This window comes from Kribbella sp. NPDC043289 (assembly GCF_056436705.1).
The window spans coordinates 1-57,671 of sequence record NZ_JBWKCB010000002.1 but is presented as its reverse complement, the minus strand read 5'-3'; the positions used below and the strand labels follow the sequence as shown (position 1 = coordinate 57,671).

Here is a 57,671-nt window from a genome sequence, read left to right as displayed (position 1 = left end):
GGGTGACCGATGGCTTCCAAGCGGGATCAGCTGCAGTCGCACCAGTTCGTCCAGCAGCGGATGACCCATGCGCTGCTGCTGCGCGAGACCGATCCCGAGCACCCGCCGTTCCGCCGCGGGATCGTCGCGATGCTGGTCGGTATCGGGCTCGCCGTCCTGGTGCTGGCCGGTGCCGGCGTGTACGGGCAGCTGTCGCCAGGCGGTAAGACCTCGTGGAAGTCCGGCGACCGGGTGATCGTCGAGAAGGAGACCGGAACGCGGTACGTGTATCGCGACGGAGTCCTCTATCCCGCGGCGAACTACGTGTCGGCGTTGCTGCTCGCGAACAAGTACAGCGCGCCGCTGATGGTGTCGGCCAGGTCGTTGCTCGGCGTACCGCGTGGTCAACGGGTGGGGATCCCGGACGCACCGGACTCCTTGCCCGACAAGCGGCGGCTGCTCGGCAGCGGGTGGTCGATGTGCGCGCAGCCGACTGTCGATTCGTCGGGCAGTCCGGTGGTGCGGTCGGTTCTGCTCGTGGGAACAGAGCAGTCCGGTGCGCAGGCAGACTCCTTGCTCGTTGTCGGGCCCGATGGCCGGCGCTACCTGATCTGGCGTGGCTACCGGCACCTGATCCAGCAGCAGGCCACGGTCGCCGCAGCACTCGCTCTGAACAACGAGGCGTGGCTGCAGGTGCCGTCTGTCTGGCTGGACCTCGTACCGTCCGGACCACCGCTCGGTCCGATCTCCGTGCCGGGTGCTGGAACGCCGTCCGGTCTGCTCAAACCAGGACGGGTCGGGACGCTGTACGTCGTACAGACGTCGACCGGGCAGGGACAGTACTACCTGTTGCAGCGGGACCGTCTGGTGGCGATCAGCTCACTCCAGTACGACGTCCAGCGCACGGCGCCCGCCACTCGGCAGGCGTACCCGGGCGCGGTCCCACAGGCGGTGCCGTTGGATCCGGCGGTCGTGGCGCAGGTGTCCGGTGGTGTGGGCACCTCGACCACGGACTCGGCGTTGCCGACCACCCGGCCGACGTTCGCGCGGCCGGAGTCGTCAGTGGACTCGGTGTGCGCGGTGTTCTCTGGCGGCGACTTCCAGCCGCGGTTCACCTTGGCCGGGTCGCTGCCGACGAGCGGGGACTCCGGTGCGACGACGGGTCGTGGAACTGGCGGACTGCCGCTGGCCGACGAGGTCGTCGTACCACCGGGTCATGGCGCCGTTGTGGAGTCGATGGCATCGCCGGGTCAGCCGGCCGGGTCCGGGGCGTTGTCGTTCGTGAGCGATCTCGGCCGGCGGTACCAACTGGCGAATCACGACGTACTCGGCGTTCTCGGCTATGACCAACCGCCTGTGGTCCGGCTGCCGGCCGGACTGATCAGCCGGCTGCCTGCCGGGCACGCGCTCGACCCGTCCACCGCGACCTACCCGATCGGCCCGTAGCTGACGTTCGGTGGCCTGATGCGGTCCGCCCGCCGGTCCCGTACCGGATCCCTGATGTGGTGCAGAAGACGAACCCGAGGAGGAAGTATGGACATCGGCACGCTGACAGTGGTGCCCGACGAACTACGTCAGTTCGCGGTACTGGCACCACTGGCGACCGTCACCCCGGTCTCCGGCACCGTGCAGTCGACACCGCCGCTGGCCGGCGCGATGCCGGAGAGCGCGACCGTCGAGGCGCACGTCCGGTTCTGCGTCGAGCACACCGGCACCGTCACGCTGCAGGCCACCAACGGCATCGCGTCGCTGATCGACGCCGCGCTCTCGGTCGCAAGCCGCTTCGAGTCCGCCGACCAGGCGAGCGCGGTCGCGCACCGCGGCCTGGACGACGAACTGCCGACGACGGCAACGGACTGACGGGGGCCGCGACCATGGGTGCGTACTTCGGGATGGAACTGAACGCGATGGCGACGATGCTCTACGGGCAGCGCGCCGAGCCGTGGCACGCGGGCGCCGATCTGTGGGGTTCGGCCTGTCAGCAACTGCTCGCCACCCACGGCGACCTCGGCGCCGCGAACGCGGCCGTCACCACCTGGCCGATGAGCGTCGGCTCGGCGTCGCAGATGGCGTTCAGCGGTCAGGTGATCGGCAGTCTCGCATCGCTCGGCGAGTGGTCGGCGTACACCGGCGCGATGTCCGCGGCGCTGCGGCTCGGCGGTACGGCGCTGAACGCGGCGCAGGCGGTGATGCCGGCGCTGCAGAGCGGGTACGACACCGCGGTCGCGCTGAGTGGGGTGCCGATCATCGGGCCGTTCGCGGCGCAGGTCGCGGTCGGTCTGCAGCAGGTGGGTGCCGGGATGATGGAGGCCGTCGGGGTGGTCATGCAGGCGCCGACCGCCGTACCGCCGCCGACTCAGGGGTGGCAGGGGCCGGGTGGTGGCGCGCCGCCGCCGGCGTCTCCCGTGCCCGCCGTACCGGTGACCGATGTGCTGGACGCGACCGACAAGTTGTTCAGCGCGATGGAGAAGGGCGCCAGCCTGGTGCAGACCGTCACCGGGCTCGCGCAGTCGGGCAGCCTCGGCGACGCACAGGACGCACTGACCAAGCTGCCGAAGTTCAAGGACCTGCCCGGCACGGTGATTCACCCTGACCTGCCGACACTGGCCGGCGGGGTCAGCGGGAGTACTGCGGTGCCGACCATCCCCTCTGTTGGTACTCCGTCGGTGCCGGGCGGATCGCCAGGTGGGATCCCGGCTGCGGTGCTCGCCGGGACGCTCGGGGCAGTGACGAACTCGTTGCGCGGTACTCCGGCTGTCGCGGGGGTGCCCGGCGGTACCGGAGCCGCGGGTGCCCGCATCGCGGCGCGGAGCGAGCCGGCGCTGGCCGGTGGCACCGCGCGAGCCGCGGCGGCGGCCGGCAAGTCGATGCCGACCATCGCACCACCGATGTCCGGTGCATCCGGTGGCGGCGGGTCGAACGAGTCGCGGTCCGGGGCACGCAAGCGGTCGGCCAGCGACTCCGAAGACGTGCTCCGCCGCACCGGCGTTCAGTCCGAGCTCCAGGGCCGCGCGGCCCACGAGTCGACCAGCCAGTTCACGTTGCCGACCACACGCCGCCGTACCCCCGGTCCGGTCCTCGACGACGAAGTCTTCGACCACCGCTCATGACGACGACACCGGCTACCCCGGCCTTCGCTCAGCGGACCGCGCCGCAGACCGCCATCGCGCCAGTGACCACTACGGTCGCTCCGCCGCGACAGCAGGCGGCCGTCGCCGCGCCTACACCTCCCGCTGCTCACGCCCCCGCGCCCGCAGTCGCGGCGGCGACCAGCGTCCGGCCGGCCGTCGCTGCGCCGGCGGCAGCGTCCGTTCCGACCCCTCCGTCGGCGGGTGTCGGACGCGCAAGGCCGAGGGTGGTGACTGGGCAGGTGGTCTGTTGGCAGGTCGCGGTTGGCCTGATGGCGGGACTGGTCGGCCGGGGATGGGCGGCCGCGCTGATAGCCGGCGTGGTCGGACTCGGAGTGCTGGGAGCGACCGGCTGCTGGTGGCGGGGGCTGTGGTGTTTCCAGTGGCTCCGGCTGGCCGGTGGGTACGTCGTGCGCGGGCCGCGGTTCGTGGCGGTCCAGGGACATCGCGGATGGCTCGAGGTGGGTGACGTGGACGCCGGGACGATCGTCCGGGCGGATGGCGTGACGGTGCTGCTCGAGACCGACGTACCGCCGGATGTCGCGGCCGGCGAGCTGATCGAGGACCTCGCCGGGCTGCGGATCAAACTGCTGCGGCGGCCGGGGCTGGCGTGGATCGCGGTCACCGCGCTCCGGTCGCCCGAGCGGCACCAGGACACCGAGCTCGAGTTGCTGCTCGCCAACACCGTGCGCCGGCTGACCAAGCGCCTCCGCCGCCGCGGTCTCCGCGCCGAACCGGTCGCCCCGGACGAGCTGACCCACCTCCTCGGCACCCTCACCCCGAAGCACGTCACCGAGGACTGGGACGCCCTCCGCCTCGGCACCGGCCGCTACCGGATGTACGCCGTACCCGTGTCGCTCGCGCTGCAACAGGCCGGCGCCATCGCCGTCACCACCGCCAGCGATCTGGACCACGCGCTTGTTCTGGCTCACGCCGACGCCCCGCAGGCCCCGGTCGCCGTCTCACGCACCGGTCGCCAGAGCGCCGCGTTCGTCGCCGCTCTGCCCTGATCCAGCCGCGCTCGAGCCGTGTTCCAGCAGCTTTCCAGGCGGGGATCAGGCGTGGATCAGGCGTGGATCAGGCGTGGATCAGGCCCGCTGGACAGCCGCTGTATCGGCTGTATCAGGCGTGGACAGGCGCAAGATTCCCGCTGGACGGCGGCCCGCGATGGTTCTGGTGTTGACCCCGAGTCGCACCGACTCATCGAATCGAGCGAGGTGTCCCGTGTACCACTCCGAGCCCACCGAAGGCGCTTCGTACCCCCGTGCGGTCCGCTACCCGCGTGCCGTGAAGTCCACCCCGCAGGTCCGCACCACCGGACTGCGGCTGGCTCATCTGGGGGTCGACCCGACCGCCGAGCGCACCTACCTGGTCGTGCTCGAGCGGCCCTCCTGGACCCCGGCCGAGCTCGGCGAGCGACTCGGTCTGGACGTCGCCGCCACCCAGGACGTGATCCAGCACCTGACCAGCCTCGGCCTGTTGGCCCGCAACGGGTCCGGCGAGGTCGTCCGCCCGCTCAACCCGCGGCTGAGCCTGACCGCCCTGCTCGCCGAACGCGAGGCCGACCTGGCCCGCGTCACCCGCGACCTGGAACGCAGCCGGGTCGCTGCGGCCGAGATTGCCGGCGAGTTCGCCCGCCGGCACCCGGCGCCGCTCGGTGACAGCAGCGGCGCGCTGGACTGGGCAGCCAGCCCAGCGGCCGCGCAGCGCACCCTCGAAGGTCTGCTGAAGTCAGCGTCCGGTGAGGTGCTGGTGAGTACGCCGGCGACGGCCGCACTCGCCGACCCGATCGCCGGCCTCCGTGAGCTGGGCACTGGAGTCCTGGCACCGGTCCGCTACCGCATCCTGGTCCCCGACGCTGCTCGCACCGACCCGATGCTGGCTCGCCGCTTGCAGCAACTGACCCGCAACGGCGCACAGGTCCGTACGGCGACCAGCGTCCCGCTCTGCGCGATGATCGTCGACACAGCGACGGTCGCCCTGCCCGCTGACCGGACCGGTCGCGGCGCGGTCAGCATCCTCCGGTTGGCCGCTGCAGTCGGCGCGGTGACCGAGCTGTTCGAACGCGTCTGGCACGCTGCGACACCACTCCGCCAGCCGACCGGTCTGGGTGACGCCTCCGGACTGACGGTCCGCGAACGCGAAGTACTCTCGCTGCTCAGTGACGGCGGCACGGACGCGTCGGCGGCCGCACAGCTCGGGGTATCCGTCCGAACCGTACGGCGGATGGTGTCCGAGATGATGGCGCGCCTCGGGGCGCAGAGCAGATTCCAGGCCGGGCTCAAGGCGGCCGAGCGTGGCTGGGTGGGGACGCGATGAGCCGCACCCTCCTGGTGGCACCGGATCGTCCGGGTGCTTACCCGAGCATCGGCGCCGCCGTTCTCGACGCACCGGACGGCGCTGTTGTCTCCATCGCACCCGGTGTGTACCGGGAGACCATCGACCTGGCGGACCGGTCCGTCACCCTGACCGCCGACGCAGGTGACGTGGTCATCGACGCCACGTCGGCACAGACCCCGGTACTCCGGGCATCGGGCGGGCACCTCGAACTCCGCGAGCTAACCATCCGCGCCGGCGACGCTCCGGCCGTCGAGCTCACCGGCGGCACCCTGCGCGCCGAACGCTGCACAGTGTCGGCCGGTTTCGGTCCCGGACTACTCGTCACCGGTCCGGCCGAGGTGTCGCTGTCGCATTGCCGGCTCGACGGCGGCGAGCACGGTCTGGTGCTGGAGGACTGCACCGCCACGATCGAGCACACCAAGATCAGCGGTGTGTCCGCGGACGGCGTCATCGTCCGCCTGGGCGCGACCGTCGTACTGCGGGACTGCCAGATCACCGACTGCGGACGTCGAGGTGTCTACGCGTACCAGTACGGCCGGTCGACCATCGAGAGCTGCGAGGTGACCGGTACGGCGGAGGCGGGCATCCTCGTCGCCTACGACTCCACCGCGGTACTGCGTCACTCGTTCGTCCGCGACGCCGGCGGACCGGCCGTCGTGTTCGGGCGCCGGTGCCAGGGCGAGGTGGTGTCGTGCCGGTGGGAGAACACCGCCGAGCCGGCACTGGAGATTGCTGATCCGGACCAGGTGTCCGTGACCGCCGCCGTTCAAGCGGAGTCACGGACGGTCGCCCGCGAGCCGGCCGCTGCGGACGTGGAGTCCCTGCTGGCGGAGCTGGACGCCATGGTCGGCCTGCCGGGGGTGAAGGACGAGGTGCACAGCCTGATCGACGAGCTCCAGGTGAACGAGTGGCGGCGCAAGGCCGGGCTGCCGACCGGCAGCCTGAGCCACCACCTGGTGTTCGCCGGCGCGCCCGGCACCGGAAAGACCACAGTGGCTCGCATCTACGGGAAGCTGCTCGCGGCACTCGGCGTACTACCGAAGAACCAGTTCAGAGAGGTCGGACGGCGGGATCTGGTCGGCCAGTACGTCGGTCACACCGCGGAGAAGACCACGGTGCTGTTCGAGGCGGCGATCGGCGGCGTGCTGTTCATCGACGAGGCGTACACGCTGTCCCGGGCCGGGGCGGAGAACGACAGCTTCGGCCAGGAGGCGATCGACACCCTGGTGAAGCTGATGGAGGACAACCGCGACGACGTGGCGGTGATCGTGGCCGGGTACGACAACGAGATGCTGCGGCTGATGGACGCCAACCCGGGCCTGGCCTCCCGGTTCACGAAGACCATCGACTTCGAGAACTACGCTCCTGATGAGCTGACCCTGATCGTGCAGCGGATGGTCGCCGCCAACCAGTACGACCTGGACGCGGCAGCGGAACCCGTGCTGGAACGACACTTCGCGATCGCCTCTCAGGTCACCAACTTCGGCAACGCCCGTGACGCCCGGCGTCTGTTCGACCGGGTCAAGACGGCGCAGTCACAACGGTTGCGCCGGCGGGGCGGCATGCCCGACGTCAACGACCTGCGCACCCTGCTGATCGACGACGTGACCGCCGCTGTTTCATAGGGCCGTGGTCAATAGCGCTGTGTCGTTAGCGCCATGTCATGAGACCGGGTCGAGCGCGACGACGAGTCCGGCCAGCAGCTCGGACACCCCGTCGAGCACGAGGCCGAGCTGGGCACCTGGAGTGCCCGGCTCGCCCTCGGTCTGCTCGGCAATCGTCGCCAGCACTTCGCAGTGCGCCCACAGCGACGGTGCGACCCAGCCCCACTGCCAGAGCTCGTACGTCGTCGCACCGACGATCGCCAATGGTTCGAGCCCTGGAACGCCGATGGCGAAGAGGTCCGGTACGTCGGGGCGGTTGCCGAGTCCGAGAAACAGCGGCAACAACCGGTGCTGCTTCGCAAAGCCGGCGGGATCATCTGCCGTGACCAACACGCCACGGCTCAGCAACACGTCCACATGGCGCTCGGCGTCGTCGATCTCAGCATCGAGGCATTGGTCCAGGAGATCGGGCAGGCCCATCGCGCGGTGCGCGAGTGTCCACACACCGAATTCGGACTCGCTCAGCTGCTCCGTCGTACGGCCAACACGGATCACGTGGTGCGTCGAGTCCGCGGACACGAGCGGACCGGCGCCGTGGCCGACGGGAAAGATCGCAGTACTCATGGCCGGTACTCCGGTGCGGCGAGATCGATACACGTGGCGCTGGGGGCGAGCAGCGCGTGCAGAGTGCTCAACACAGCGGTGAGGTCGATCTCGTGCTCCTTGCAGGCGGCCAGGAGGTTGGGAGACAGATGAGCCCACAGCCAGAGGTCGTAGAGGGTGCGGGTCATACCGGCGAGTGCGATCTCGGTGGTGCCCGACCTGAACATCGCATCATCCGGCGACGCGTTCCCCAGCCCGAGGTGCAGTGGCAGCAGTCGATGACCTGCCGCGAAGTCGACCGGACTGGCCGTGCTGTCTGTGCTGTCTGTGTCGACCTCGGCCAGCAGCTGCCTGGTCAACAGACGATCGACCACCGCGTCGGCGTCCGCGAGCCCGCTGCCGGTGGCGAAGGCGACGACAGCGGCGCGGCTCCAGGATGTGTGCGGCGCGGCGGTCAGACCGTGGGCGAGCGTCCAGACCGCGAAGTCCTCGTCGGTCAGCTCGACGATCTCCCCGCCGAGCCGGACCTGCTGGACGTGATCGTCCGCGGAGCCCGAGTAGTACGGCCCGACGCAGTGGCCGATCGGGAACATCAGTGTGGTCATGGTCTTCACGGTGGCAGCCGCCGCTCGCGCTCGGACGACCCTTGCAGCATGTGGCCAGTGTGTGGCAACAGGAGCCGGTGTCGCGGCGGACGACCTGTTCACACGGGAAGATGGACATGTGACAGACAAGGCAGGTCCTGACTCCGTCCCGGCGCTCCCGGGCTGTACGGACCTCGTCCTGATCCGGTCCGGCATCCCGCGGGTGTACAGGTGCCTGCGGCAAGGGACTGCGGTCAGCGCGCTGGTGTACCCGGTGCGCGTCGACGCAGGTACGGCGACGGCGTTCCACAAGCAGGTGAAAGCGCTGCAGGGCGTCAACCACCCGCATGTCGCGCCGGTCCTCGAGTCTGGTCTTGCGGACGGCTATCCGTACCTGATCAGCACTGCGGACAACGGGACGCTCACCGAGCAGATGCGCGACCATCTGCGCTCACCTGCTGATCTCGCAGTACTCGGTCGGCAGTTGGCGGAAGGGCTGGGTGCGCTGCACTCGGTCGGCTTGATTCACGGCGGTCTGACACCAGGGGCAGTTGTGCTGCTGCCGGACGGGCGTCCGCAGGTGTCTGCGCTCACGCTCGGGCTCGGACAACACACCGGGCACGCCGCACTGAACTCGCCTAGCCAGCTGTACGTCGCACCGGAAACACTGCGGGACGGGACGCTGACGGCCGCATCGGATCTCTATGCGCTGGGCGCTGTGCTGCATGCTGCCGTCAGCGGAAAGCCCCCGTTGGCGGCGCGGATGGGCGAGACCGCCGGCGAACACATCCTTCGCGTGCTGAACGAGCCGCCCGCGCGTCTCGACGTACTGCCGGACTCGTTCGCGGCGTTGATCGCCCGACTGCTCGAGAAGGACCCCGGGCAGCGTCCGCCGTCCGCCGAAGGTGTCGCCACGTCGCTCGCCGCGCTGACCATCCCGCCGATCCCGGCAGTCCGTCCGGTTGCCGCACCCGCGTCCACGTCGGCGAAGAAGACCGCGCCCGCAGCGGGCCGCGGGGCGACGCCCCAGCTGCCCCGACCGGCTCGGCTGTCCCGCAAACACCTCCAGTCGTGGCCCCCGGCAACACCGCCTGCCACACCTCCTACAGCACCGCCTACCGCACCGCCTAGCGCGCCTCCTGCCGCACCGCCGGTGCACCCCGCGGCGGCGCAGCCCGCGGCGGCTCAGCCCGCGCCGGCTCAGCCCGCTGCAGCGCAACCTCCGGTGGGTCAGCCTGCGCTGGGTCAGCCCGCACCGGGCGCAGCGGCCGCAGCGCATGCGGGTCCTGGCACACAGACCCAACCCGCCGTCACACCGGCGCCTTCCACCGCGACACCACCTGCGCCGGCCCAGCCGCAGGCTCCGGCAGCAGCTGAGCCCGCACACTCGGGGGGCAAACGCCGCAACTGGTTGCTCGCTGCAGGAGGTGTCGTAGTCGCCGCCGTAGTCATCACCGCGCTTGCACTGGTCAACCACAAGGGCCAGGCCGACCAGCCGCCCATCGCCGGGCAGACTCCGACTCAGGCGTCTACTCCTGCGTTGGTTGTCAGGTTGGATCCGCCGGCTGATCACAGTACGTATGTCGTGCTGACGTGGAGCGGGCCTTCGGACGTGGACTATGCGGTCGTGGTGGCGCAGGCGGGGCAGCCGGCGGATACCAGGCTGGTCTTCAAGCAGACCAAGTACCGCGTCGCGGTGGTCCCGGGGATTCAGTACTGCTTCGCCATCCAGGCCACCGACGGTGTCAACAGGATGGAGACCCCGGCCCGCCCGATCCGCGACGCCCAGTGCCAGCGCCGCTGAGTTAGCCGATCAGGCTGCGGGCGCTGAACGTTGTCCGGATGCGCTGTGACAACCCGCCCTCGGCCAACCCGCGCCGGGCCTTCCGTACGGCGGACCACGCGAACTCACGGTCCGGATCGGAGTCCTGCCCCGACCACAACGCCCGGTCCAGACACCCGGCCAGCAACGTCATCGCCTGCGACACCGGCCCGTCCGACTCTCGTGCCAGGTCCCGCGCGGTAGCGGCCGGCGTCACGCGCATCCCGTGGTCCCGTAGCAGGTCACGGGCCTCGGCCCAGGCGCCCACCGTCCCGTGCCGCCTGCGCCGCCGACGGCGTACCGCTTTGGCCAGGGGTACGCCGACGACCCACAACAGCAGCAGTACGACGATCACGCCGGCGACTGCGACGAGTGCGGCCCAGCCCGGCCAGTGATGCGTCGTCTTCGGATCCGCCGCGGGCAGCGTCGGTTCGGACTGGTGCTCGCGCTCGATCTCCTTCGTCGAGGGCAACTGCTTCCGCACAGCCTCCGCAGCGCCGGCCAGACCGCCGCCGCCGGCCTTGGACGTGGCCGTCCCGGTCGGGTCGAGCGGGACCCACCCGACGCCGCGGACGGCGACCTCGGGCCAGGCGAGGACGTCGCGGTTGCGGATCACGTACGTGCCGTCCGGGCTCGGTTCGTCGGGCTGCTTGAACCCGACCACGAGTCGCGCCGGTAGTCCGAGCAGCCGGGCCATCACGACGTACGAGGCCGCGAACTGTTCCGACGTACCGCGCTTGCTCTTCAGGAGGAAGTGGTTGAGCTGCGCGTAGCCGTGGCCGGTCGGGAGGTTCTCGCCGGTCGCGAGCTTGTAGTTGGTGCGCAGGTATTTCTCGAGCACCAGCGCCAGCTGGAACGACGGACGGACGTCACCGGCGATCTGACGCGCCAGGTCATCGATCCCGACCGGTACCTCTCCGAGATCGGCGCCGCTGCTCAGATCCGAGTCGACACCCGCAGAGGCCAGTTCGTCGGTGTCCACCGCCGGCTCGGCCCAATTGACGCGGTACTGCGATGGTCGCTGCTGCTCGGACAGCAATGCACCAGACGTCGGATCGACCAGCAGCGGTACGTCGTCCACGACGGACAGCGTCCTGGTCTGACTGGGCAACCACGGCAGTGACCAGTCCGCCAGCGCGACGTCCGCCGCCTGGCGCCGTACTGGCACCGTCACGTGTGAATCGAGGGGCAGCTCCCGACCGAGACGCTGGAACTTCGGTGTGGCCGTCCAGGTCACTCCGTCGAAGTTGTCCAAGGCAATCACCGGCCAGCGGTCCACTGGACCATCAGCGCGTGCAGTGAACACCACAGTGTCCGGTGAGCGCAGCCGCTCGGCGATCTCGGTCAGTGGATTGCTCAGCACTGTGGGCGAATCAGGTGGACTCGGCTTCGCCAGGTGGACCGCTCCGGGCGTCGGCAACGCCAGTCCGAGAGTGGACGCGCCAACAGCCATCGCTGCGAGTGCGGCAACCAGACGAGCCCACGCCGCCCGGTCCCCAGGCCACTGCAGCAGTACAAGAGCAAAGCAACCAGCAAGAGCCAGTCCGACCAGTACTGCGTCTACTCCGGTGACTGTGACGTAGGCCTGAGACAGTCCGGCCACTACGACCGCGGGTAGCACCGCCAGCAGGCGAGAACGCTGCAGCACCCGCACACCGACCAAACAGGCCAGCAGCACCAGCAAGGGCACGAACGCCACCAGGTCCGCCGACGGACTGGCCGGCCACGTCGACTCGAGCGCACGACGCCAACCGGAGGTCACTGCGTCCCACAAGGACACCGGACGCCGTGCCGCACCGGGAATCACCGCGAGCAGTGCGGCGACTCCACCAACCAGCGTCAACGGCACCCGCCACCGAGCCAGCTGTGGTCGGCGCAGAATCGCTTCTTCCACCAGATACACGACAACGGCAACAGCCAGCATCGGCAGCAGTACAGCCGACGTACCGAAGAGCGGTGCGAAGAGAAGGCCCGCTACCACTGCGGCAGCGAGCACTCCGAGGATCGGCAGCCGTCGGCTCATGCGGGTACGGCGTTCCAGGCGTCGACCGCACTCTGTGCGCTGTCAGCGTGGACAACGTGCACTCCAGCCGCGGTGTGCAGCGAAGGCTCGTCATGCGTCAGGTCGACGCACACCACCGGCCGATAGCTCGACCTGAGATTCGGTACCTCGGCCAAACCGGCAGTGTCGCCCGTCAGCACGACCAGCGCTCCACCGTCACGTCCCATCGGCAGAGACTCCAGCAGACTGGTCGATTCGGTCGACTGCTCCACTCTGGCGAGCTCGTCGAGCAGATCGCTGACGGACTGTACGTCGTGATCCGTACCGCAGGGCGTGGTGAGTCGAAGACGCTGACCGGACTGCGCGGCGACCACCAGGATCGACGCCGCCACCGAAACGGCCGTGTCGAACTGGTCCGGTGTCAGAGCCGTCGTCCGCGTGTCCAGAAGCACCTGCAGGCGCGGCTGGTCCGGATCGACGTACTCACGCACCATCAGTCGGCCTGCTCGCGCTGACGCCTTCCAGTGCACGTGGCGGACCTCGTCACCAGGTACGTACTCCCGCAGTCGGCGCAGGTCGATCGAGCCGCGCAACGGACCGGCGGACACCGGCCCCTCGAAGTGGTGCCGTTGCCGGATGCCGGTCGCTGTCCGGGCGGCGTACCGCTTCGGGTGGACCAGGAGTGTCGCTGCCTCCCCAATCGATACCTGGCACGACACCAGCCCGAACGGATCGGATCGGCGCAACAGCAACGGCCCGACGGCCAGCGGTCCACGCCGCGCCGTCGGCAGCTCATAGTGGTACGTCGCGACTCCGCTGGGCGCGAGTGCGGTCACGGACACCTCGGACTGATGCGGTCCAGCGGTGTCAACGGCAACGAACGCGGGCTGCCGTCGGGTGGACTCGTTCCGCACCATGAGCCGCGCCAGAGCGGGCTGACCGCACTCGACGCGGTCCGGGTACAACACGCGCTCAACCGTCACCTTCGGACGCCGTACGACGGTCAGCACGCTGATCAGCACCGCAGCGAGACCAGCTCCGGCCAGCACCCGCAGCATCGGGTAACCGAGCAGCTGACCCGCGACCAATAGCGCGACCGAGCCGACCAGCAGTCCCCAGGCTCGCAGCGTGAGCCTGGTCCTCATGACACGACGCCAAGAGCCCGCTTGAGATCGCGCCGCACCGGATTGCCCGGCGCCGGAGTGTCTTCGAGTACGTCGTCCACCACGCTCTCCGCCGTACGCCGGGCCAGCGTCGCGTCCGCGGTCATCACCAGGCGATGCGCGAGCACCGGACGGGCGATGCTCTTCACGTCGTCCGGCGTCACGAACGAACGCCCGTCGGTCGCGGCGATCGCGCGCGCCGCACGCACCAGCGCGATGCTGCCGCGCGGGCTCGCACCGTACCGGACCGCGCTGTGCAGCCGGGTCGCGGCGGCCAGCCGGACCGCGTACGCCATCACCGCTTCGTCGACGTACACCGATCGGACCGCGGCGACGACACCGCTCAGCGTCTCCGGGTCGATCACCGGCTCGAGATCGTCCGGTGTCGGACCGGCGCCGTCCAGCGCGACCACCTCGACCTCGGCGTCATGGTCCGGGTAGCCGATCTCGATCCGGAGCAGGAAGCGGTCCAGCTGCGCCTCGGGCAGCCGGTAGGTGCCTTCCATCTCGATCGGGTTCTGCGTGGCGAGAACCATGAACGGGTCCGGCACGCGCCGGGTCTCCGCGTCCACAGTGACCTGCCGCTCGGCCATCACCTCGAGCAGCGCGGACTGCGTCTTCGGCGTCCCGCGGTTGACCTCGTCGGCGAGCACGATGTTCGCGAACACGCCACCGGGGTGGAACACGAAGCGGCCCTTGCTCTGGTCGTACACGACGACACCGGTGATGTCGCCGGGCAGCAGGTCGGGGGTGAACTGGATGCGGCTCCACCGGCCGCCGATGCTGCGCGCCAGGCTCCGAGCCAGGCTGGTCTTGCCCAGCCCGGGCAGGTCCTCGATCAGCAGGTGCCCGCCGGCGAACAGGGTCGCGATCGCCAGCCGGACGACCTGCGGCTTCCCGCGGATCACCCGCTGGACGTTCGCGGCGATCAGCTCGTACGCCTGCTGCGGTTCCATCCCGCGCCCCGAGTCCCGCATCACCACTCCACACCCTTCCGTGCACTCTTACGTCGCCGAGCGGTACGTCGTACCGCTCCGGCCGGCGCACTGGCCGGAGGGAGCGCCGGAGCGCCCGCGGCCGGCGTGGCCGTCGTACTCCCGGCTGTGCCGGTGGCGGTCGTACTACTCGCGTTGTTGCGCTCGCGGGTGATCGCCTTGACCGTGAATGTCAACTGGAGCGAAGACAGACCGGTGTAGCGAGTGCTGGTGGTTGTGACGGTTCGGTCCTGCTGGCCGGTCGCTGAGACCACGTAGTGCACCAGCTGGCCTCCACCGAGGTTCGGTGCGGTCCAGCTCAGCGACACGGAGCCCTTGCCCGGAGTGGCGGTCACCTTCGGCGCTGCGGCTGGTCCGTACGGGTAGACGGTCCGTGTGGCGGCAGAGCGCGGTGAAGTGCCCGCATTGTTCTTCGCTGTGACCCGATAGCTGACAGCCTTGCCCAGCGTCGGCTTCACGGTCGCCGAGGTCACGTACGCCTGCGCTGCGGTCGACGAACCGTCCGAGCCGACCACTGTGTAGCCGGTCAGCGTGTAGTCCGTCGCAGCCGACGACGCCCAGGACACCGTGACGGATCCGTCGGGCTTGGTCGCGGCGCTGACCTTCGTCGGTGCACTCGGCGGCCCGGCCTGCCCGTTGATCGTGGTGGCCTTCGTGTCCACGGCCGGCCCGGTCCCGACCCGGTTCGTCGCGGACACGGTGAAGATGTAGCCGCCACCGTTCAGCAGCTGGCCGAAGCTGTGGCTGCGGGAACTGCCGGAGACAGTGGCCGTGCCGGACTCCGGCAGACCGACGACGAAGGTGCCGGGCGCGATCCGGAAGCTCACCTTGTAGCCGGTGATCGCAGCGCCGTTGGCTCGGGCCGCATTCCAGGTCACCGTCGCCTTGCCGTTGCCGGGCTTGGCGGTCACCGCACCTGGCGCACCCGGCGCCGCGGCCGGCGGGGTGGTCGGTTTGGTCGTCGTCGGCTTGCTCGGCTTGGTGGTCGTCGGCTTGCTCGGCGGCGGGGTCGGCTTGGTGGTCTCGGTCCGCTTCGGCTTGCGCTCCGGCGGCACCGTCTCGGTGCTCTGCGGCTTCTCCGGACCCACCGTCACGTGGATCGGCGGCAGGATCGGCCGGTGCGGCGGTGGCGTCGACGCCGGAGTGGACGGCGGCGTAGAGGTCGGCGTACTGCTCGGCGTCGGCTGGGTCGGCGTGCTGCTCGGCGTCGGCTTCTCCTTGGCGGTCGGCGACACCGGCTTGTTGCCGCCGTCGGTGTCCACCTCGCTGACCGTTCCGTCACCGTCGACGACCGTCACGACCTCACCGGTCTCGTCGTCGATGTAGATCCGGCCGTCCTGACCGGCCGTCACCCGCGGGCCACCCTTGAGGTTCCCGGCCTTCTTCTTGCCGAGCTCGTGGGTGTGCAGCGGCTTGCCATCGGGAGCGAACGTCCGGACGACCCGCTTGCCCGCGTCCAGTACGGCGACTGCGGCCCCGGTCGCGGCGACGGAGTCGTAGTGCCCCGGCGGCAGCGTCACACTCTCCGCGGCCTTCGCTCCGGCAGCGTCCACGAGCAGCAGTCGCTGACCGGCCAGAATCGGGATGCGGCCGCCGACGTCGGCCTGTGCGACCACCGAGTCGGTCGGCAGCGTGCCGCCCACGGACATCGGCACAGCGCGGCCAGCCGCGTCACCGGTCAGTGGCGTCAAGGTGCGCTTGGACAGGTTGGCGAAGGCAGGCTTGCCACCCACGCTGAGCAGCGAACCAGTGTCACCGGCCTGCGCCGGCAGCGTGCAAGCCAGCTCGGTCGACGCAGGCGCCAGCTTGCAGAAGTGGTCGGCGTCCCGCAGCCACAGCGCACCGTCGGCAGTGGCGATCGCACTGGACACCACACTGCCTACAGTGACGGTCTGCTGCTGGTCACCAAGCCGGACGATCTGACCGTGCTTCCGGTACACCAGGTAGGGCCCGGACTGTGCCTCGATGCCGATCGGCTCCTCCGGGATCCCGATCCGCATGGTGCTCTTCACGGTCAGGTCGGACTTGCCGAACACGATCACGCCGTCCGAGTTCACGACGTACCCGTTGGTGGTGCCCTGGACGACCTGGCTGCCGGCCTCGGTCTGGACGCCGCGGACCTCGGCGTTGACGTTCTTGCCGCCGCCGTCGACCCGGAAGACCGCGCCGAGGGTCGCGTTGTAGACCCAGTGGCCCGCCTGCTGGAACGCCACCGCGGGCGCGCCGCGGCCGAGCGCGGAGTACCCGACGAAGGTCCCGAGGATGAGCGCCGCGACCGTCCACCACGCGACGGGGCGGCGGATCGCGCGGGCAATGCGAGTCATGCGGCTAACCGTGCCTTTCGACTGTCCAGCTGCGGTACAGCGGCGATACATCCGGCCACGAGTCGTCCGGAAGCGGTCGTTGCCGGGCCGTCACGAGGCGACCGAGGCGCTCGCCGGGTCCTCCGGTTCGCCGAGCTCGGCGAGCGTCTGGCGGGCCTCCTGGGCGGTCGCCGTCCCGGGCAGCAGCCGGAGCGCGCGCCGCAGGTACTCCGCGGCCTGCTGGCGGGCACCGCCGCTCGCCTCGGCCAGCGCGAGGTTGACCAGCACCGTGCCCTCGGCGTCCCGGTCGTTGTGCACCGAAGCGATGCTCAGGGCCGCGGTGAACGCCGAACGCGCTTCGTGGATTCGGCCCGAGCGGGTCTGCGCGATCCCGAGGATGTTGCGCGTGATGAGCTCGCCGTACCAGTCCTTGTCGGCACGGGTCGCGGCCGCGACCTCAGCGACCAGCGGATCCCAGCCCGGGATGTCGCCACCGGTCTCGAGGTACTGGTGAACCGCACTGGTCAGCAGCCACGCATTGGACACGTCGTCGGCCGCCAGCAGGTGCGTGATCGCAGTGGTGAACTCAGCGTGCCGACCGGCGAACCAGTCGCGCGCTTCGGCCGCATGCGGGCCGGCCAGCGCGGCAGAGGCCTCCAGCACCATCTGCACGTACGCATCAGGCCCACTGGGCTCCGGCTGGGCGGGCACCGGTTGCGCAGGCTCCTCCGGTGGGTCGGTCAGCAGCTCCTGCTGCAACGCGCGGAGCTCCGGCCCCGGCTCGGTCCCCAACTCGTCCACGAGAGCAGTCCGGGCCTTCTGGTACGCCGCCAGCGCGTCGGCGCGACGTCCCGCGTCCCGGTACGCCATCACGAGCCGCGCCCAGTTCTTCTCGCGCAGCGGGTCCTCGGTGGTGAGGCTCTTGGACAGGGCGATCGCGTCGGCGAATCTCGCCGTACCGAGCAGTGCGTCCGCCAGTCGCTCGCGCACCGACCAGTGCAGCTCCGCCAGCCGCGCCACCTCGGGCTGATGCCCATCAGTGACCAGCCCCTCGTACGGCGTACCTCGCCAGAGCGACTGCGCCGACTCCAGGTACGTCAGCGCCGTACCCGAGTCACCTGCGGCCAGTGCGTCGTCGCCGGCAGCCAGCAGCGCCTGCATCCGGTCGGAGTCGAGCTCACCGCGCTCCACCCGGATCCGGTAGGCCTTGGAGCGGCTCTCGATCCGCTGCCCCTGCTCACCGAGCGGTGGGAGCGTTTTGCGGAGCTGCCAGATGTACGTGCCGATGTTGCGCTCGGCCGACACCGGAGGTGTCTGCCCGGCCCAGACCGCGTCGATCATCTCGCCGACGGCCACCCAGGTGTTCGCCTTGACCAACAGGAGCGCGAGCAACGCCCGGGGCTTGTCGGCTCGGATATAGCTCACCGCATCGGTGCCATCGATCTCCACCGGCCCCAGCACCCGGAACAACACCGCCGCACCACCTCCACACGCGCTCACTGCCCAGCAGGGCCGTTTCACCGAATCACTCCGACGCAACGACCCGCAAGCCGGTTCCGACACCCGCTGCCTATGTTCCGCTACTGAAGGTAATTACCCAACACCAAGTGTCGCCACCCATCAAACCGAGCCGGAGGGTCAGCCATGGACACCCGCGGGCGGCTGTGAAAGCTCTTTGAAAGAGCTGCGCGGCACGCTGGGACAACGGAAGGGAGCCGGGCGATGAAGCTGACGACGATTACGCAGGTCTCGGTCGACGGGGTGATGCAGGGCAACGGGCCGTCGCAGGCGGACCGCGACGCCGGGTTCGAGCGGGACGGGTGGGCGCTGCCGCCGTTCGACGACGAGGCCACGGCGTGGGTCAACGACCTCTGCCTGCGCGCCGACGGGTTCCTGTTCGGGCGCCGGACGTACGAGATGTTCGCGCAGTTCTGGGGCGTGATGGAGCCGGGCAGCGGCCCGATCGCCGACTCCTTCAACACCAAACCGAAGTACGTCGCATCCACCACACTCACCGCGGGCAGCTGGCCAAAGACAACGGTCCTGTCCGGCGACGTCGCCGGAGAACTCCGCGACCTCAAGAGCAGCTCGGACGGCGAACTGCAGGTGCACGGAAGCGGCGCTCTCGTCCGCTGGCTCCTCGCAAACGACCTCGTCGACGAGCTGACCCTGCTCGTGATGCCGGTCGTCGTCGGTCAGGGCACCCACCTGTTCCCGGCCGACGGCCCGGACCTCGCGCTCGACCTGATCGAGTCGCGTGCCTTCCCCAAGGGCATCACCCTGCAGACCTACCGCCCCGCCGGCCGGCCGCAGTACGTCTCGGCCGGATGACGATGTCAAAAGCTGCAATTTGTTGGACCAGCCGTCAGATCATTCCGGTATAGTGCGCAAACCAGCGCGCAGGAAATCTGCTGAACGGTGCTCAGATCGGGGGGTCTGAGAACGCGTCCCTGCCCTCCGGACATGACGCAGTCCAGAGATGACTCAGCCCTGCCCACGTTCGGGAAAGGGCTGAGCAGCCTTGTGAGTCCGTGGGGGGACAAACACGTGGATCGGAACACAGACGGCCTGCCGCAACGGCTCGACGCGCCCGTGCGGCTGCTCGTCGGACCCGCCAACTTCGCGGGTCAGGGAACCCGTTGGGCCCGCGCGCTGGAGAAGCGGGTGCCGACGACGAAGGCGACCGCGTTCGCGTTCTTCAGAGGAGTCCTCGACTACCCGGTCGATTACGGCGTACCGGCGCGCACGTACCGCCGGAACGCCCGGTGGCGGCTGAACTTCTACAACCAAGTCGTGAGCAACTACACGCACGTGCTGCTCGAGGCGGCTCGACCGATCTTCGGACCGCTGCACGGACCGGACGGGTCGTACGAGATCCCGCACCTGCTCACCAAGGGCTTGCAGGTCGGACTCATTGCCCACGGCTCCGATGTCCGCATCCCCAGCCGGCATGCCGAAACCGAGCCCTGGTCACCGTTCCCCGACCTCGACGACGAGACCGTCGAACTGCTCGAGCGCAATTCCACCCGCGCGGTCGAAGGTCGTGATGATGGCCGGCAACGACATCGTCAGCGACGCGCGGGTACTGAAGTACGCGCAGACGGTGGCGAACTGGGATCTCGACGTCACGTGCATCGGCATCCCCGGACGCAGGCTCAGGGGCGTCCGGCAGTTCGGCAAGGTGCAGGTGTTGTGTCCGATGATCCCGTCGCGGGTGCTGCTGACCGGGTGGCGCAAGCGGTGGGCGAACGTCAAGGTGAACCTCAATCCGTGGTTCCGGACCGAGAGCGAGTACATGCTCGCGTACGGGCGTTGGCAGTACGCGAGCCGCGAACTCCGCGGGGATCGCGGCCGCGACCGGCGCGACCGCGAACGCACCGGCAGCGCGCCCGGGCGCCCTGTTCTCGAGACACTGCGGCGATCCGTCTTCGGCCGGCTGGAACGAGCCGCGCGTTGGCGTTCGCTCCGGCTGCACCGCGCCGTACTGCAGGCCCGCATGTACTTCGCTCGGCGGGCCGAGCGGGCCGTCGACCTCAACGACCTCGGCATCGGCAAGCGGCGCCAGCGCTTGCTCGCCCTCTACCGCTACCTGCCGTCCGGCCGCTGGCGGCGGGTGATGCCGGAGCTGGTCGACCAGGAGCTGACGCTGGGCCCGTTTGCTCGACCGGCTCTTGATCGAGGTCATCCACGTGCATGACGTGTTCATGCTCGGCATCGCGGCGCGCGCGGCGCACCGGGCGGCGCTGGACGGGCGCACCATCAAGATCATCTACGACGCGCACGAGTACATCCCCGGCGTACCAGTGGTAGCCCCGCGCCGAGTCGCGGCGTACACCGATCTCGAGCGCGAGTTCATTCGCGACGCCGATCGCGTCATCACGGTGTCCGAACCGCTGGCGCACTGGCTGCAGCGCGACCACAAGCTGACCAAGCTGCCCGACGTCGTACTCAACGCACCGGTCGAGCCGCCGGCGGACGCCGACGTCAAGACGCTCCGCGAACAACTGCAGCTCACCGAGGACGTCCCGCTCCTGGTGTACGGCGGCGGTGTCAACCGCGCCCGCGGCGTCGGGACGGTCGTTGAGGCGCTGCCGCACCTTCCCGAGGTCCACCTCGCGATCGTCGCACGCGCCAACTCCGTCACCGCCGAGTTGCAGGCTCGCGCCGCCGAGCTGGGCGTCAGCGATCGCGTGCACCTGGCGCCGTTCGTCGCCGCCGAGGTCGTACCGCTGTGCCTGCGGTCGGCGAGCATCGGTCTCAGTCCGCTGTTGCACGCGCCCAACCACGACATCGCGGTGACGAACAAGTTCTGCGAGTACATCGCCGCGGGCCTGCCCATCATCACCAGCGACACCCCGGCGCAGGCCGACCTCGTGACCGAGCTCGATCTCGGCGCGGTCTACACCGCCGGTGATGTCGAGTCCTTCGTCCAGGCGGTGTTGACGGTCCTCGCCGACCGCGACCGCATCGCCAAGCGCATCGCCGACGACCCCGATCTGCTGCACCGTTTCTCCTGGTCGGCCCAGGCCGAAGTGATCCGGTCGGTGTACGCCGACGTACTCGGTCAACTGCCCGACGCCGCCTGGACCCCGAACGCGACCATCGTCCACAAGCTCCTCCCCGGCCCGCCGGAGCTGCCGGAGACCAAGTGGCGCGCGTTCAGGGAGCGGACGCGGATGTAGTTGCCTGGGGCCCGTTCACGCCCGCATTCACGCGCGCATGAGGAGCAAGACCTCCGACGGCAGGCTGGGGTCGTCGAGGCGGGCGTCGAGGCAGGTAAGGCTGCTGTGCAGTCCGCGAAGGCTTTGGGCGATCGCGACGTCGGTGAATCGGTCCGCGACACAGGCGGCCGCGAGCAGACCGAGCCGGATCGCCGGGAGGCTGCTGTACGGCGCGCCGGGATGCTGGACCGTCGCGGCGATCATCGACGCGGACACGACCGCGATCCGCCGGGCCAGGATCCGCCAGCACTGCTCGTCGCGGCCCGAGTCGGCTCCCGCGAACGTCGACCCGCTGCTCCAGGTTGCATTGAGCAACAACGGCTGGAGCCGGCGCAGGACAGCTTCGACCTCGTCGGGAATGGCCGGTGTCATCTCGCTCGACGCCGAGAGCAGGTCGACAAGGAACCGCTCGAACTGCAGCCACCCCTGCCCGTGGCGGTATTTCGTCTTGTGCGGTTCCCAGAGCGACAGCAGCACGCTGAGCGCCACGACCGCGAGCTCGAACTGATCGCGATGAATGCGTGGTGGGGCCCATTGCAACACGGTTCGCCCCGCCGGCGCGGTGGTGGGCAACGTCGCCGGGTCCTGTAGTTCCTGGACAAGCATGGCGACGTCGTCGGACATCAACGAGTGCGTCAGGACGATGTCGAGTGCCTGACTGATCGCTTCGTCGACGGCTCGCCCGCGACGGAGGGTACGCCGGAACTCGCGGACCAGCACGGGCGGGACAGGGAAATCCGTGACCGCCGCTAGACCGCCGGCCAGATCCCTGAGGCGCTCGAGCCGCCGGTGCAGGTCGCGATCCTGCGACAGATCTCCGCCACGACTGCGCGCAAGCGCCCGATCAATGTGGATCGCGTCCTTGACGAGAGCCGGCGTCATGCTGTGGTTCAGCAGGTCGAGCCGATCGAGGGTCGCCTTGAAGTCGTGGGTCCGGGCCCGCTCCAGATCCCGCTCGACAGCAAGGCTGAGGACGTAAGGCAGCGCACCGACGACGGAACGCAGATCGTGCCGGATGGTCTCCGCGAGCAGGTCGGCGCTCGCGACGTACGGATGCGAGACCCCTGGTGGCACGAACAGCCGTGGCCCGGCGTACCGCTGCCAGGTGCGGACCGCGGGCAGCGGATCGGCTCCCGCCGGCGTGACCGCGAGCGGGTCCTCGGCGTACCACACCGTCCGGCGGGTCAGGTCGACGATGACGCCGGTGATCTGATCGGCGAGCTCGCGGCGTACCGGCAGCCGGTAGGCGGTGCCGTCGTCGAACAGGCCGTTGACCCACGTGACGACTTTCTCGACCTCAGCGGCCGAGACCCCGACCGCCTCCGCGTTGTCGTCCTTCGCAGGCTTGCGAACCAAACTGCCCGGGTCGCCCGACAGGTCGAGGTACAGGCGATACAGCGACTGCGGGAAAGGCTGCGCGCACGCCACGGAGCCATTGCTGAGGGTCACTGTGTTGCGAAGGCTTCGCGACGCGCGAACCGCGGCCATCAGCCGGCGATGCGCGTCGCGTGCCACGGTGTCGGATGTCGGCGGATCCGAATCCAGCAGCGCATCCAGGCGTTCGACGAGGTCCACGTCGACCTCGCGGGCTTCGTCGGCACAGTCGAAGCCCAGCGCCAGGGCGCCGACCGTGCCTGACTTCAGGCACGCCTCGACAACGGGCGACGCGTCCGCGTTCGCCGCCCACAGCAGGATCGTCTCGCGCCACCACGCGATGTCCACCATCGTCGCCAGGGCGTTCGCCTCGGGATGATCATGGATCTCCGCGGCCGCGAGGTACTCCTGCAAGGTCTGGTGCGCGAACGCGTACATCCCGACCTCGCGTTCGACGAACAGACCACTCGTGGTGAGCTCGTCAAGGAACACCTCGGCCGTGGCAGCCCGCGGGATCCTCGCCAGCGTCGGCCCGACGATGTCACTCGCGGACTCCCGCGTCACGTCGCGGACCTCGCGGGTCATCATTGCCAGCGCCAACTTGCGCACCACCTTGGCCCGCTGTTCGGCCTTCAGTCGTGATCCCGCGGACAGGTTCTTCGCCTCCTGCCGCCGGTGCAGCAGCAGATCGCACATCTCGCCGTACAACGCCGACCGGCTGCCAGGCAGCGCGCCGCGGTACTTGTGGACGTTGGCGATCATCGTCAGCAGCATCGGGTTGGCCGCCAGGTCGTACAGCGCCGGCTGCAGACGCATACGACGGAGCAGGTCGGCGGCATGATCCTTCGCGATCGCACGGGTCCGCTCGCCGGTCTCGCCGGTACTGCGGCACTCGATGGCGTAGTACCAGCCGTGCACGAACTTGAAGATCTGGTCGCTGGTGAACCGCCGCACCTGCAGTACGTCGGCGCCGCGGACCGGATTCGAGTGATAGCCATGCGGCCGCGACGTCAGGATGAAATGGTTGGCCGGATAGCGCGCGACCTGGTCCTGCACCCAGGTGGACGTCAACTGGCGCTGCTCCTCGACCGCGAGCTCGTCCAAACCGTCCAGCATGACGACACAGCGGCCTTTCGTCAGGCCGCGCTCGAACCAGTCCGCCGTGACCGTACCTTTCAGCCAGGTAACGCTCGCGATCAGTTCGGGAATCGACACCCCGGGATCGCGGATGATCTCCTGGACGTGGTCGCGCAGGTAGAGGATCACCGGCAGCCCGCGTTTGTGCCGGCGCCGCTCTCCCAGTGTGATCGCGGTCCGGCGCAAGAGCGTCGTCTTACCCGAACCGGGGCCACCGATCACCGCGAAGACCCTCGGCTCGCGGCTGTCCAGGAACGAGTCCAGCGACCGGCGTTCACCGGCCGGAATCTCGGCTCCGACGAACGGCGTGTGCGTCGTCGTCTGCAACGGTGACGGCGCGAGGCTGACGTCGACATACACATGCCGGAGCTGGAGGGAGAACTCTCCCTGGGTGGCCATGCCGAGCAATTCGACATCACGCACGCTGGCGAGCAACTGGCTCAGATAGCGCGCGCGGTAGCTCTTCAGGAACGCACTCACCCTCCGGTCGACGGCCGCGGCGGTCCGGGGAATCCACAAATCCCCGACCTCACGGCTGACCCGGAACACGAACCGTACGACCGCGACCAGGAACCAATAGCCCATCAGAACGACGACGCTGACCACCGGATTCTGCTGGACCTTGGACCACAACCAGCCGCTGACAGCCACCGGCGGCCCGAAAGCGATCAGGATCGGAACGACCCTCGCCACGATCCCGCCGTCCCCGAAGTCCCCTGGCCGGTCGGCATTGTTCACCATTCGGCGCCCCCAAAACAGCTCCACCCCTGCAATTGCAGACGGTACTGCATAAAACCGCTTAAGTGACACCTTTTGTCCGCAAAATAATTTCTCCACCATTAGTGCACGCCGGAGACTCGAAATCATCAGAACGCAGTACATCCCAGTTTTTGCTGGTTTCGAGGAGCGCCTGATTGCCTTCCACAAGCACCGACGAATGACCTTCTTCAGGGAATTCAACCGAGGTTTATGTTGCCTCGGGCAACGTGGTCCGGCCTTGCAGTACGGGCGCGGTACGGGCAGCGTCGTGTCAGGGCCGGCGGATAACGTCACCACGCGTTCAGCGGCTCGATGACATCTTTCTGGAGGATCAGTGAAGACGCGCGTTTTCGCCACCGTGGCAGGGATTTCCGCACTGTTCGGCGGATTGCTGGCGGCAGCTCCGGCGCACGCCAACGGCAGCTACACCGGCCGCGCCTACGTGGCCGGCGCCGGCATTATGTACGACGACTGGCGCGACGAGGGCGTGGTGAGTGTCGCCGTCCACCGGTCGTCGAACGCCACTTGCCTGTGGCAAGCGATCCTCTGGACCAACGGCTATCTGCCGAAGAGCCAGATCGACGGCATCTTCGGCGACCGGACCGCAGCCGCCACCCGAGCATTCCAGCGCGATAACGGCCTCTCTCCCGACGGCTCCGCGGGCCGCAAGAGCTGGGCAGCCGCCGGCGGCGTCTCCCACACCGTCGACACCGCCGGCTGGTCCAACGGCATCTACTCCGGCACCAAGCACGCCATCAAGGTCCGCCGCAGCACCGCCGGCAACTACCAGTTCAGCTTCGGCACCGGCTGGAAATCGGCGTCCTACAACACCCGCACCTGCCGCTGACCCCATGATGGCGAGTTCGACCTACGAAGACACCGAAGGTCACTCCAGAAGTCCGAAGTGTCGTAGCGTGCGTTCGGCTACTTGCTGCGGGTCGAGCGTGCTGGTGTCGATGACCAGTTCGTCCAGGTCCGCGGCCTGCAGGCGGGCGGCTATCTCATCGCAGCGCTCCAGATGCCAATCCAACGCTGACTTCTGACTGGCGCCGTACCTGCCCCGCAGTCGTCGCCTGACGACGTCGGGCTGCGCGGTCAGCCGAACCATCCGAACCTGGCTCTCGACCGCGGCCGCATACCGATCTCGATCAGCAGCCGTGCTGATCACCCCGGACATCACCAGCTGCCGCGGTCCCACCGAGCGGTAGCACTTCCAAACCGCGGCAATGTTCCGAGCCTCGACAAGAGCATTGTCCTGCTCAGCCGGCGGCCACGACCGATGGAACCAGTCAACATCCATCAGACTGAACGGCCTCTCCGCCGCCAGTAAGTCCCCCACATGCTCGAGCGTGGACGACTTCCCAACCCCATACCCGCCGTTGAGAAAAATCGCGTATCCGGACTGCGGCACAGTTCGGTTACCGCCGCGTCGAGACCTGGTCGTCGGCGCCGGAGCCCCAGACGCCGAGTGCTCGGTTGGCTTCGTCGTGGGCGTCGACGATGAGCCGGCGGGACGTTGTCTCCAGCTCGGGTGCGCCGGTCATGATGTCCTGCACGAGTTGCCGATGGAGTTCGAGACCTCGGCGCATCGCCTCGACGACCGGGAACACGAGTGTCTCCCGGGTGCGGACCGCGGTGGCGATCACGCTGCTGAGGCATTCGAACATCTTGCTACCCGACAGGTCGAGCAGCGCGACGTGGAAGTTGACGTCGGCGGAGACGAAGGTGTGCAGGTCGCGCTGGTCCAGGGCGGCGTACATGGTGTCGATCGCGCGGGTCAGTTGGGCCAGATCCGCGGGTTTCGACCGCAGTGCGGCCATCCGCGCCGCGACCGGCTCGACCGCGAGCCGGACGGAGTACAGCTCGTCGACCTGCTCGGTACGCCGGTCGCTCTCGAGGCGCCAGGTGATGATCTGCGGGTCGAGATAGTTCCAGGTCCGCGGGTCGGACACCCGGGTGCCGACCTTCGGCCTGGCGATCAGCAGTCCCTTGCCTTGCAGAGCGCGGAATGCCTCGCGGATCACCGGCCGGGACACCCCGAACTCCTCCGCCAGCCGCTCCGGCGGCACGGACTCGCCCTCCTGGTAGCGGCCCGTCACGATGGCGCGCCCGACCTCCTCAACCACCCGATCGTGATGTCGACCTGGGTGCGCCACATCTCGTCCGCGCATCGGCAACTCCCAGAAGTAGGTCCAATAGTCAGACTAGACCTTATCCCACCACGGGGCCGACTCGCCCGATACCTGCGTTTCGAGCCGTTGACAGCTGCGCGTTCACTCAGTTTAATCTGCTTATTCGATCGTGAGGCGAGTCACAGGGGAGTCAGCATGCAGGTCGTGGTGGTCGATCCGATGCAGGTCCGGCTCGCCGGACAGCTGGCGGCCGAGATCGGCCCGGGGGCGGTTCTCAAGTGCGCCCGCAGCGGTGACGACTGGCACGGCTGGCTCGGTCAGGCCGACGTGTTCGTCGGGTCGAAGCTTCCTGCCGCGCTGGCCGAGCAGGCGCCTGCACTTCGTCTGGTCCAGGTCGCAGGTGCCGGGTACGAAGGCATCGCTCTGGACAGCCTCGGCCCAGGTGTTGTCGTCGCGAACACGTTCCACCACGGCCGGGCGATCGCGGAGTACTGCGTAATGGCAATGCTCGCGTTGTGGCGGCGATTGCTCGTCGAGGATCGCGCTCTGCGCACCGGCCACTGGCTGTCGGTCTTCAACGACGCCTCCGCGCCGGTGCACCAAACTCTCGCCGGAAAGACCATCGGCCTGATCGGGTACGGCGAGATCGGGAGCCACGTCGCCCAGCTGTCCAAGGCGTTGGGCATGCGGGTTCTCGCGACTCGGCGCCGTCCGACGGCAGGTGCCACCTCGGTGGACTGGCTGGGCGGGCCGCACGACATCGGCGACTTGCTGAGCGAGAGCGACGTGGTCGTCGTCACCGTGCCGTTGTCGAGCGAGACCACGAATCTTCTCGACGCATCCTTGCTCGGTCGCATGAAGCGGTCCGCGTTCCTGATCAACGTCGCCCGCGGGCCGATCGTGGACGAGGCCGCGCTCTACCAAGCACTCGCCGACGGACGGATCGCCGGGGCTGCCCTCGATGTGTGGTGGCAGTACCCCACCGCCGGCGCGGAAGCCCAGCCGTCCCGGTTTCCGTTCGGCGACCTGCCGAATGTCGTGATGACCCCGCATACCTCCGGTGTCACCACTGATGTGTTCCAGCGCCGGATGCTCGATGTCGGGGCGAACATCCGCGCGCTCCGCGACGGCGATCCCCTGCGCAACGTCGTCTTCCGCAGCCCACTCGAGACCCAAGCTCCAGTTACCCGTACCACAGGAGGAATCCGATGACCCGAAGGCCAACCCGCGTCGCGGCGTGCGCGATCGCGGTAGCCCTGACCGCATCGGTCGTCGCGGCCTGCTCATCGCAAACCGCGTCCAGCACCGACAGCGTCACCACGATCAAGGTCATGGGCATCCCCCCGACGACCAAGGCCGAGGCCCGCAAGACCTACCTCGATCAGATCGCGGCGTTCGAGAAGGAGAACCCGTCGATCAAGATCGAGACCACCGACGCCGCCTTCGACGCCACGTCGTACGTGACCCAGATCGCCGGTGGCACCGCGCCGACGATGCTGCTCGTCCCGCTGACCGAGCCGGCCGGTCTGATCGCCCGGCGTCAGGTCTCGGATCTCACCGACGCGGCCAAGGACCTGCCCAAGTACTCCGAGTTCGACCCCAGGATCCTGCAGAACGTCAAGGACTCCGGTGGCAAGCTGTTCGGGATCCCGACCAGTCAGTACGCCCTCGGACTCGCCTACAACCGGACCCTCTTCGCGAAGGCCGGCCTGGATCCCGACAAGCCCCCGACCACCTGGGCCGAGCTGCGCGCCGACGCGAAGCAGATCACCGAGCGGACCGGCGTCGTCGGATTCGCCGAGATGACCGTGAAGAACAACGGCGGCTGGCATCTCACGGCCGCGACGTACTCACGCGGCGGCGCGATGGAGACCGACCAGGGCGGGAAGTTCGCCGCCACCGTCGACAACCCGCAGGCGCAGGCGCAGCTCGGTCTGCTGAAGCAGATGCGCTGGCAGGACAAGTCGATGGGCAACAACCAGTTGCTCGGGTACGACGACGTCAACAGCGGGTTCGCCGCGGGGAAGTTCGCGATGATTGTCGCGGATCCGGGCTATTACGCGAGCTACATCAACCAGTACAAGGGCGACCCGAAGGCGTTCGGCGCCGCGGCGTACCCGCAGGACGGCGGTAACGCCACGCTGGTCGGTGGCCAGGTCGTGATGGCCAACCCGCGCGCGACCGCCGCTCAGAAGGCCGCGATCATGAAGTGGACCGACTTCTACTACCTGCGCCCGCAGTACGACGCCGACGCGGCCGTGGCCCGGGCAAAGTCGAACAAGGCCTCCGGCATCCCCGTCGGAGTACCGACCGTTGCCTTGTTCAACGCCTCGGTCCAGCAGCAGATCTCGACAGCGATCAAGCCCTACGTCACCGTGGATGCGAAGAACTTCCGGCCGTTCGTGACCGGGACCGCCGCCCTCAGCTACAAGCCGGAGCCACCGGTCGCGGCCCAGCTCCTGTACGCCGCCCTCGACACCGCCGTCCAGGCCGTCCTCACCCGGCAGGACGCCGACCCCGCGGCCGTGCTCGGTAAGGCGCAGAAGGACTCGCAGGCCATCGTCGAACAAGGGCAGCGATGACGCTGACCACGCTGCAAGGTTCGGCGCCCGAGACCGCGGACCCGCGGTCCTCGGGCGGCCGGCCTCGCCCAGCCAAGCGGCGCGCGAACCGGTTCGGCTGGTGGGGCCTGGTGTTCCTCCTGCCGGCGCTGCTCTCCTTCGGCTACTTCTCCTGGTGGCCGATCCTCCGGGGCCTCGCGCTCAGCTTCCAGCAGACGAACCTGGTGGACCCCGCGGCCTGGGTCGGGCTGGAGAACTTCCGGCACGTCCTCGACGATCCACTGCTGGCGACAGCGGTCGTGAACACGATCAAGTTCGGCGTACTCGCGGTCGCGATCGGCTTCCCGCTCCCGGTCGTCCTGGCGCTGGCGATGTCCGAGCTGCGCCGGCTCGGTGGCCTGTTCCGGGTGCTGGTCTATCTGCCCGTCGTCATCCCGCCGGTCGTGTCGGTGCTGCTGTGGAAGTTTTTCTACGACCCGGACCACGGTCTGTTCAACGCCGCCCTCGGCGTCATCGGCATCGGTCCGCTGCCCTGGTTGCAGACCAGCGGCGGGGCCCTGCCGAGCCTGGTCCTGCTGATCGTGTGGGAGTCCGCCGGCGGAACCGTGCTGTTGTACCTCGCCGCGCTCTCGTCGGTTCCGACCGAGCTCTACGAGGCCGCCGAGGTCGACGGCGCATCGATCCGCCGCCGCGTCTGGCACGTCACGCTTCCCCAACTACGCGGACTCATGCTCGTTCTGCTGTTGCTGCAGATCATCGGCACCCTGCAGATCTTCACCGAGCCGTTCGTGATGACCGACGGCGGGCCGGAGAACTCCACCGTCACCGTCCTCTACCTCATCTACCGCAACGCGTTCGTCAGCGGGGACTTCGGTTCGGCAGCCGCCCTGAGTGTTCTCCTGGCGTTGGTTCTGGCTGTGCTGTCCGCGGTCTACCTGCGGCTGACTAGGCGATGGAGCAAGACATGACGACGATCCCCCGCGGGCTCATCTCGCCCGCCGACCGCTCCGATCCCGTGACCCGCTGGTCGATCCGGCTCACCCAGCTCGCCCTCATGCTGTGCGTCGCCGCGGCCGGGCTCGTACCGATCTGGTGGTTGTTCAAAGGCGCTGTGTCCGACACCCAGGACCTGATCGGGCACCCGATGAAGGCCTGGCCGGCCGCGTTCAGGTGGAGCAACCTGTCACACGCCTGGAACGAGCTGGAAGTCGGTCACTACCTCCTCAACTCGGTCGTGTACGCCGCCGGCTCCTGCGCGACGCAGGTCTTCGTCGCGACCACCGCGGGCTTCGCGCTCTCGGTTCTCCGGCCGAGGTTCAGCAGGTTCGTGTACGGCGCCATCCTGGCGACCCTGTTCATCCCGGGGACGGTGTCGCTGGTCGCGCTCTACCTGACCGTGATCCACCTCCCCGGGCTCGGCGTGTCGATCGCCAACACGCCGCTCGCGATCTGGCTGCCTGCCGGGGCCCACGCCTTCAACATCCTCGTCGCCAAGCAGTTCTTCGACGCACTCCCGCACGAACTCTTCGACGCCGCCCAGGTCGACGGCGCCGGGCCGATCCGGATCTTCTGGAGCCTGGTGCTCCCGATGTCGCGGCCGATGCTCGCCGTCGTCGCGCTGCTCTCCCTGATGGCGGAGTGGAAGAACTTCCTCTGGCCGCTCGTCGCCATGACCGATCCGACCAAACAACCGCTGTCGGTGGCGCTGCCCCGGCTCGCGACGTACTCCGACCAGGCGATGCTGATCGCCGGAATGCTGATCTCCACGCTGCCGCCGTTGCTGGCCTTCATCATCTTCCAGCGCCAGGTGGTCCGCGGTATCGGGTTCAGCGGACTGAAGGGCTGACGATGAACGACGTACTCGAGATCCGCGTCGACGGCCAGCTGACCCGGATCGAGGCCTGGGGGCCGGATGCCTTGCGGGTTCGTAGCGGTTTCGCGACCGGCGACAAGCCCGGCGCACTCGAGCTGGTCAGTCCCGGTGGTACCCCGGTCGTCGAGCGATCGGTCGACGGCAGCGCCACCATCACCAACGGTCGTCTCCGCGCGGCGGTGGATCGGCGCGGGACCATTACCTTCCTGGACTCCGCAACAGGTGCCGAGGTCCTCCGCGAACGGGAACAGTGGCTGCAGAGCGTCCCACCGCGACACCTGCGCCCGGTCGCCGGCGGCGACCTGCAGAAGATCACCGCGACGTTCGAGGCGTACGACGGCGAGCGCTTCTACGGGCTGGGCCAGCACCGCCACGGCCGGCTCGATCAGAAGGGCTGCGTGATCGACCTGGTACAGCAGAACGCCGAGATCGCGATCCCGTTCCTGGTCTCGAACCGCGGGTACGGCGTGCTCTGGAACAACCCCGGCGCCGGCCGCGTCGAGCTGGGCCACAACCACACCCGCTGGATCGCGGACGCAGCACTCGAACTCGACTACTGGATCGTTCGCGGCGAAACGACCGGCGACGTCCTCGGCCGGTACGTCGACCTGACTGGTCACGCCCCGCCGTACCCGGACTGGGCCACCGGCTTCTGGCAGTCGAGGCTGCGCTACGACAACCGGCAGGAACTGATGGACGTCGTCCACGAGCATCTGGGCCGCGGCCTGCCGCTGTCGGCGATCGTCATCGACTTCCTGCACTGGAAGCATCACGGCGACTGGAGGTTCGACGAGGAGCGCTGGCCGGATCCGGCCGGCATGGTCGCCGAGCTCCGGGAACTCGGTGTGGAAGTCATGGTGTCGATCTGGCCCACGGTCAACGAGCAGAGCCCGAACTTCGCGACGATGGCGGCGAACGGCCTGCTGCTGCGGAGCGATCAGCTGTCGATCGGGTCGAGGTTCGTCGACGTCGGAACCGAGGGTCCCGCCTTCCTGCACTACTACGATCCGAGCAACCCCGAAGCACGGCGCTTCGTCTGGGACCAGGTCCGGACCGGGTACCACGACCTGGGCATCCGAGCGTTCTGGCTCGACGCCTGCGAACCCGAGCTCGTCGCACCTGATCCCGCACAATGGCGATACCACGCGGGCCCGGGAGCCGCCGTCGCCGGCCTCTACCCGCACTGGAACGCGCAGACGTTCCATGAGGGTCTCACCGCGGCCGGTGAGACCGAAGGACTGCTGTTGAGCCGCTCAGCCTGGGCAGGCACTGCGAAGTACGGTGCAGCGATCTGGGCCGGAGACATCGACGCCAGCTTCGCCGCGCTCCGCGCCGCAGTACCGGCCGGCCTCAACGCCGGGCTCAGCGGTATGCCCTGGTGGAGCGCGGACATCGGCGGATTCGTCACCTGGGTGGGAAACGACGACCCCGAGCTGCGCGAGCTCATCATCCGCTGGTTCCAGTTCCAGGTCTTCACCCCGCTGTTCCGGTTGCACGGTCACCGCCGGCCGGATCTTCCCGGAGAGTTGTTGCGCGGGGCACCGAACGAGGTCTGGTCGTTCGGCGCGGAGGTGTACGACGCGATCGTCCCGATCCTGCACCTGCGCGAAGCCCTGCGGCCCTACCTGAGCGCCCAGATGGCGACCGCGACCGCGGCAGGTCAGCCGGTGATGCGGCCGCTGTTCCTCGACTTCCCCGAGCAGGAGCAGTCCTGGGACATCGCGGACCAGTTCCTGTGCGGAACAGACCTGCTCGCCGCACCAGTCCTCGAGTACGGCGCCCGCACGCGTCAGGTCTGGTTGCCGGCCGCCACCAAGTGGATCGATCCCCGGACCTCGACCGTGCACTCCGGCGGCCAGTGGCTCACCGTCGACGTTCCGCTGAACGAGGCCTGCTTCTTCCTTCGCGAAGGCTCGGACCTGGCCGAGACCCTCAGAAAGGTCGCTCGATGACCGGCCACGTCGTCGTCACCGGTGGACGGGGAGCCATCGGCTCGGCGGTGTGCCAGGACGTCCACCAGGCCGGGGCAACGGTCACAGCTCTCGATGTCGCACCGGTCGTCACGTCAGCGCCGTACCAGCAGCTGGTCGGAGACGTCCGGGATCTGCAGGCCATGACCGCGGCCCTGTACGGCGTCGACGCGATCGTCCACTGTGGCGGGATTGCGAGCGACCGGAAGGGTCATGAGTACGACACGTACGACGTCAACGTCGCCGGCACGTGCACTCTCCTGCTCGCGGCCGCCCGCGCCGGAGTCCGGCGGATCGTCCACCTCTCGAGCATCAACGCACTCGGCTGCGTCGGCCCCGGCACACCGGCCTATCTCCCGATCGACGACGACCACCCGCACACACCGATCTCGCCGTACCAGCTGTCGAAGCATCTGTCCGAGGAGGCGTGCCGGCAGTTCGCCGACCGTCACGAGGCCACCGTCCTCAGCCTGCGTCCCACGTATGTCAGCCATCCAACGGGCAGCTCCGGTCCGGGTGCTGCCGACCTCTACGCCTACGTCGACGTCCGGGACGTCGTACGCGCTGTCCGGAGTGCTCTCACAGCGGATCTCACCGGATTCCACACCGCCTTGCTCGCCGCAGACGACCTCTGGGGCGGCCACCAGCTCGACTCCGTCCTCACCGAGGACTACCACCACATCCCCTGGCGCGGATCCGATTCTGCCGCGCGCACCAGCCTCGTGAACTGCGCCAACGCGAGATCCCTCCTCGGTTGGACACCGCGCTACCGACACATCGCCGCGGCCACGTCCGCCTGACCTCGATCACGCCGTACCCGCCTCAGCTCATTCACCCGTCAGGGAGTACCGCCATGCCCTCTTCGATGAGCCGCCGTACGTTCCTCAGCACCACCGCACTCGCTGCCGCGGGCTTCACGGTCCTCGGCCGAGGCACTGCCCGCGCCGAGACCCCGATCGGCAACCTGCAGAACGGCATCGTGTCGAACCTGCCGAGCTCGTTCTACAACCGCACCGGTCTGTCCGGCATGACCCAGATCCAGTACGCGTCGATGGCCGTCGAGTCCGTCACCGATCACGGCGCGTACGCCGACGGCACGCACGCGTCCAGCACGGTCGCCGCCTTCAACGCCGCGATCGCCGCCCTCGGAACGGCCGGCGGCATCGTCTACGTGCCGCCGGGCCGCTACGTGTTCCCGGCTCCGGCGGCCGGCGCCACCAGCTGGTGGATCCGTGGCGGAGTCGCGAAGCTCAACAACATCCACTTCGTCGGGGAAGGCGATGCCTCGGTGCTCGTCTTCCAGCGCGACGCCCTGCCCTCCAACGGCACCACGGCCAACGTCCGCGACGCCGGCCAAGCCTGGGAGTTCGACGACGCGAACAACGTCTCGGTCCGGGACCTCGCGTTCCAGTGGACGCCGTACGTCATGACCAGGCACTGCATCACCGGGACCGCGCTGCTCTGCCGCCGACCGACCGCGGTGCAGATCCTGCGGGTCAGTGTCGATCACTGTCAGCCCGGCATCATCATGCCGGACGGCACCAACTGCTACATCGTCGACAGTGTGATCCGGAACAGCGCGTCCGACGCTTTCAACCTTGGTGACGCCAACGATTCGGTCGCCGCCTACAACTGGGCCGAGAACATTACCGACGACGGCTTCGCGAACTTCATGAACACCGGGACCAATCCTGACAGCGCCGCGTTCAGCAACGTCCTGTTCCAGTCCAACACGACCATCGGCGTCGCCGGCGGCCGTGGCCTCACGATCGGCGGCACGAACCACTCGCTGATCGACAACTGGGTCGAGACGGCCACCGCGTCCGGGATCTTCAGCGACATCGACCAGACCGACATCGCCAACCGGCCGAACGCCGTACTCCGTGGCGCCGTCGTCAGCGGGAACACGCTGGTCCGCAGCAACTTCGAGATGCGCTCCGACAACCGGTCACGTACCGGACTCTCCGGCTTCCACGGCGCGATCTCGGTCCACGACCTGGTCGACGACCTGCAGATCTCGAACAACACCTTCGTCGGCTCCGAGCAGTACGACGTGACACTCGGAATCGACGGCTGGCGCACCATCACCGCGACCGCCATCGATATCGGCGGCAACACGATGAGCCGGGCCGGCAGCGCGGGCATCCGGATGCGCCCTACCTCGACCATCAACAGCCTGAGCATCCACGACAACAACGTCCTCGGCAACGGCGGTCCGTCGATCTCGATCGGAGGCACCGTCACCAATGCCTCCGGCAGCAACAACAACCTGACCGCCGCGCCCCAGACCGACACCGGAGGCTCGGTGAGCCCGGCCTTCACGGGGTACAGCGTGGTCAACACGCAGCCGGCCTTCGTCGACACCTACAGCGCGATCCGCTCGGCGGGGAACGAGACGGCCTGGGATGAACCGTTCATCCCGTCGACGACCGGCCTCAGTTCCTTCAACGTCCGCGACTACGGCGCCGTGGGTGACGGCGTACACGACGACGGGCCTGCCTTCTACGCCGCCCTCGACGCGCTGTACGCCGACCCGGCCGACGGCGGCATCCTCTGGATCCCCTCCGGCCAGTACCTGATCAACCCGGTCGCTGCGCGAGCGAACTACCCGTACACCAAGATCCAGCACCACTTCGGGATCCTCGACAAGAACAAGATCTTCATCAAGGGGCAGGGCGCCGGCTCCGAGCTGATCTTCACCAGCGCGGACCACCACGGCATCCGGTTCGTGAACTGCACCAACAGCTCGGTCGACGGGGTCAAGCTCAGCCTGAAGCCGGACAACAAGCCGTCGTTGCGGCACTGCCGCGCGCTGCTGAACTTCTCCGGTGCACAACTTTGCTCGATCACGAACACGACCCTGGCCGGCTCCGGCGGATCGAACCTGCTGGTCGACTCCAGTCGCAAGATCCTCATCAACAACGTCACCAGCCAGGACGCCAACAACCACGGCCTCCAGATCGAGGCGAGCCGCCAGGTCGAGCTGTACGGCTGTACCGCGACCGGCAGCCGCGACGCCGGGATCCACCTCGGCTGGAACGGCGTCATCTACCGCGAGTCGCAGTACGTCCGCATCCACGACAACACCGTCAACGGGACTGCCGAAAGCGGCGGCATCAGCGTCAGCAGCGGCGCCAACGTGACGATCAGCAACAACCAGATCAGCAACACCGCCCAGTCCGGCATCTACCTCGTCGGACGCAACCCCGCCTTCCCGATCTACAGCGTCGACATCACCGGCAACACGGTGACCAACGCCTGTGTCGGCCCGCTCTGCTACACGCCCGGCGCGATCGGGATCCACAGTATCCGCGAAGGCGCCGGCGCGACCGACGGATCCACGGTGACTGTCACCGGCAACACGATCGACACCGCGCCGTACTCCGGCATCTGGGTCGGCGGTGAATGCCCGGTCACCCGGGTGCACTGGACCAGCGGACAACTCGTCCGCTACCTGTCGGAGCTCGACACGCTCACCATCAGCGGCAACACCTACTCGGCCATTGCCGGAAGCAACGTGCTGATGACCGCCGAGCAGCAGGCCGCGATCACCCATCTCACCGTCGCCTGACAACCCGTTCCCCTGTTCTGAGGAGTCAAGATGACCATCGCTGTCAGGCGCCGTACCCTCCTGGCCGCTTCGGCCGCCGCGGCGGCCACCGGAGTCGCCATGGCGGGCACCGAGGGCGCGGCTGCCAACCTCCTGCCCGACGGGCGGATCAGGAACCTTCCGGCCTCGTTCTATCAGCGCGACGGCCTCGAGCAGATGCCTCGGCTCAACTACGAGGCGATGGCGGTCGCGAACGTCCGCGACCACGGCGCGGCCGGCGACGGCATCACGTCGGACGTCGCTGCGTTCAATGCCGCGGTCGAGTCCTTGAAGGCGGCGGGTGGCGGGATCGTCTACATCCCGCCCGGCCGGTACCACTTCCCTCCTCCGCCCGCGCCCGGCATCTGGGCGTGGCAGCGTCCGATGGCCAACGTTCACTTCGTCGGCGAAGGCGACGCGTCGGTGATTGCCTTCACGCGTCCGAAGCTGGTGACGAACGGGCAGGAAGCTCCGAAGTACACCTCGAACGGCGGGTGGGAGTTTCAGCGGGTCGACACCGTGTCCCTGCGCGATCTGGCCATGACCTGGGCGCCGTGGGCCATGGTCCGGCATGTCTTCTCGGGCTCGCCGCTGCTGATGCGCGCACCTGCCAAGGCGCATCTGATCGGCGTCACGGTGGACCATTGCCTGCCCGGGATCGTGTGGAGCGACGCACGCGACTGCTACATGGTGGACAGCACCGTGCGCAACGGTGCGGCCGACGGCTTCAACTTCGGCGGGGCGAACAACTGCGTCGGCGCTTACTGCTGGTCCGAGAACACCACCGATGACGGGTTCGCGAACTACCACGACCAGTCCAAGTACCCCGACAGCAGCGCGATCAAGAACGTGCGGCTGCTGCACAACACCATCCTGCAGGTTGCGGGTGGGCGTGGCATCACCATGGGTGGATCGGACCAGACAGTGGCCGGCAACTGGATCGAGACCTGCATGACGCCGGGCGTCCTGTCCGACATCTCGAACGGGACACCTGGTCCAGGGGTACTGCGGAACGCCGTGATCACGGACAACACCGTCATCAGGGCGAACTTCGAGCTCCGGCCCGACAACCGGCAACTCCGGCCGGGCGGCGGGTACCACGGGACGATTGCGATGCTGAACCGGGTCGACGGCCTGACCATCACCGGCAACACGATCAAGGGGTCCGAGGAACACGACATCACCTTCGGAATCGACGGCTGGAACCCGGCACAGCTGACCGGAGCAGTCATCGAGCGCAACGAGTTCCTCGGCGCCCGATCCGTCGGCCTGCGAATCAGCGACGGCTCGGCGATCGACGGCCTCCGGATGAACCGCAACGACGTGCTCGCCACCGGCGGGCCCGCGGCCGACATCGGCGGCGACGTCTCGAGCGCCGCCAGCTCGGGCAACAAGGTCGGCAAGCTGCCCGTCGTGACCGGCGACATCAACGGCGACATCAGGGGATTCACCCCCGTGGCGTCGACCGTCCGGTACGTCGACCCGTACGAGTCGATCCGGGCCGCGGGCAACGAACAGGTGTGGATCGAGCCGAAGGCTCCGTCGACAACGGGACTCAAGCAACTGAACGTGAGAGATTTCGGCGCCAAAGGCAACGGCATCGCCAACGACACCGGCGCGTTCTACGCCGCACTGGCTGCGCTGCCCGCGATCGGCGGCGTGATCGTCGTACCGGCCGGGAGGTACCTGCTGAAGCCCGATGCCAAGCGACAGTCGTTCCGGGACACGAGGATCGAGCATCACTTCGCGATCGCCGAACGCGACAACGTCCACCTCGCCGGCAGCGGAGACAGCTCCGAGCTCGTGTTCGACAGCCCCGATCACCAGGGGATCCGCTTCATATCGACGACCGGATGCTCGATCAAGGGCCTCAAGCTCACCGCCGTACGTCGGCCGGACCTTCGCCACAACCGGTCCCTGCTCGACCTGTCCGGCGCACAGCAGTGTGCCGTCACCGACCTGACTGTCGAGGGCGCGAGCGGCGCCAATGTCCTGATCGACTCCTGCCGGCTGATCCTGGTCAGCAACGTGCGCAGTACTCGCTCCAACAACTACGGCATTCAGGTCGAGGCCGGGCGACAGATCCTCGTCACGGGCTGCACGACGACGGACAACCGGGACGGCGGAATCCAGGTCGGCTGGCAGGGCACGGTGTACCGCGAGGCGCAGCAGGTACGAATTGTCGGCAACACGGTCGCTGACGTCGCCGAGGGCGGCGGGGTGTGCATCAGCAGCGGCGCCGACGTCCGAGTCAGCAACAACACCATCACCCGGACCAGCCAGGCTGCTGTGTACCTCTACGGCCGCGCTCCCAGCTTCCCGATCTTCAGCGTCACGATCGACGGCAACGCCATCAGCCAGGCCTGCTCCCGCGGTCTGACCTACACACCTGGCGCCATCTCGATCCACTCGATCCGGGAGACCCAGGACACGACCCAGGGCAGCGTCACCGTAACCGGCAACACGATCGCGGACTCCCCGTTCTCGGGCGTCTGGGTCGGCGGCCAGTGTCCGATCGGCAAGGTCCTGTCGGTCCTCAATCGTCTGACGATCACCGGCAACACGTTCTCCGGACTGGGCGGTCGGGACGTCCTGATCTTCGACGACCAGCGAGCCAAGATCGCCAACCTGATCGTTTCCTAGCCCATCCCAGGAGTCACCATGTCTGCAGACCTGTCTCGCCGTACGGTGCTGAACGCCGGGCTCGCGGCCGCGGCCATCGGCACGCTCGCGATCCGCGGCGGCCGGCCCGCGGCGGCCACCCCGGTCGTGGCCGAGAGCAACATCACGCCGGCCGGCACCATCCGGAACCTGCCCAGTTCGTTCTACGACCGTCCCGGTCTCGAAGGTATGCCTCGGATCGACTACTCGAGCATGCCGGTCGTCAATATCCGCGACCACGGAGCCGTCGGGGACGGAACCACCTCGGACGTCGCCGCCTTCAACCGGGCGCTAGCGGCGGTCCGTGCTCAGGGAGGCGGAATCCTCTACGTTCCCGCCGGACGGTACCTGTTCCCGCCGCCACCGCTGCCCAGCAACAACTGGTGGTTCCAGCAGGACATCCGCAACGTTCACTTCGTCGGGGAGGGCGAGAGCAGCGTCCTGCTCTTCCACCGCCCCACGATGACCGGCACAACATCCGAGGCGCCGCCGTACCTGTCCGGCCAAGCTTGGCAGTTCCAGACCGCGGTGAACGTGTCGCTGCGGGATCTGGCCTTCCAATGGGCGCCGCTGAACATGATGCGTCACAACTCGACGGCCACCGCTCTGATCATCCGTGCGCCACAAGCGGTCCAGTTGCTGCGGCTCACGGTCGATCACTGCCAACCCGGTCTGCTGCTCCCGAATGCTCGAGACTGCTGGATGGTCGGCAACACCCTCCGCAACGGCGGCTCGGACGCCTACAACTTCGGTGGGGCCAACAACTGCGTCGCGGCGTACAACTGGGCCGAGTACATCGGCGACGACGGCATCGCGAACTGGCACAACAGTGCGACCTACCCCGACAGCACCGCGATCTCCAACGTCCGCGTCGAACACAACACGCTGATCAGCATGTGCTACGGCCGCGGGATCACGCTCGGCGGCGCCCACCAGACCGTGGCCCACAACTGGATCGAGGGCGTGGTCGGCTGCACTCTCTTCTCCGACATCACCACGACCAACCCGGCCACCCTGATGGACGCCGTCATCGACGACAACGTGCTGATCCGCGGCAACCTGGAGATGCGGCCCGACAACCGCATCCTGTCACCAGGAGGCGGGTGGCACGGCACCATCGCGCTGATCAACAAGGTCCAGTCCCTCGCGATCACCGGCAACAGCATCCGCGGCTCCGAGAACAACGACATCACGATCGGCATCGACAACTGGCTCCCGGTGCAGTCGAGCTCGATCACCGTGTCGGGCAACGAACTGCTCGGAGGCGGGGCCAAGGGGCTCCGGGTGAGCCCGGGCAGCACCATCGACGGCTTCACGGTCGACCGGAACCGGATCGTCTCTCCCGCCGCGAGCGTCTCCGTCGCAGGATCGACCACCGCCACGAGCACGGCCGGCAACACGGTCTCCGTCGCGCCCGAGGTCACCGGCTCGATCGACGGCGACTTCACCGGATTCACCGTCGCCCCGGGCGTGTACGACGACCCGTACGGCGCACGCCGTGCCGAGCCGAGCGAATCCGAGTGGCGCGAGCCCACGACACGCTCGGTCCGCGGCCTGCCGCGGGCCAACGTCCGTCGCTTCGGTGCGCTCGGCGACGGCGTACACGACGACACTGTGGCATTCCGAGCGGCGCTGGACAGCCTGCCCAGCCGGGGCGGCATCATCTTCGTCCCCGAGGGCCGCTACCTGCTCCGGCCCGACGCGGACCACTCGACGTTCCGCGACACGCGGATCGAGCACCACTTCGCCATCGCCGAGCGGGACAACGTCCACCTCCTCGGTGAAGGCGCCGTCTCCGAGATCGTCCTGACGAGTCCGGACCACCAGGGCATCCGGGTCATCGGTGGCACCAACTGCTCGGTGTCGAACCTCGCTGTCAAGCTGCCGACCCGTCCGGACCTGCGCCACAACCGGTCCCTCGTCGAGTTGACCGGCGTCCGCGACAGCTCGGTCAGCGATCTCACGCTGCGCGGCGCCAGCGGATCGAACCTCCTCATCGACACCTCCACCGGCGTCCGCGTCGAACGGGTCACCTCGACCGACGCGAACATGTACGGCATCGACGTCGAAGGCAGCCGACAGGTCTACGTCGTCGGCTGTACGGCGACCGACAACCGCGACGGCGGCATCCAGGTCGGCTATGTCGCGACCGTCATGCGCGACACCCAGTTCGTCCGGGTCGAAGGGAACACCGTCAACGGCTCCGCCGAAGGAGGCGGCATCCTTGTCAGCGGTGGCACCTCGATCAGTGTGGTCCGCAACGTCATCAGCGACACCTGCCAGGCCGGTGTGTACCTGTGGGGCCGTTCACCCGAGTTCCCGGCGTACAGCACCGAGGTCACCGGCAACACCATCACCCGCGCCTGCACCGGCGCGCTGTGCGTCACTCCGGGCGCGATCTCCATCAACAGCATCAGGGAATCGGCCGGGACGACAGAAGGCTTCTTCGCGATCACCGGCAACACGATCCAGGACGCCCCGTACGCCGGCGTCTGGGTCGGTGGACAGTCACCGATCGGCAAGATGCTCTCCCAGATCAACACCCTCACCATCACCGGCAACGTGTTCACCAATGTGGCCGGAAGCAACATCCTGATCCGGGACGACCAGCGCGCCAAGATCGTCCACCTCGTCACAGCCTGACCAACCACACCTAGGAGCGACACCGCATGAAGATCGTCGAGGTGGAAACCTTCCGGGTCCCGCCCCGCTGGCTGTTCGTCGCGGTCACCACCGACGAGGGAATCGTCGGCTGGGGCGAACCGATCGTCGAAGGAAGGGCCGAGACCGTCCAGGCCGCGGTGGCGGAGATGTCCGACTACCTCATCGGGAGCGATCCACTGCGGATCGAGGACACCTGGCAGGTACTCACCAAGGGAGGCTTCTACCGCGGCGGCCCCGTCCTGTCCAGCGCCGTCGCCGGAATCGACCAGGCGCTGTGGGACATCGCCGGCAAGGCCTACGGCGTACCGGTCTACGACCTGCTCGGCGGTCCGGTCCGCGACCGGGTCCGCGTCTACGGCTGGATCGGTGGGGATCGGCCCTCCTCCCTGGCCGAGGACACCGAGCGGCAGTTGGCGGCCGGTCTCACCGCGGTCAAGATGAACGGATCGGAAGAGCTGACCCCGATCGACACCCCGCACCAACTCGACCTGCTGGTCGAACGCGTCACCGCTGTCCGCGACGTCCTGGGGCCGCACCGCGATTTCGCCGTCGACTTCCACGGCCGCTACTCACCCGCCATGGCTCGCCGCGCCCTGCCACTGCTCGAACCGCTACGACCGATCTTCGTCGAAGAACCGGTGGTGCCGGAACTGACCGCCGACATCGGCCGGATCGCGGCCGGCACCTCGATCCCGATCGCGACCGGCGAGCGGCTCTACTCACGGTGGGACTTCCGCGACGTCGTGAGCTCCGGCGTCGCCGTCGTCCAACCGGACCTCTCGCACGCCGGTGGAATCTCCGAGGTACGGCGGATCGCGTCGATGGCCGAGGTCTGGGGCGTCAGCCTCGCGCCGCACTGCCCGCTCGGACCGATCGCTCTGGCCGCGTGTCTGCAGGTCGACATCGCCAGCCCGAACTTCCTGATCCAGGAGCAGAGCCTCGGCATCCACTACAACACCGATTCCGACCTCCTCGACTACCTCCTCGATCGCTCGGTCTTCGCGACAGCGGACGGCTTCGTCGAGCGCCCCACCCGACCCGGGCTCGGCATCGAGATCGACGAAGGCGCCGTACGCAAGGCCGCCGAACACCCCCACCGCTGGCGCAACGCCATCTGGCGACACACTGACGGGAGCTTCGCAGAATGGTGAACCGACCAATGACACAGCCGACGATCGCACCGTCCCCGCAACGGCCGGACGACCCGCAACAGGCCCGACCCGACTCCCGGCTACTCACCGAGGGCTCGGTGATTCAATCCGATGGGTACTGCGACCAGCCGTACGTCGTGGTCGCGGCCGACGGCGCCTGGGTCTGTGTGGTGACCAGCTCGGACGCCCACGAAGGCGATCCCAGCCAGCGGATCGTCTCCCGTCGGAGCACGGATCACGGCGTGACCTGGAGCGACCCCGTCGACGTCGAACCACGCGAAGGTCCCGAGGCGTCGTGGGCCGTACCGCTCGTCGTACCCAGCGGCCGGATCTACGTCTTCTACACCTACAACACCCCGAATCTTCGTGAGGTCATCACTGACGTCGGCACCAGTCCACGCGTCGACACCCTGGGAGACATGGCTTTCCGGTACTCCGACGACCACGGACGGAGCTGGTCGGCGCAGCGGTACATCGTGCCGATGCGCGCGTTCGACATCGACCGCGCCAACCCGTACGGCGGCGATGTCTTGTTCTGGTGGTCGGTCGGAGAACCCGAGATCGTCGGCGACGCCGTGTACATCTCGGCATCGAAGGTCGGCGGCTTCCGCACCGAACGCCTCGGGTTCCAGCGCACCAGTGAAGGCTTCGTCCTGCGCAGCGAGAACATCCTCACCGAACAGGATCCCTCGCGCATCACCTGGAGCACCCTGCCCGACGGTGACATCGGGCTGCGCGCACCCGAGGGCGAGGTCGCCGAGGAGCACAAACTCGTCGGTCTGACCGACGGCAGCTTGTACTGCACCTACCGCACCGAGACCGGCTATGTCGGTGCGGCGTACAGCCGCGACAGCGGTCGCACCTGGACCGAGCCCGGCTACGCCCAGTACGCGACCGGGGACCCGATCAAGAATCCTCGCGCGGCCACGTTCGTGTGGAACTGCGGCGACGGGCGTTATCTGCTCTGGCACCACAACAACAGCAACACCTGGTTCGGGACCTACCGCAACCCGGCGTGGCTCAGCGGTGGCGTCGAACGCGACGGCGTCATCCAGTGGTCGCAGCCTGAGATCGCCGTGTACGCCGACGATCCGCAGACCAGCATGAGCTATCCGGACCTGATCCACGACGGCTCGCGGTTCTGGGTCACTGAGACACAGAAGTCGATCGCCCGCGTCCATGAACTTGATCCGGTGATGCTCGACGGGCTGTGGCAGCAGCACTCTCGCGCCGAGGTCAGCACCGACGCGCTGCTGTTCGACTCGGCAAGCAGCGAGTCCGGATCAGTCGAGCTGCCGCGGCTCCAGCTCCGCCGGGGCAACTGGCGCATCGAGGACGCCAGAGCGGGCTTCACGCTCGACGTCTGGCTCAGCACCGGCAACGGCCAGCGCATTCTGGCCCAGCAACGTGACTCCGCGGGCCGAGGCTGGCTCCTGCGACAGACCGAGGACGATCGGGTCCAGCTGACGCTGAGCGACGGCCGCCGGGAGAACAGCTGGACATCCGATCCCCTGGACGCGGACCGGCGTACTCATCTCGTGGCGATCGTCGACGGCGGCCCCAAGATCATCATGTTCGTCGCCGATGGTCGTCTGCAGGACGGTGGAACGCAACGCCCGTACGGCTGGGGACGATTCGACCCCGACCTGCGCGACGTGACCACCACCGAACCCGTTCGCCTCGATCCCGGCGCTGTCGAGCGGCTTCGGGTCTACGGCCGACCGCTGCGTGTTTCCGAGGCTGTCGCGGCCTTCCATGCTGGCTGAGACACCGAGGGCGAGCGATGCGCTTCTGGCGGAGCTCGCCCGGACACGCGTGATGCCGATCATCCGAGGGGACTCTCCCGACCAGACCCTTCGATGCGTCGAGGTCATTCTCCAGGGCGGTCTGACGGTCCTGGAGATCTCGTTGACCGGCGCCAGCTCCCTGGATGCGCTCGAGCGAGCTTGTAAGGAGTTCGGATCGAGTGCATGGATCGGGGCCGGCACAGTCCTCACTGCAGCCGATGCAACTGCTGTGTTCGCCGTCGGCGCTCGCTACACGGTCACACCAGGGATCTGCGACGGCCTGGCGAAGAGTGTGGAGCTCGGACTCCCGGTCCTCGCGGGAGCCTGGACCCCGACCGAGGTGCTCAGTGCGACGGCGTCGGGGGCGTCCGCAGTCAAACTGTTTCCCGCGTCGACGGGCGGACCATCACATCTGCGAGCCCTGAGAGCTCCCCTGCCGGACACCCCCTTCGTCCCGGTGGGCGGTATCGACCTCGCAAGGGCACGCGAATACATCGATGCTGGCGCGCTCGGAATCGGGGTCGCCACGCCGCTGCTGCGTGACGCCCCTGCAGGCGGTGACCTGGCCGCGCTCAAACGCCGGGTCGCCGAGTATCGACGTACCTTGGGGTTCTCGTGAGCGCACTCGTGTCGCCGCCCGGGTCGGTGCTGACGACAGCGGCCACCTGGTGCGGCAGGTGCTGTCCGACGAGGGAGTCGACTTCCGGCATCTCAGCACCCCTCACATTCGAAGTGTGCAATCTCCATCTTCCGGCCGCACCGATGTGACTCAGGTCATGTCACAGCCTGGCGCTGGGGCGTGTCCAGAGTGGAACCGCAACCTGCGATCCGGGGATTCGCGTTCGTGGGCGCGCCCTGGCTTGGCCTCGGTAGCGGGCAACCTGTTGATCATTGAGGAAGGAATTTATGAGATACCGCAAGACTGTCGGAATCGCCGTCGCGACTGTTGCACTCGGCGTGGTCGGCGTCCCGCAGGCCTTCGCCGCTCCGGATCACCGGATGTACACCAACGACGTTCTCTCCCCCTTTGAGGATCCGGGTGGGAAGGTCGAGTTCACCGAGCACGGTGACATCGTCAAGTTGTGCGACAACGACGCTGATGGCGACGCCGCATACCTCACCGTTTTCGACGGGAGCCGGGAAGGCCGGCAGTTGTACTGGCTGCGGGCCGGTGGTGAGGGCAACTGCACGACGGTGCGGGCCAGCATGGGCGGGAAGTACAACCTTCCCGAACGCAAGATCTACTTCCTGATCTGTCGCGGGGACGACCACCTGTACGCCGGGTACTGCAACGGCGCCGCCTGGCTGAACGATCACTGACGATCACCCCAGGAGCTTTGGCGGCGCCACCCCGCTCCGGGTGGCGCCGTTCGTCATTCGTCGAACGAGGGTTTGGCGCGGATCAAGATCGAGCGGAAGCCGTCCCACTTCGGCTCGAAGCGGGTGCCGCCGACCAGCGCGTCAGGGCGAGGGATCTGACGTCGACCGGGCCATGTAGCCCGGCAGGGATCGGCACCGGTCCGTCAGTACGGCGCCCGGCCGGATTCGCCACGCCTCCGATGCCGCCGGTGGCCGTACGGCGGCCAGGCGACCACGCGACCACGCGACCACGACGCAGGTCGGCTTCGGTCGTGGCGGCATCTACAGTTACGACCTGCTCGACAACCTCGGGCGGCCGAGCGCGACAGGGGCCTTGCCGAGCTGGCAGTCCCTGGATGTCGGCGACGTCGTGGCGCCGATGGCGAACCCGGCCACGCCTGACACCCCGTTCGTGATCGCCGAGATCGAACCGCCCACGACCCTGGTGTGGGCGAAGCCCGATTCGTCGTGGAGCTGGAGCCTGCGTTCCCTTCCGCAAGGGCGGACGCGCCTGGTGGCCCGGCTGAAGCAGCGCTACCGGTGGACTCGCACCGCCGTCGTCACGGTGGTGCTGGCCGAGGTCGAAGACTTCGCGATGATGCACAAGATGATGCTCGGCATCAAGGCCAGGGCCTAGGCACGGTCAGCGCCAGCCTGCACCGACTGACCTGACACACCCCACTGCCCGGCGACGTCGCTCACCGACCGGCCGTCGGACAACACCGCGAGTACTGCCTGGTACTTCTGCTCCTGCACGCTCAACTCCTCCAACATGCGTCGAGTGTCCAGAAACAACCGAAGCCGGCGTCAAGCATCCACCGGAGCCACGTACAGCAAGAGCCCGAGCCAACCCGTCAAGGATGACCCGGACTCATACTGGGGTTTTGTAGGCCCCGTGGGACTCGAACCCACAACCCGCGGAAACTGGCGAGAATACGCTCATCGTTCCTCATCGATTAGCAAATCTACCCGTGACCTGCGGATTCATGCGGCCGGGATTCGCAACAGTGACCATGCACTGCGATCGCCGTCTGCTGATTCTGCTGAGTAAAGGCGAACAGCTGACGACTGAGGAGGACCCCGTGTCAGTCTGCAGACGTTCGGTCGCCGAGCCCAACCTCCGGGTCGCCCTGCGCGCAGCTCTCATTGCCGCCGAGGAAGGCGCGGATCCCGCCCGGGCGGGATATCTCGGACTGTGACATGACTCCCATGAGACCCGAATCAGCGACATCCCACGGCCGAAAGCCGTAGGTGGGCGCGCCGTCGGCCGCACGGCCGCGCCAAATTGGCCGCTCGGCTGATGTAACACCCTGCGTATGTCGCCCGATTGACCAGCAGCGAGGCTGCTTGACGCCATAGGGTTCCATTTGAGTGCGGACTGCACCTTACCGATCACAGACGGTAGAGACCCCGAGCTACTTGGCGTAACCTGGCGGCCATTCGCAGACCTGGGGAGGGGACATGGCGGGGAGCAGCGACGTAGCTGCAGGGGAGAAAGTCGGCTTGGTGGTCATGTCCGCCATGCCAGCCCCTCTCGACAATTCTGTCTCAGTCCACCTCGACGGGCCACCGATTCCGCCTCAAGGCCGGATCCGCCTGTACGACGATGAGGAGTGGGAAGAGTTCATTCGTGAGTGGGTGACGACGCTGGAAGGGTATGTCCAAATCAAGCGCTTCGGCGGTGCCGGCGACAAGGGCGCCGACATCGCTGCATTCAAGAGCGAGCAAGGACTCGAAGGTAGCTGGGATTGCTTCCAGTGCAAGCACTACAAGAACCCCCTCAACATCAGCGACGCGAACCCCGAAATACTGAAGATTCTGCTGGGAGCATTGCGCGGATCGCATCAGCTTCCTGACGCATATCGCTTCCTAGCACCACTCGGCTGCTCCACTTCACTAGGCAGACTATTAAGTACCCCGTCCACACTGAGGGCCCACTTCATCAAGCAGCTCAACGATCCCGAGAAGCCACTGGGTAAGGATCTCTCCCCCGAAGAGAGGTCGGCCATAACAGAGCTAGCAGGCAGCACCGACTTCTCCATGTTCAAATCTGAGGAACTGCCAGACGTCCTCGAAGGCCATCGCAAGACGAAGTGGTATGCAGAACGCTTCGCGACCGCCTTGCTGCCTCGGCCGCTCCACGAACCTCCCCCTGACGAGGTGGCCGAGCATGAAACGAGGTACATCGAGCAGCTCGTAGAAGTCTACAGAGAACATCACCCTCACGACGAGGTAGAGCTTTCGACGCTCGGGTCGAACCCCAAGGTAGGGAACCATTTCAGGCGCCAGAGAGTAGCCTTCTATAAGGCTGAGGAGCTTCGCGTATATGCGCGGGATGCGGTCCCCAGTGGAACATTTGAGAAGCTCCAAGACGACATCCATTCAGGTGTGATCGAAGTGGCCGAGGACGAGTTTCCGGACGGAATGAGTCGGCTCCGAGCGGTTCTTTCACAGGTAGGGCTCCTCGATCTTCAGCACCACAAACTGATTTCGGTCTCCGAACTTGATGATCGCAAGGGAATCTGCCATCAACTCGCCAACGTAGACCGACTCTCCTGGATGACGCCGTCATGAAAACCCCGTTAAACAGCCCGCTGGAGGCTGGTCTGCGAGTCCTGATCATACTCACCGAAGCGTTTCCAGTAGCGCATGACATTAATCGCCTCGTCCTGCTGGACCATAGCGTATTGAACACATCCGATCTTGGCGGACCGGACAGCTTGCAGCCACGGTTGCCCATCCGATCCGGCGAACTCGGCGTAAAGCGTCAAGTCATTGAGCAGGGGCTACACGTGATGCTGCGGGCCGGTATGGTTGAGATGCAATCTTCGGTCGAAGGCATCCGGTTCAAGGCCTCCGAGTCGGCCTATTCGTTTGTGACGTCCCTTGGAGCGGAGTACGCACATTCGCTCCGGTCGCGAGCAAGGTGGGTCACACAACATTTCGGAACCTTGTCGGACCTGGAATTGCGCGGCGAGATGCGCAAGATCTACGGCAGCTGGGCTGAAGAGTTTGCGTCGCTTGACGCAGGCTCCAGCGAGGGGGAGGCGATCGATGAATCGCATTGAGCTGGTTCACCTGACGCTGATTGGCGTCAACAAGCCACCCGCCAGCGTTGCGTTTGGACCGCACGCAACTATCATCCGCGGTCCGTCGGACACAGGCAAGACGTTCATCGTGGAAGCGATCGACTATATGTTGGGCGCATCTTCGCTGAAGGAGATCCCCGAACGCGTGGGCTACTCCGACGTATTGCTTGGTATCAAGCTGCCATCTGGCGACGTCGTCACGCTCTCGCGCGCCATTGGCGCGCGAGGATTCGGTCTCTATGAGGGTGACATTCGCAGCCGCCCACTGGACCCGCCGGCTGTAACGCTGAAGAGCAAGCACAACGCTACGAGGACCGACAACATCTCGCAGTACCTGCTCGAACAGATCGGGCTCACCGGACGACGTGTTCGCAAGAACGCGAATAACGTGACCGAATCACTCAGCTTCCGCAGCATAGTCCCGCTCTGCGTAATCGGAGAGACCGCAATGCAGGCCGAGACTTCCCCAGCGTTGAGCGGCAGCTATGTTGATAAGACAAAGGAAATATCCGTTCTCAAGCTTCTCCTGCAAGGTGAGGACGATTCTCATCTCACCGAAATCCCATCCCAAGCTGAGCGCAAGCGTCTTGTCAACGCACAGTCTGAGGTGATAGATCGGCTACTGGCAGACCTGGAGGAGCAACTGGGCGAAGCGCCGGCACTTGAGGAACTAAGGGAGCAATCCGCGCGCCTGGATGCCGCAATCGAAGAACAGTCCCGGTCGGTCGAGGAATTGGGCGGCACTCGAACTAGGCTCGGGCACGAGCTTACTCAGGTAGAACGGATCGCGGCGACCGCTCGAACTGCTCTGAGCGAGGCGCGATCTTTGACGTCCCGGTTCGAGTTGCTCTCAAGCCAGTATGAAGCCGATCTGGCGAGACTTGAGATGGTCTCCGAGGCCGGCTCCCTCTTGGGGTTCTTCAATCCAGGAGTCTGCGTCTTTTGTGGCGCCGAACCCGAGCATCAAGATCTGAACACCGAGTGCGACGAAGATTCAACATACTTTCATGAGTCCGTCAAAGCCGAGCGCGACAAAACACACGCACTCCGGCAGGATCTCTCGAATGCGCTAAAAGACCTAGCGGATCAACGAGCTGACCTGTCGCGGCGACAGGATCGGATCTCGGACCGACGCTCGGCGTTGCAGCGCGGGCTGCGAGAGGCCGATGCAGCCCTCGCGCCGCAGCAGTCATCGCTGCGTGAGCTGTTCCAGGCGCGCGCCGCCAACCAACGTGTTCATGAGGTGTACGAACAGGTCGCGAAGCTACAGGATCTGAAGGTATCGCTAGCTACCGAGAGCCAGCATGAGACCGCTTCGGCCATCGCGGGCATCAGTCACACCGCCGTCGAGGAATTTTCTGCGGCAATCGCGCGCCGGCTAGATGCGTGGGGTGTACCGGAGGCGAGCCTCACCAGATACGACCGGAACCAACAGGACATCGTGACCGGAGACCAACTGCGCTCGGCTCACGGAAAGGGCGTCCGAGCCGTGCTACACGCTGCGTTCACGGTGGCGCTGGCGGACCACTGCCTAGAGCACGAACTCCCGCATCCCGGCTTCGTTGTGCTCGACTCTCCACTCGTCACATACCGTCCCCCTGAACCGGGCGAATCCGTCGCCGACGATGACATGCTCGACACGGACGTTGCTGCGCGCTTCTACCTTGACCTTGAGGAAAGATTCGACGGCCAGGTCATCATCTTGGAGAACACATATCCACCGAGCGGGATGTCTCCTGGGACGGTAGACATTATGTTCACCAAGAACGTCGATCACGGACGGTTTGGGCTCCTACCCCCAGTCTCTGCCAAGACTGACGGCCAGTGACCGCTATTCGCCGCGCCGGATCATCCGGCGGGATACGACAACCACGGCCTGGTTACCTCAGGGTTGATGGGGGACTCACGCAGGCCGGGGCGCGGTTGCCTGCGGCGAGGATGCACCCTGGCAGCCGTGGCTGAACTTCTGTCATGCACCACGGTCGTAGGGGCTCAGCGAGGCCAGGCACACCCTTCAGCCTTCACCTCTGGACAACTATTAGAGAAGTCCGGGGGCGTGCATGTCAGACGAGTAACATCACGTTCGTGAAAGAGGATCGGCAATGGTGAGGCTCAATCTGAGAGCCGTCGAGGAGCGCGTCGCTCCTCTCGGAGGGCGCGAGTCGTACGACCGCGAATTCATCTTCGATCTGCTCTTGGCATACGGGAAGCCGCAGAGCAACGTCACACGCCTGCGCAACGGCTCGTTGAGTGTCGCCGTCGACAAGACGACCGAGGTCGCGCAGAAGAACGTCGTCTACTTCAAGGAGACGACCGGCGACCCTCTCGCGGTGATCGACGAGCTGAAGTCGTCGCCGACCGTGGTGCGATACCGCACCCGCTTCGTGATCGTCACCGACTACACCGAGTTGCTCGCCGTCGACACGAAGACCGGCGAGAACCTGATGATCCCGATCCGGGACATCGACAAGCACTTCACGTTCTTCCTGCCCTGGGCGGGCATGGAGAAGGCCCAGTACGTCTCAGAGGCGCACGCGGACGTCAAGGCCGCCGAGCGGATGGGCAAACTCTTCGACGAGCTGTTGGCCGCCAACCCCGGACTGCTCGAGCTCCCGCGCGGCCGCCACACGCTCAACATCTTCTTCACCCGTCTGCTGTTCTGCTTCTTCGCCGAGGACACGGGCATCTTCACCGAGGGGCAGTTCACGAACGCAGTCGGCTCCCACACCCAGGTCGATGGGTCGGACGTGGACGACTTCTTGGCGGCGCTGTTCGAAGCCCTGGACACCGCGGACGCGGCCGACAAGCCGACGCACCTGGCCTCGTTCCCGTACGTCAACGGCCGGCTCTTCACCATGGGGCCCGAGCAGCCGGCGCCAGTCTTCACCAAGGCCGCGCGTGATCTGCTGATCGCCCTGGGAACTCTGAACTGGAGCGAGATCAACCCCGACATCTTCGGGTCGATGTTCCAGGCCGTCGTCAACCCCGACGAGCGCAGCAACCTCGGGCAGCACTACACCTCGGTGCCGAACATCCTCAAGACGATCGAGCCGCTCTTCCTCGACGGACTCCGGGAGCAGCTCGACGCCGGCTTCGACTCCGTCCGCAAGCTCGAGGCGCTGCTGGAGCGCATCAGCGCGATCAAGGTGTTCGACCCCGCGTGCGGGTCCGGCAATTTCCTCGTCATCGCGTACAAGGAGCTGCGCAAGCTCGAGCACGCCATCCTGGAGCGGCTCGCCGACCTCGACCGGAAACATCAGGTGCTGTTCGCCGAGTCGAGGATCAGCATCGAGAACTTCTACGGCATCGAGCTCGCTGACTTCGCGACCGAGGTCGCGATCCTGTCACTGTGGATCGCCAAGCACCAGATGAACACGGAGTTCAAGGAGAAGTTCAACGTCTCGATCCCGCTGATTCCGCTCAAGGAGACCGGCCAGATCCAGCAGGGCAACGCCACTCGCATCGACTGGAACACAGTCTGCCCGAACGACGGTGGCGAGATCTACCTGATCGGAAACCCGCCGTACAAAGGTGGTAAATCCCAGGGCAAAGAGATGAAGGCCGATTACCCGTTCGTGTTCGGGCGACGGCCGTACTCGAAGGACCTGGACTACATCGCCCTGTGGTTCGTCAAGGGTGCCGACTACATCGAACGCACTCGCGCTGAGCTCGCGTTCGTCGCGACCAACTCGGTTAGCCAAGGCGAGCACGTCGGGCTGATGTTCCCCATGATCTTCGCCAAGGGAATCGAGATCGGGTATGCCTACACGTCGTTCAAGTGGGAGAACAACGCCAAGCGCAACGCCGGGGTGACGGTCGTTGTCATTAACCTCCGAGCCGAGCGGTCAGGCCCGAAATACATCCACGCCGATGGTTTGCAGATCGAAGCAAAGAACATCAACGGCTACCTTGCCGATGCGCCGTCGGTCTTCATCTTCCGGCGCACGAAAGTCCTCAGCCCGGCTCTTCCGCGCATGGTCCTCGGATCGATGCCGAAGGATGGCGGCTATCTCGCCCTCGAAGCACAAGTCCGCAGCGAGATCCTCGCCGTGTCACCTGGGGCGGAGAAGTTCGTGAAGCGCTACGTCGGCTCTACTGAGTTTATCAACGACATCGAGCGCTATTGCCTCTGGATCGCCGATGATGACCTGGCGGAAGCGAGTCGGATAGCTCCGATCGCAAAACGCCTCGATGCTGTGGCGCGGTGGCGGCGTGAGAGCGACGCCGCAACAACAGCTGACTATGCGGCGCATCCAAACCGCTTCAAGCAGATGGCGTACAAGCCGACGGCGTCGATCATCGTGCCGCGGGTCTCCTCTGAGCGTAGGGACTACGTTCCAATCGGATTCCTTGGGGCGGACACGGTCATCTCAGACCTTGCGAATGCTGTGTACGACGCGGAACCTTGGCTGTTTTCTTTACTGACTTCCCAGATGCACATGGCCTGGCTGGGTGCGGTGGGTGGTCGCATGAAGACGGACTATCGGTACGGTGCTTACCTCGTTTACAACACCTTCCCAGTGCCGGCGCTCGACGGCGCGGTAATCGATAAGCTCACTGTCGCGGCGTTGCGGCTGCTGGACGTGCGCGAGTACCACTGCGAGCGAAACCTGGCGGAATTGTATGACCCGGACCTGATGCCTACTGATCTCCGCGAGGCGCACGCCGAGGTCGACACACTGGTCGACTCGATCTACTCCAAGCGTGGCTATGAGACCGATGAGCAGCGGTTGTCGGACCTGTTCGCTATGTATGAGGCGATGACTGCCGAGGAGGCCACGAAGTCTCCGGCGAAGAAGACCAGGGGGACGCGGAAGTGAACGTGATCAAGAAGCCGGTCAACATCGTCGATGTGACCTACGCCCGCACCGGCGAATCGGTGCACACCGACGCGATGGGCATGCGCGAGATGCAGCAGCGGGTGTTCGCAAAGCGCGACGCCCAGCATCTGCTCGTCAAGGCCCCGCCGGCTTCTGGCAAGTCGCGCGCGCTGATGTTCGTCGCTCTCGACAAGCTCTACAAGCAGGACCGCAAGAAGGTCATCGTCGCCGTGCCCGAGCGCTCGATCGGCGCGTCGTTCGCCTCGACCGAGCTCACGATGTTCGGGTTCTTTGCCGACTGGGAGGTCAAGCCCGAGCACAACCTGTGCGACGCGGGCTCGTCGCAGGGCAAGGTCGGCGCGTTCATCGACTTCCTGAACGGACCCGACGCGGTCCTGATCTGCACGCACGCGACGCTGCGGTTTGCGTTCGAGAAGCTAGCCCCCGAGGCGTTCAATGACACCGTGCTGGCCATCGACGAGTTCCACCACGTCTCCGCCGACATCGAGGCCAGCCGCCTCGGTGCGCTGCTGCGCGAGGTCATGAACGGCTCCGATGTGCACATCGTCGCAATGACGGGCTCGTACTTCCGCGGTGACTCTGTTCCCGTGTTGTCGGCCGAGGACGAGGCCCGGTTCACGCCGGTCACGTTCAACTACTACGACCAGCTCAACGGGTACGAGTACCTGCACTCGCTCGGCATCGGTCACCACTTCTACCAGGGCCGCTACACAGACGCGATCGGCGAGGTCCTCGACCTGGACAAGAAGACGATCCTCCACATCCCGAACGTGAACTCTGGCGAGTCCACCAAGGACAAGATCGAGGAGGTCGGGTTCATCATCGACGCGATCGGCCATGTGGAGTCGACCGACCCTGATACGGGGATCATCAGCATCCGCCGGTCCGACACGGGGGCGATCCTGCGCCTGGCCGACCTCGTGGACGATACCGACCAGAAGAAGCGCGCCGACACCCTGCACTACCTCTCATCAGTCGCGTCAAAGGACCGCGACGCCGTGGACGTGATCCTCGCGCTCGGGATGGCCAAGGAAGGCTTCGACTGGCCGGTCGCCGAGCACGCCCTCACCGTCGGCTACCGAGCGTCCTTGACCGAGGTCATCCAGATCATCGGACGCGTTACCCGCGACTCTCCCGGCAAGGAGCACGCCCAGTTCACCAACCTGATCGCCGAGCCGGACGCCTCCCAAAGCGAGGTGAAGGTCTCCGTGAACAACATGCTCAAGGCGATCACGGCGTCGCTGCTGATGGAGCAGGTGCTCGCGCAGAACTTCGAGTTCAAGACCAAGCGCAGCGGCGACGACGAACCGACCCCGCCGGGCGTCATCAAAATCAAGGGCTTCAAGGAGCCGTCGACGGAGCGTGTGAAGCAGATCGTCGAGACTGACCTCAACGACCTCAAGGCCACGATCCTGCAGGACGACACGTTCGCGAAGGCCGCAGCCGGCTCGGTGGACCCGGAGACGACGAACAAGGTGCTGATCCCAAAGATCATCCGGGAGCGCTACCCCGACCTGGACGAGTCGCAGGTCGAGGAGTTGCGCCAGCAGGTCGTCGTTGACTCGGTCATCAAGAGCGGCGAGGTCCGGGAAGTCGGCGACAAGCGGTTCATCAAGATGTCCGAGAAGTTCGTCAATATCGACGACATCAACATCAACCTCATCGACTCGGTCAACCCGTTCCAGCGAGCCTTCGAGGTCATCTCCAAGTCGGTGACGCCGTCAGTGCTTCGGATCATCTCTGACGCCATCATTGCGACTCGGGTGGAGATCACCGAGGAAGAGGCGCTGGCCGCTTGGCCGAAGATCCAGCAGTGGGTAAAGGTCAGCGGCCGCAAGCCGGACGTGCGATCGGATAAGCCGACCGAAAGGCGCTACGCCGAGGTGCTGCTGTTCCTACAGCGGAAGAAGCAGGAACGCGACGCAGCGACGCGGTCGACGCAGATGGCGGACGAGTCGTGAGCGCCGCCGAGGACATCGGACCGGTCGATGTCGAGTTCCCGACCAGCATCGACGCGATCCTTGACTCCGACTTCGACGGCCTGCTCGACGCACCGGAGAAGCCAGCGAAGATCACCGCCAGCGACCGACTCGAGCGAGCCTTCCTTGAAGTTGTTGAGTTCCGCCGTGCCCACGGCCGGGTCCCGAGCTCGACGACGCGGGACATCGCCGAGCGCAAGCTCGGCGCGCGTCTGGACGGCATCCTCGCCAACGACGACAAGATCGCGGCGTTGAAGGAGCTCGACGAGTTCGGCCTGCTGGAGATGCCCGAGGCACCGGCGTCGATCGACGACCTGCTCGGAGGCGACGACTTCGACCTGCTCGGGGACGAGTCGGGCCTGCTGGACGTCTCAGACCTGCCGGTCCGCCGCCAGGTCCACGACAGCGGCGAGGTTTCCCGGCGAGAGAAGGCGCAGGACTTCGAGCAATTCGAGCCGCTCTTCAAGCAGAAGCACGCCGAGCTCCGAGACGGCACGAGCAAGCTCCTGCCGTACCCAGGGATGACCCACATCGTGCCGGGCGCATTTTTCGTCCTCAACGGCGTCATGGTGTTCATCGCCGAGGTTGGCGAGACGGAGTACAAGAAGACGACCGTCCGGGAGAACAAGCGCGAACGGCTCCGGTGCATCTTCGAGAACGGCACGGAGTCGTCGATGTATCGCCAGTCCCTGGCGATCCGGCTGAGCGATGAGGACGGCCAGATCGTCGTCCAGACCGAAATGCCGGAGATCCTCACTGACGACGAGGTTAGCGGCTACATCTACGTTCTACGGTCCCGAAGCGAGGATCCTCAGATCGCCGCGATCAAGGACCTGCACAAGATTGGCTTCACGCGCAACTCGGTCGAGAAGCGGATCAAGAACGCCGAGAAGTTACCGACGTACCTGATGGCCCCCGTCGATGTTGTGGCGAGCTATCGCACCTACAACCTAAAGGCGTCGGCGCTGGAGAACCTCCTGCACAGGGTCTTCGCGGAAGTCAGGCTGAATCTCACCCAGGCTGATCGCAAGGGTCGCGACTACGATCCGTCGGAGTGGTTCGTCGTCCCACGGAGCGTGATCGACCAAGCAATCGACTTAATTGTCTCCGGAAACATCGTCGGCTGGGTTTACGACGCCAAGGCGCAGAGGCTTGTTGAACGTGGCTGAGAGCCCCAACCGGGCGAAGGTCCCGCGCGACGGCTACCGGCGCGCCTCGAGCGCGAAGGCTCTTCGTCTAGTTGGTTGTAGCGGCGTTTGTGACCTTGCCGAGCATCTGTGACATGACGGGCTCTTTGTGAGCCGTGCGGCCGATTAAGCCGACAGTGCAGCAATCAGCCATGCAGATGGGGAGCCCCAGTGGTGCCCGGGAACAGGATAGCTGGAGCGTTGCGGGCCTATGCGCTCTGATGCGCCCCGCGTTTTCCGGACAGCTCTTTTAATGGCTAATTATGCTGCGAGCCGGCGTTCCTGGTACTCGTCGTGGACTTGCCGGGGAGTGC

Annotated in this window: 42 protein-coding genes and 1 pseudogene (1 of these 43 running past the window's edge); 32 read left to right on the top strand and 11 right to left on the bottom strand. The window is 67.0% G+C overall.

All coding sequences use genetic code 11. From position 1 onward, the window contains the following. From eccD to AC0662_RS12085, 7 genes are all read left to right on the top strand, one after another. A protein-coding gene (eccD, locus tag AC0662_RS12115) for a type VII secretion integral membrane protein EccD (RefSeq protein ID WP_478300315.1) crosses the window boundary here: on the top strand, positions 1-6 show its 3' portion. Its footprint begins 1,335 nt before the window's first position; 6 of the gene's 1,341 nt are visible here — the last part of the coding sequence; its start codon lies beyond the left edge, outside the window; its stop codon occupies positions 4-6. Between the two features lie 3 nt (positions 7-9). Further along, positions 10-1,425: a type VII secretion protein EccB gene (gene eccB, locus AC0662_RS12110; RefSeq protein ID WP_452197291.1), complete on the top strand. Its 1,416-nt coding sequence runs from the start codon at positions 10-12 to the stop codon at positions 1,423-1,425. A gap of 87 nt (positions 1,426-1,512) precedes the next feature. Continuing rightward, positions 1,513-1,839 carry a hypothetical protein gene (locus tag AC0662_RS12105; RefSeq protein WP_452197290.1) on the top strand — a complete coding sequence of 109 codons (327 nt, stop codon included), beginning with the start codon at positions 1,513-1,515 and terminating at the stop codon, positions 1,837-1,839. A 14-nt stretch (positions 1,840-1,853) separates the two neighbouring features. Beyond that, entirely contained in the window at positions 1,854-3,089 is a 1,236-nt protein-coding gene (locus tag AC0662_RS12100) for a hypothetical protein (RefSeq protein WP_452197289.1), read from the top strand. Between the two features lie 290 nt (positions 3,090-3,379). Then, the gene (locus AC0662_RS12095) at positions 3,380-4,117 is read left to right on the top strand and encodes a type VII secretion protein EccE (RefSeq protein ID WP_452197288.1); all 738 of its coding nucleotides are present in this window, start codon (positions 3,380-3,382) and stop codon (positions 4,115-4,117) included. A 277-nt stretch (positions 4,118-4,394) separates the two neighbouring features. Next, positions 4,395-5,426 carry a helix-turn-helix transcriptional regulator gene (locus AC0662_RS12090; protein ID WP_452197287.1) on the top strand — a complete coding sequence of 344 codons (1,032 nt, stop codon included), beginning with the start codon at positions 4,395-4,397 and terminating at the stop codon, positions 5,424-5,426. Then, the gene (locus AC0662_RS12085; protein WP_478300311.1) at positions 5,423-7,072 is read left to right on the top strand and encodes a right-handed parallel beta-helix repeat-containing protein; all 1,650 of its coding nucleotides are present in this window, start codon (positions 5,423-5,425) and stop codon (positions 7,070-7,072) included. The genes AC0662_RS12090 and AC0662_RS12085 overlap by 4 nt, the downstream gene beginning before the upstream one ends. A 36-nt stretch (positions 7,073-7,108) precedes the next feature. Here the strand turns inward: AC0662_RS12085 and AC0662_RS12080 are convergent, their stop codons facing one another. Together AC0662_RS12080 and AC0662_RS12075 are read right to left on the bottom strand one after the other, a co-directional pair. Further along, entirely contained in the window at positions 7,109-7,675 is a 567-nt protein-coding gene (locus AC0662_RS12080; protein WP_452197285.1) for a hypothetical protein, read from the bottom strand. After that, positions 7,672-8,259, bottom strand: coding sequence for a hypothetical protein (locus AC0662_RS12075; protein WP_478300308.1), 588 nt, complete (start codon positions 8,257-8,259; stop codon positions 7,672-7,674). The genes AC0662_RS12080 and AC0662_RS12075 overlap by 4 nt, the downstream gene beginning before the upstream one ends. 118 nt (positions 8,260-8,377) lie before the next feature. Here AC0662_RS12075 and AC0662_RS12070 point away from each other — a divergent pair, with 118 nt between their 5' ends. Further along, entirely contained in the window at positions 8,378-10,042 is a 1,665-nt protein-coding gene (locus AC0662_RS12070) for a serine/threonine-protein kinase (RefSeq protein WP_478300306.1), read from the top strand. A 1-nt stretch (position 10,043) separates the two neighbouring features. Here the strand turns inward: AC0662_RS12070 and AC0662_RS12065 are convergent, their stop codons facing one another. The 5 genes from AC0662_RS12065 to AC0662_RS12045 form a co-directional block, all read right to left on the bottom strand. Continuing rightward, a complete protein-coding gene (locus AC0662_RS12065; RefSeq protein WP_478300304.1) occupies positions 10,044-12,083 on the bottom strand; it encodes a transglutaminase TgpA family protein in 2,040 nt (679 codons plus the stop codon). Beyond that, positions 12,080-13,207, bottom strand: coding sequence for a DUF58 domain-containing protein (locus tag AC0662_RS12060; protein ID WP_478300302.1), 1,128 nt, complete (start codon positions 13,205-13,207; stop codon positions 12,080-12,082). The genes AC0662_RS12065 and AC0662_RS12060 overlap by 4 nt, the downstream gene beginning before the upstream one ends. After that, positions 13,204-14,202 (bottom strand): AAA family ATPase, encoded by a 999-nt coding sequence (locus tag AC0662_RS12055; protein WP_452197280.1) that lies wholly within the window; start codon positions 14,200-14,202, stop codon positions 13,204-13,206. The genes AC0662_RS12060 and AC0662_RS12055 overlap by 4 nt, the downstream gene beginning before the upstream one ends. Next, positions 14,202-16,544, bottom strand: coding sequence for a fibronectin type III domain-containing protein (locus tag AC0662_RS12050; RefSeq protein WP_452197279.1), 2,343 nt, complete (start codon positions 16,542-16,544; stop codon positions 14,202-14,204). Before AC0662_RS12050 ends, AC0662_RS12055 begins: the two co-directional genes overlap by 1 nt. Before the next feature lie 90 nt (positions 16,545-16,634). Then, positions 16,635-17,996 (bottom strand): AfsR/SARP family transcriptional regulator, encoded by a 1,362-nt coding sequence (locus AC0662_RS12045; RefSeq protein WP_478300300.1) that lies wholly within the window; start codon positions 17,994-17,996, stop codon positions 16,635-16,637. Between the two features lie 249 nt (positions 17,997-18,245). Here AC0662_RS12045 and AC0662_RS12040 point away from each other — a divergent pair, with 249 nt between their 5' ends. From AC0662_RS12040 to AC0662_RS12030, 3 genes are all read left to right on the top strand, one after another. Then, positions 18,246-18,854 (top strand): dihydrofolate reductase family protein, encoded by a 609-nt coding sequence (locus AC0662_RS12040; RefSeq protein ID WP_478300298.1) that lies wholly within the window; start codon positions 18,246-18,248, stop codon positions 18,852-18,854. Between the two features lie 718 nt (positions 18,855-19,572). After that, positions 19,573-20,220 carry a hypothetical protein gene (locus AC0662_RS12035; protein WP_478300296.1) on the top strand — a complete coding sequence of 216 codons (648 nt, stop codon included), beginning with the start codon at positions 19,573-19,575 and terminating at the stop codon, positions 20,218-20,220. Further along, positions 20,213-21,205, top strand: a complete 993-nt coding sequence (locus AC0662_RS12030) for a glycosyltransferase (RefSeq protein ID WP_478300294.1) — start codon at positions 20,213-20,215, stop codon at positions 21,203-21,205. The genes AC0662_RS12035 and AC0662_RS12030 overlap by 8 nt, the downstream gene beginning before the upstream one ends. 27 nt (positions 21,206-21,232) lie before the next feature. Here the strand turns inward: AC0662_RS12030 and AC0662_RS12025 are convergent, their stop codons facing one another. Further along, on the bottom strand, positions 21,233-24,622 hold the full coding sequence (locus AC0662_RS12025) for an NACHT domain-containing protein (protein ID WP_478300292.1): 3,390 nt from the start codon (positions 24,620-24,622) through the stop codon (positions 21,233-21,235). A 226-nt stretch (positions 24,623-24,848) separates the two neighbouring features. Here AC0662_RS12025 and AC0662_RS12020 point away from each other — a divergent pair, with 226 nt between their 5' ends. Continuing rightward, positions 24,849-25,361: a peptidoglycan-binding domain-containing protein gene (locus AC0662_RS12020; RefSeq protein ID WP_478300290.1), complete on the top strand. Its 513-nt coding sequence runs from the start codon at positions 24,849-24,851 to the stop codon at positions 25,359-25,361. A gap of 39 nt (positions 25,362-25,400) precedes the next feature. Here AC0662_RS12020 and AC0662_RS12015 read toward each other — a convergent pair whose 3' ends face one another. Next, on the bottom strand, positions 25,401-25,925 hold the full coding sequence (locus tag AC0662_RS12015; RefSeq protein WP_478300288.1) for a hypothetical protein: 525 nt from the start codon (positions 25,923-25,925) through the stop codon (positions 25,401-25,403). Between the two features lie 7 nt (positions 25,926-25,932). Next, positions 25,933-26,640, bottom strand: a complete 708-nt coding sequence (locus tag AC0662_RS12010) for a FadR/GntR family transcriptional regulator (RefSeq protein ID WP_478300286.1) — start codon at positions 26,638-26,640, stop codon at positions 25,933-25,935. 201 nt (positions 26,641-26,841) lie between these two features. Here AC0662_RS12010 and AC0662_RS12005 point away from each other — a divergent pair, with 201 nt between their 5' ends. From AC0662_RS12005 to AC0662_RS11940, 14 genes are all read left to right on the top strand, one after another. After that, a complete protein-coding gene (locus tag AC0662_RS12005) occupies positions 26,842-27,858 on the top strand; it encodes a 2-hydroxyacid dehydrogenase (RefSeq protein ID WP_478300284.1) in 1,017 nt (338 codons plus the stop codon). Continuing rightward, the gene (locus tag AC0662_RS12000; protein WP_478300282.1) at positions 27,855-29,228 is read left to right on the top strand and encodes an extracellular solute-binding protein; all 1,374 of its coding nucleotides are present in this window, start codon (positions 27,855-27,857) and stop codon (positions 29,226-29,228) included. The genes AC0662_RS12005 and AC0662_RS12000 overlap by 4 nt, the downstream gene beginning before the upstream one ends. Continuing rightward, positions 29,225-30,175 (top strand): carbohydrate ABC transporter permease, encoded by a 951-nt coding sequence (locus AC0662_RS11995; RefSeq protein ID WP_478300280.1) that lies wholly within the window; start codon positions 29,225-29,227, stop codon positions 30,173-30,175. Before AC0662_RS12000 ends, AC0662_RS11995 begins: the two co-directional genes overlap by 4 nt. Beyond that, positions 30,172-31,053, top strand: coding sequence for a carbohydrate ABC transporter permease (locus AC0662_RS11990; protein ID WP_478300278.1), 882 nt, complete (start codon positions 30,172-30,174; stop codon positions 31,051-31,053). Before AC0662_RS11995 ends, AC0662_RS11990 begins: the two co-directional genes overlap by 4 nt. 2 nt (positions 31,054-31,055) lie before the next feature. Beyond that, positions 31,056-33,032, top strand: a complete 1,977-nt coding sequence (locus AC0662_RS11985; protein ID WP_478300276.1) for a glycoside hydrolase family 31 protein — start codon at positions 31,056-31,058, stop codon at positions 33,030-33,032. Next, a complete protein-coding gene (locus tag AC0662_RS11980; RefSeq protein ID WP_478300274.1) occupies positions 33,029-33,850 on the top strand; it encodes an NAD-dependent epimerase/dehydratase family protein in 822 nt (273 codons plus the stop codon). The genes AC0662_RS11985 and AC0662_RS11980 overlap by 4 nt, the downstream gene beginning before the upstream one ends. Positions 33,851-33,903: 53 nt before the next feature. Continuing rightward, positions 33,904-36,621 (top strand): glycosyl hydrolase family 28-related protein, encoded by a 2,718-nt coding sequence (locus AC0662_RS11975; protein WP_478300272.1) that lies wholly within the window; start codon positions 33,904-33,906, stop codon positions 36,619-36,621. A gap of 30 nt (positions 36,622-36,651) precedes the next feature. Then, positions 36,652-39,282, top strand: a complete 2,631-nt coding sequence (locus AC0662_RS11970) for a right-handed parallel beta-helix repeat-containing protein (protein ID WP_478300271.1) — start codon at positions 36,652-36,654, stop codon at positions 39,280-39,282. An 18-nt stretch (positions 39,283-39,300) separates the two neighbouring features. Then, entirely contained in the window at positions 39,301-41,943 is a 2,643-nt protein-coding gene (locus AC0662_RS11965; protein WP_478300269.1) for a glycosyl hydrolase family 28-related protein, read from the top strand. A 26-nt stretch (positions 41,944-41,969) separates the two neighbouring features. Beyond that, the gene (gene dgoD / locus AC0662_RS11960; RefSeq protein ID WP_478300267.1) at positions 41,970-43,115 is read left to right on the top strand and encodes a galactonate dehydratase; all 1,146 of its coding nucleotides are present in this window, start codon (positions 41,970-41,972) and stop codon (positions 43,113-43,115) included. An 8-nt stretch (positions 43,116-43,123) separates the two neighbouring features. Further along, on the top strand, positions 43,124-44,881 hold the full coding sequence (locus AC0662_RS11955; RefSeq protein WP_478300265.1) for an exo-alpha-sialidase: 1,758 nt from the start codon (positions 43,124-43,126) through the stop codon (positions 44,879-44,881). Continuing rightward, complete coding sequence (locus tag AC0662_RS11950; RefSeq protein WP_478300263.1) at positions 44,871-45,521, top strand: bifunctional 4-hydroxy-2-oxoglutarate aldolase/2-dehydro-3-deoxy-phosphogluconate aldolase; 651 nt, start codon at positions 44,871-44,873, stop codon at positions 45,519-45,521. The genes AC0662_RS11955 and AC0662_RS11950 overlap by 11 nt, the downstream gene beginning before the upstream one ends. Positions 45,522-45,808: 287 nt before the next feature. Beyond that, the gene (locus AC0662_RS11945) at positions 45,809-46,222 is read left to right on the top strand and encodes a hypothetical protein (protein ID WP_478300261.1); all 414 of its coding nucleotides are present in this window, start codon (positions 45,809-45,811) and stop codon (positions 46,220-46,222) included. Between the two features lie 373 nt (positions 46,223-46,595). Continuing rightward, the gene (locus AC0662_RS11940; RefSeq protein ID WP_478300259.1) at positions 46,596-46,898 is read left to right on the top strand and encodes a hypothetical protein; all 303 of its coding nucleotides are present in this window, start codon (positions 46,596-46,598) and stop codon (positions 46,896-46,898) included. Between the two features lie 14 nt (positions 46,899-46,912). Here AC0662_RS11940 and AC0662_RS11935 read toward each other — a convergent pair. Further along, a pseudogene (locus AC0662_RS11935) lies at positions 46,913-47,032 on the bottom strand (IS481 family transposase); the annotation flags it as partial. Between the two features lie 690 nt (positions 47,033-47,722). On the opposite strand from AC0662_RS11935, the gene AC0662_RS11930 reads away from it, so the two are divergent. From AC0662_RS11930 to AC0662_RS11905, 6 genes are all read left to right on the top strand, one after another. Further along, positions 47,723-48,835 carry an ABC-three component system protein gene (locus AC0662_RS11930; RefSeq protein WP_478300257.1) on the top strand — a complete coding sequence of 371 codons (1,113 nt, stop codon included), beginning with the start codon at positions 47,723-47,725 and terminating at the stop codon, positions 48,833-48,835. Continuing rightward, entirely contained in the window at positions 48,832-49,329 is a 498-nt protein-coding gene (locus AC0662_RS11925) for an ABC-three component system middle component 2 (protein WP_478300255.1), read from the top strand. Before AC0662_RS11930 ends, AC0662_RS11925 begins: the two co-directional genes overlap by 4 nt. Continuing rightward, positions 49,316-51,178: a hypothetical protein gene (locus tag AC0662_RS11920; RefSeq protein WP_478300253.1), complete on the top strand. Its 1,863-nt coding sequence runs from the start codon at positions 49,316-49,318 to the stop codon at positions 51,176-51,178. Before AC0662_RS11925 ends, AC0662_RS11920 begins: the two co-directional genes overlap by 14 nt. A gap of 274 nt (positions 51,179-51,452) precedes the next feature. Continuing rightward, the gene (locus tag AC0662_RS11915) at positions 51,453-54,170 is read left to right on the top strand and encodes a DNA methyltransferase (RefSeq protein ID WP_478300251.1); all 2,718 of its coding nucleotides are present in this window, start codon (positions 51,453-51,455) and stop codon (positions 54,168-54,170) included. Further along, positions 54,167-56,152, top strand: coding sequence for a DEAD/DEAH box helicase (locus tag AC0662_RS11910; RefSeq protein WP_478300249.1), 1,986 nt, complete (start codon positions 54,167-54,169; stop codon positions 56,150-56,152). Before AC0662_RS11915 ends, AC0662_RS11910 begins: the two co-directional genes overlap by 4 nt. Continuing rightward, complete coding sequence (locus tag AC0662_RS11905) at positions 56,149-57,339, top strand: GIY-YIG nuclease family protein (RefSeq protein ID WP_478300247.1); 1,191 nt, start codon at positions 56,149-56,151, stop codon at positions 57,337-57,339. Before AC0662_RS11910 ends, AC0662_RS11905 begins: the two co-directional genes overlap by 4 nt. The last annotated feature ends 332 nt before the right edge of the window (positions 57,340-57,671 follow it).

Coding starts and splice junctions, on each gene's coding strand:
- AC0662_RS12100 (WP_452197289.1), top strand. CDS start 1,854: ATGGGTGCGTACTTCGGGATGGAACTGAACGCGATGGCGACGATGCTC.
- AC0662_RS11920 (WP_478300253.1), top strand. CDS start 49,316: ATGAATCGCATTGAGCTGGTTCACCTGACGCTGATTGGCGTCAACAAG.
- AC0662_RS12075 (WP_478300308.1), bottom strand. CDS start 8,259: ATGACCACACTGATGTTCCCGATCGGCCACTGCGTCGGGCCGTACTAC.
- eccB (WP_452197291.1), top strand. CDS start 10: ATGGCTTCCAAGCGGGATCAGCTGCAGTCGCACCAGTTCGTCCAGCAG.
- AC0662_RS12040 (WP_478300298.1), top strand. CDS start 18,246: ATGAAGCTGACGACGATTACGCAGGTCTCGGTCGACGGGGTGATGCAG.
- AC0662_RS11955 (WP_478300265.1), top strand. CDS start 43,124: ATGACACAGCCGACGATCGCACCGTCCCCGCAACGGCCGGACGACCCG.
- AC0662_RS11925 (WP_478300255.1), top strand. CDS start 48,832: ATGAAAACCCCGTTAAACAGCCCGCTGGAGGCTGGTCTGCGAGTCCTG.
- AC0662_RS12025 (WP_478300292.1), bottom strand. CDS start 24,622: ATGATTTCGAGTCTCCGGCGTGCACTAATGGTGGAGAAATTATTTTGC.
- AC0662_RS11990 (WP_478300278.1), top strand. CDS start 30,172: ATGACGACGATCCCCCGCGGGCTCATCTCGCCCGCCGACCGCTCCGAT.
- AC0662_RS12035 (WP_478300296.1), top strand. CDS start 19,573: ATGGCCGGCAACGACATCGTCAGCGACGCGCGGGTACTGAAGTACGCG.
- AC0662_RS12080 (WP_452197285.1), bottom strand. CDS start 7,675: ATGAGTACTGCGATCTTTCCCGTCGGCCACGGCGCCGGTCCGCTCGTG.
- AC0662_RS11985 (WP_478300276.1), top strand. CDS start 31,056: ATGAACGACGTACTCGAGATCCGCGTCGACGGCCAGCTGACCCGGATC.
- AC0662_RS12085 (WP_478300311.1), top strand. CDS start 5,423: ATGAGCCGCACCCTCCTGGTGGCACCGGATCGTCCGGGTGCTTACCCG.
- AC0662_RS11980 (WP_478300274.1), top strand. CDS start 33,029: ATGACCGGCCACGTCGTCGTCACCGGTGGACGGGGAGCCATCGGCTCG.
- AC0662_RS12050 (WP_452197279.1), bottom strand. CDS start 16,544: ATGACTCGCATTGCCCGCGCGATCCGCCGCCCCGTCGCGTGGTGGACG.
- AC0662_RS11930 (WP_478300257.1), top strand. CDS start 47,723: ATGGCGGGGAGCAGCGACGTAGCTGCAGGGGAGAAAGTCGGCTTGGTG.
- AC0662_RS12060 (WP_478300302.1), bottom strand. CDS start 13,207: ATGAGGACCAGGCTCACGCTGCGAGCCTGGGGACTGCTGGTCGGCTCG.
- AC0662_RS11970 (WP_478300271.1), top strand. CDS start 36,652: ATGACCATCGCTGTCAGGCGCCGTACCCTCCTGGCCGCTTCGGCCGCC.
- AC0662_RS11945 (WP_478300261.1), top strand. CDS start 45,809: ATGAGATACCGCAAGACTGTCGGAATCGCCGTCGCGACTGTTGCACTC.
- dgoD (WP_478300267.1), top strand. CDS start 41,970: ATGAAGATCGTCGAGGTGGAAACCTTCCGGGTCCCGCCCCGCTGGCTG.
- AC0662_RS11975 (WP_478300272.1), top strand. CDS start 33,904: ATGCCCTCTTCGATGAGCCGCCGTACGTTCCTCAGCACCACCGCACTC.
- AC0662_RS12095 (WP_452197288.1), top strand. CDS start 3,380: ATGGCGGGACTGGTCGGCCGGGGATGGGCGGCCGCGCTGATAGCCGGC.
- AC0662_RS12055 (WP_452197280.1), bottom strand. CDS start 14,202: ATGCGGGACTCGGGGCGCGGGATGGAACCGCAGCAGGCGTACGAGCTG.
- AC0662_RS12105 (WP_452197290.1), top strand. CDS start 1,513: ATGGACATCGGCACGCTGACAGTGGTGCCCGACGAACTACGTCAGTTC.
- AC0662_RS12000 (WP_478300282.1), top strand. CDS start 27,855: ATGACCCGAAGGCCAACCCGCGTCGCGGCGTGCGCGATCGCGGTAGCC.
- AC0662_RS11950 (WP_478300263.1), top strand. CDS start 44,871: ATGCTGGCTGAGACACCGAGGGCGAGCGATGCGCTTCTGGCGGAGCTC.
- AC0662_RS11915 (WP_478300251.1), top strand. CDS start 51,453: ATGGTGAGGCTCAATCTGAGAGCCGTCGAGGAGCGCGTCGCTCCTCTC.
- AC0662_RS11995 (WP_478300280.1), top strand. CDS start 29,225: ATGACGCTGACCACGCTGCAAGGTTCGGCGCCCGAGACCGCGGACCCG.
- AC0662_RS11965 (WP_478300269.1), top strand. CDS start 39,301: ATGTCTGCAGACCTGTCTCGCCGTACGGTGCTGAACGCCGGGCTCGCG.
- AC0662_RS12005 (WP_478300284.1), top strand. CDS start 26,842: ATGCAGGTCGTGGTGGTCGATCCGATGCAGGTCCGGCTCGCCGGACAG.
- AC0662_RS12065 (WP_478300304.1), bottom strand. CDS start 12,083: ATGAGCCGACGGCTGCCGATCCTCGGAGTGCTCGCTGCCGCAGTGGTA.